The 57,671-nt window shown below is 45.2% G+C and carries 52 protein-coding genes and 2 pseudogenes (2 of these 54 running past the window's edge); 28 read left to right on the top strand and 26 right to left on the bottom strand.

The genetic code is table 11. The annotated features are described in order from the left end of the window. The 3 genes in view from CUN85_RS08135 to CUN85_RS08125 are tightly spaced (at most 6 nt apart) and all read right to left on the bottom strand, a layout consistent with a single transcriptional unit that may run on beyond the window. Positions 1 to 2,653: the 5' portion of a PAS domain S-box protein gene (locus CUN85_RS08135; protein ID WP_235856256.1), read on the bottom strand. It extends 224 nt beyond the left edge of the window; the window shows 2,653 of its 2,877 coding nt (coding positions 1-2,653); it begins with the start codon at positions 2,651 to 2,653; its stop codon lies off the left edge, out of view. Positions 2,654 to 2,659: 6 nt separating this feature from the next. Continuing rightward, positions 2,660 to 3,451: a helix-turn-helix transcriptional regulator gene (locus CUN85_RS08130; RefSeq protein WP_135389824.1), complete on the bottom strand. Its 792-nt coding sequence runs from the start codon at positions 3,449 to 3,451 to the stop codon at positions 2,660 to 2,662. Next, on the bottom strand, positions 3,452 to 4,276 hold the full coding sequence (locus CUN85_RS08125; RefSeq protein WP_135389823.1) for a helix-turn-helix transcriptional regulator: 825 nt from the start codon (positions 4,274 to 4,276) through the stop codon (positions 3,452 to 3,454). Positions 4,277 to 4,651: 375 nt separating this feature from the next. On the opposite strand from CUN85_RS08125, the gene CUN85_RS08120 reads away from it, so the two are divergent. Together CUN85_RS08120 and CUN85_RS08115 are read left to right on the top strand one after the other, a co-directional pair. Next, complete coding sequence (locus tag CUN85_RS08120; protein ID WP_135389822.1) at positions 4,652 to 5,302, top strand: methyltransferase cognate corrinoid protein; 651 nt, start codon at positions 4,652 to 4,654, stop codon at positions 5,300 to 5,302. Positions 5,303 to 5,314: 12 nt separating this feature from the next. After that, positions 5,315 to 6,691, top strand: a pseudogene (locus CUN85_RS08115) (monomethylamine:corrinoid methyltransferase). A 223-nt stretch (positions 6,692 to 6,914) separates the two neighbouring features. Here the strand turns inward: CUN85_RS08115 and CUN85_RS08110 are convergent. Next, the gene (locus CUN85_RS08110) at positions 6,915 to 8,288 is read right to left on the bottom strand and encodes a monomethylamine:corrinoid methyltransferase (protein WP_135389821.1); all 1,374 of its coding nucleotides are present in this window, start codon (positions 8,286 to 8,288) and stop codon (positions 6,915 to 6,917) included. Positions 8,289 to 8,906: 618 nt separating this feature from the next. Here CUN85_RS08110 and mtbA point away from each other — a divergent pair. The 8 genes from mtbA (at position 8,907) to CUN85_RS08070 (ending at position 18,027) form a co-directional block, all read left to right on the top strand. Continuing rightward, positions 8,907 to 9,926, top strand: coding sequence for a methylcobamide:CoM methyltransferase MtbA (gene mtbA / locus CUN85_RS08105; protein ID WP_135389820.1), 1,020 nt, complete (start codon positions 8,907 to 8,909; stop codon positions 9,924 to 9,926). Positions 9,927 to 10,054: 128 nt separating this feature from the next. Then, positions 10,055 to 11,347: a M18 family aminopeptidase gene (locus CUN85_RS08100; RefSeq protein WP_135389819.1), complete on the top strand. Its 1,293-nt coding sequence runs from the start codon at positions 10,055 to 10,057 to the stop codon at positions 11,345 to 11,347. An 86-nt stretch (positions 11,348 to 11,433) separates the two neighbouring features. Then, complete coding sequence (twy1, locus tag CUN85_RS08095) at positions 11,434 to 12,372, top strand: 4-demethylwyosine synthase TYW1 (RefSeq protein WP_135389818.1); 939 nt, start codon at positions 11,434 to 11,436, stop codon at positions 12,370 to 12,372. Positions 12,373 to 12,501: 129 nt separating this feature from the next. After that, positions 12,502 to 13,752 carry a peptide chain release factor aRF-1 gene (prf1, locus tag CUN85_RS08090; RefSeq protein ID WP_135389817.1) on the top strand — a complete coding sequence of 417 codons (1,251 nt, stop codon included), beginning with the start codon at positions 12,502 to 12,504 and terminating at the stop codon, positions 13,750 to 13,752. Between the two features lie 20 nt (positions 13,753 to 13,772). Further along, positions 13,773 to 15,476 carry an arginine--tRNA ligase gene (gene argS / locus CUN85_RS08085; protein WP_135389816.1) on the top strand — a complete coding sequence of 568 codons (1,704 nt, stop codon included), beginning with the start codon at positions 13,773 to 13,775 and terminating at the stop codon, positions 15,474 to 15,476. Between the two features lie 205 nt (positions 15,477 to 15,681). Continuing rightward, positions 15,682 to 16,284, top strand: a complete 603-nt coding sequence (locus tag CUN85_RS08080) for a TetR/AcrR family transcriptional regulator (RefSeq protein ID WP_135389815.1) — start codon at positions 15,682 to 15,684, stop codon at positions 16,282 to 16,284. A 5-nt stretch (positions 16,285 to 16,289) separates the two neighbouring features. After that, the gene (locus CUN85_RS08075) at positions 16,290 to 17,276 is read left to right on the top strand and encodes an ATP-binding cassette domain-containing protein (RefSeq protein WP_135389814.1); all 987 of its coding nucleotides are present in this window, start codon (positions 16,290 to 16,292) and stop codon (positions 17,274 to 17,276) included. A 1-nt stretch (position 17,277) separates the two neighbouring features. Then, entirely contained in the window at positions 17,278 to 18,027 is a 750-nt protein-coding gene (locus tag CUN85_RS08070) for an ABC transporter permease (protein ID WP_135389813.1), read from the top strand. Positions 18,028 to 18,127: 100 nt separating this feature from the next. On the opposite strand, the gene CUN85_RS08065 is transcribed toward CUN85_RS08070, so the two are convergent. From CUN85_RS08065 to CUN85_RS08040, 6 genes and pseudogenes are all read right to left on the bottom strand, one after another. Next, the gene (locus CUN85_RS08065) at positions 18,128 to 18,922 is read right to left on the bottom strand and encodes a class I SAM-dependent methyltransferase (protein WP_135389812.1); all 795 of its coding nucleotides are present in this window, start codon (positions 18,920 to 18,922) and stop codon (positions 18,128 to 18,130) included. Between the two features lie 53 nt (positions 18,923 to 18,975). After that, a pseudogene (locus CUN85_RS08060) lies at positions 18,976 to 19,150 on the bottom strand (IS1 family transposase); the annotation flags it as partial. A 92-nt stretch (positions 19,151 to 19,242) separates the two neighbouring features. Further along, positions 19,243 to 20,880 (bottom strand): acetolactate synthase large subunit, encoded by a 1,638-nt coding sequence (locus tag CUN85_RS08055; RefSeq protein WP_135389811.1) that lies wholly within the window; start codon positions 20,878 to 20,880, stop codon positions 19,243 to 19,245. A 3-nt stretch (positions 20,881 to 20,883) separates the two neighbouring features. Beyond that, positions 20,884 to 22,251: an NAD-dependent succinate-semialdehyde dehydrogenase gene (locus CUN85_RS08050; protein ID WP_135389810.1), complete on the bottom strand. Its 1,368-nt coding sequence runs from the start codon at positions 22,249 to 22,251 to the stop codon at positions 20,884 to 20,886. 191 nt (positions 22,252 to 22,442) lie between these two features. Beyond that, complete coding sequence (locus CUN85_RS08045; protein WP_135389809.1) at positions 22,443 to 23,810, bottom strand: NAD-dependent succinate-semialdehyde dehydrogenase; 1,368 nt, start codon at positions 23,808 to 23,810, stop codon at positions 22,443 to 22,445. A 91-nt stretch (positions 23,811 to 23,901) separates the two neighbouring features. Further along, on the bottom strand, positions 23,902 to 24,330 hold the full coding sequence (locus CUN85_RS08040) for a DUF61 family protein (RefSeq protein WP_135389808.1): 429 nt from the start codon (positions 24,328 to 24,330) through the stop codon (positions 23,902 to 23,904). A 276-nt stretch (positions 24,331 to 24,606) separates the two neighbouring features. Here CUN85_RS08040 and CUN85_RS08035 point away from each other — a divergent pair, with 276 nt between their 5' ends. After that, entirely contained in the window at positions 24,607 to 25,527 is a 921-nt protein-coding gene (locus CUN85_RS08035; protein ID WP_135389807.1) for a ribose 1,5-bisphosphate isomerase, read from the top strand. 58 nt (positions 25,528 to 25,585) lie between these two features. On the opposite strand, the gene CUN85_RS08030 is transcribed toward CUN85_RS08035, so the two are convergent. The 4 genes from CUN85_RS08030 to sppA all read right to left on the bottom strand — a co-directional run bounded on the left by CUN85_RS08030 (position 25,586) and on the right by sppA (position 28,918). Continuing rightward, positions 25,586 to 26,317 (bottom strand): SagB/ThcOx family dehydrogenase, encoded by a 732-nt coding sequence (locus tag CUN85_RS08030; RefSeq protein ID WP_135389806.1) that lies wholly within the window; start codon positions 26,315 to 26,317, stop codon positions 25,586 to 25,588. 34 nt (positions 26,318 to 26,351) lie between these two features. Next, complete coding sequence (locus CUN85_RS08025) at positions 26,352 to 26,993, bottom strand: class I SAM-dependent methyltransferase (RefSeq protein WP_135389805.1); 642 nt, start codon at positions 26,991 to 26,993, stop codon at positions 26,352 to 26,354. Positions 26,994 to 27,244: 251 nt separating this feature from the next. Then, positions 27,245 to 27,772, bottom strand: a complete 528-nt coding sequence (locus CUN85_RS08020) for a hypothetical protein (protein ID WP_135389804.1) — start codon at positions 27,770 to 27,772, stop codon at positions 27,245 to 27,247. 6 nt (positions 27,773 to 27,778) lie between these two features. Further along, positions 27,779 to 28,918 carry a signal peptide peptidase SppA gene (sppA, locus tag CUN85_RS08015; protein ID WP_135389803.1) on the bottom strand — a complete coding sequence of 380 codons (1,140 nt, stop codon included), beginning with the start codon at positions 28,916 to 28,918 and terminating at the stop codon, positions 27,779 to 27,781. Positions 28,919 to 29,052: 134 nt separating this feature from the next. Here sppA and metG point away from each other — a divergent pair, with 134 nt between their 5' ends. After that, positions 29,053 to 31,092, top strand: coding sequence for a methionine--tRNA ligase (metG, locus tag CUN85_RS08010; RefSeq protein ID WP_135389802.1), 2,040 nt, complete (start codon positions 29,053 to 29,055; stop codon positions 31,090 to 31,092). Between the two features lie 139 nt (positions 31,093 to 31,231). Next, entirely contained in the window at positions 31,232 to 31,786 is a 555-nt protein-coding gene (locus CUN85_RS08005; RefSeq protein ID WP_135389801.1) for a nitroreductase family protein, read from the top strand. A gap of 36 nt (positions 31,787 to 31,822) precedes the next feature. Here the strand turns inward: CUN85_RS08005 and cyaB are convergent, their stop codons facing one another. Genes cyaB through CUN85_RS07980 form a run of 5 tightly spaced genes read right to left on the bottom strand, consistent with a single transcriptional unit; the run spans position 31,823 to position 35,756 of the window. After that, positions 31,823 to 32,353, bottom strand: a complete 531-nt coding sequence (gene cyaB, locus CUN85_RS08000; RefSeq protein ID WP_135389800.1) for a class IV adenylate cyclase — start codon at positions 32,351 to 32,353, stop codon at positions 31,823 to 31,825. Continuing rightward, positions 32,354 to 32,743: a Zn-ribbon domain-containing OB-fold protein gene (locus CUN85_RS07995; protein ID WP_135389799.1), complete on the bottom strand. Its 390-nt coding sequence runs from the start codon at positions 32,741 to 32,743 to the stop codon at positions 32,354 to 32,356. It abuts the gene before it with no gap. Positions 32,744 to 32,748: 5 nt separating this feature from the next. After that, complete coding sequence (locus CUN85_RS07990) at positions 32,749 to 33,921, bottom strand: thiolase domain-containing protein (RefSeq protein ID WP_135389798.1); 1,173 nt, start codon at positions 33,919 to 33,921, stop codon at positions 32,749 to 32,751. A gap of 9 nt (positions 33,922 to 33,930) precedes the next feature. Continuing rightward, positions 33,931 to 34,980 (bottom strand): hydroxymethylglutaryl-CoA synthase, encoded by a 1,050-nt coding sequence (locus CUN85_RS07985; protein ID WP_135389861.1) that lies wholly within the window; start codon positions 34,978 to 34,980, stop codon positions 33,931 to 33,933. A gap of 35 nt (positions 34,981 to 35,015) precedes the next feature. After that, complete coding sequence (locus CUN85_RS07980) at positions 35,016 to 35,756, bottom strand: helix-turn-helix domain-containing protein (protein ID WP_135389797.1); 741 nt, start codon at positions 35,754 to 35,756, stop codon at positions 35,016 to 35,018. Between the two features lie 134 nt (positions 35,757 to 35,890). Between CUN85_RS07980 and CUN85_RS07975 the strand changes: the two genes are divergently transcribed. From CUN85_RS07975 to CUN85_RS07960, 4 genes are all read left to right on the top strand, one after another. Further along, positions 35,891 to 36,709, top strand: a complete 819-nt coding sequence (locus tag CUN85_RS07975; RefSeq protein WP_167848833.1) for a CRISPR-associated protein Cas4 — start codon at positions 35,891 to 35,893, stop codon at positions 36,707 to 36,709. 55 nt (positions 36,710 to 36,764) lie between these two features. Further along, complete coding sequence (locus CUN85_RS07970) at positions 36,765 to 38,669, top strand: phosphoadenosine phosphosulfate reductase domain-containing protein (protein ID WP_135389795.1); 1,905 nt, start codon at positions 36,765 to 36,767, stop codon at positions 38,667 to 38,669. Between the two features lie 108 nt (positions 38,670 to 38,777). After that, positions 38,778 to 40,394, top strand: coding sequence for a bifunctional phosphoribosylaminoimidazolecarboxamide formyltransferase/IMP cyclohydrolase (gene purH / locus CUN85_RS07965; RefSeq protein WP_135389794.1), 1,617 nt, complete (start codon positions 38,778 to 38,780; stop codon positions 40,392 to 40,394). Positions 40,395 to 40,568: 174 nt separating this feature from the next. Next, on the top strand, positions 40,569 to 41,396 hold the full coding sequence (locus CUN85_RS07960; RefSeq protein ID WP_235856254.1) for a helix-turn-helix transcriptional regulator: 828 nt from the start codon (positions 40,569 to 40,571) through the stop codon (positions 41,394 to 41,396). Positions 41,397 to 41,403: 7 nt separating this feature from the next. On the opposite strand, the gene CUN85_RS07955 is transcribed toward CUN85_RS07960, so the two are convergent. After that, positions 41,404 to 42,327: a UbiA family prenyltransferase gene (locus tag CUN85_RS07955; RefSeq protein ID WP_135389793.1), complete on the bottom strand. Its 924-nt coding sequence runs from the start codon at positions 42,325 to 42,327 to the stop codon at positions 41,404 to 41,406. 389 nt (positions 42,328 to 42,716) lie between these two features. Between CUN85_RS07955 and CUN85_RS07950 the strand changes: the two genes are divergently transcribed. Further along, positions 42,717 to 43,199, top strand: a complete 483-nt coding sequence (locus CUN85_RS07950) for a hypothetical protein (RefSeq protein ID WP_167848832.1) — start codon at positions 42,717 to 42,719, stop codon at positions 43,197 to 43,199. A gap of 13 nt (positions 43,200 to 43,212) precedes the next feature. On the opposite strand, the gene CUN85_RS07945 is transcribed toward CUN85_RS07950, so the two are convergent. Beyond that, positions 43,213 to 43,701, bottom strand: coding sequence for a hypothetical protein (locus tag CUN85_RS07945; protein ID WP_135389791.1), 489 nt, complete (start codon positions 43,699 to 43,701; stop codon positions 43,213 to 43,215). Positions 43,702 to 43,810: 109 nt separating this feature from the next. Here CUN85_RS07945 and CUN85_RS07940 point away from each other — a divergent pair, with 109 nt between their 5' ends. The 6 genes from CUN85_RS07940 to CUN85_RS07915 all read left to right on the top strand — a co-directional run bounded on the left by CUN85_RS07940 (position 43,811) and on the right by CUN85_RS07915 (position 48,273). After that, entirely contained in the window at positions 43,811 to 44,815 is a 1,005-nt protein-coding gene (locus CUN85_RS07940; protein WP_328591253.1) for a phosphate uptake regulator PhoU, read from the top strand. A 159-nt stretch (positions 44,816 to 44,974) separates the two neighbouring features. Then, entirely contained in the window at positions 44,975 to 45,610 is a 636-nt protein-coding gene (locus CUN85_RS07935) for an Era-like GTP-binding protein (protein WP_135389789.1), read from the top strand. 5 nt (positions 45,611 to 45,615) lie between these two features. Continuing rightward, positions 45,616 to 45,978: a DUF2073 domain-containing protein gene (locus tag CUN85_RS07930; protein ID WP_135389859.1), complete on the top strand. Its 363-nt coding sequence runs from the start codon at positions 45,616 to 45,618 to the stop codon at positions 45,976 to 45,978. Between the two features lie 14 nt (positions 45,979 to 45,992). Then, positions 45,993 to 46,502, top strand: a complete 510-nt coding sequence (locus CUN85_RS07925; protein WP_135389788.1) for a hypothetical protein — start codon at positions 45,993 to 45,995, stop codon at positions 46,500 to 46,502. Positions 46,503 to 46,539: 37 nt separating this feature from the next. Beyond that, a complete protein-coding gene (hxlB, locus tag CUN85_RS07920) occupies positions 46,540 to 47,148 on the top strand; it encodes a 6-phospho-3-hexuloisomerase (protein WP_135389787.1) in 609 nt (202 codons plus the stop codon). A gap of 12 nt (positions 47,149 to 47,160) precedes the next feature. Continuing rightward, entirely contained in the window at positions 47,161 to 48,273 is a 1,113-nt protein-coding gene (locus CUN85_RS07915) for a pyridoxal phosphate-dependent aminotransferase (RefSeq protein ID WP_135389786.1), read from the top strand. Between the two features lie 44 nt (positions 48,274 to 48,317). On the opposite strand, the gene CUN85_RS07910 is transcribed toward CUN85_RS07915, so the two are convergent. After that, positions 48,318 to 49,280, bottom strand: coding sequence for an NOG1 family protein (locus CUN85_RS07910; protein ID WP_135389785.1), 963 nt, complete (start codon positions 49,278 to 49,280; stop codon positions 48,318 to 48,320). Between the two features lie 157 nt (positions 49,281 to 49,437). Here CUN85_RS07910 and CUN85_RS07905 point away from each other — a divergent pair, with 157 nt between their 5' ends. Beyond that, a complete protein-coding gene (locus CUN85_RS07905; RefSeq protein ID WP_135389784.1) occupies positions 49,438 to 50,313 on the top strand; it encodes a CBS domain-containing protein in 876 nt (291 codons plus the stop codon). 189 nt (positions 50,314 to 50,502) lie between these two features. On the opposite strand, the gene hisE is transcribed toward CUN85_RS07905, so the two are convergent. The 4 genes from hisE to CUN85_RS07885 form a co-directional block, all read right to left on the bottom strand. Beyond that, positions 50,503 to 50,802 carry a phosphoribosyl-ATP diphosphatase gene (hisE, locus tag CUN85_RS07900; RefSeq protein WP_135389783.1) on the bottom strand — a complete coding sequence of 100 codons (300 nt, stop codon included), beginning with the start codon at positions 50,800 to 50,802 and terminating at the stop codon, positions 50,503 to 50,505. A gap of 222 nt (positions 50,803 to 51,024) precedes the next feature. After that, positions 51,025 to 52,308: a 3-isopropylmalate dehydratase large subunit gene (locus CUN85_RS07895; RefSeq protein WP_235856253.1), complete on the bottom strand. Its 1,284-nt coding sequence runs from the start codon at positions 52,306 to 52,308 to the stop codon at positions 51,025 to 51,027. Between the two features lie 33 nt (positions 52,309 to 52,341). Further along, positions 52,342 to 53,067 (bottom strand): YkgJ family cysteine cluster protein, encoded by a 726-nt coding sequence (locus CUN85_RS07890; RefSeq protein ID WP_167848831.1) that lies wholly within the window; start codon positions 53,065 to 53,067, stop codon positions 52,342 to 52,344. Between the two features lie 969 nt (positions 53,068 to 54,036). Continuing rightward, the gene (locus tag CUN85_RS07885; RefSeq protein WP_135389781.1) at positions 54,037 to 55,503 is read right to left on the bottom strand and encodes a DHH family phosphoesterase; all 1,467 of its coding nucleotides are present in this window, start codon (positions 55,501 to 55,503) and stop codon (positions 54,037 to 54,039) included. Between the two features lie 359 nt (positions 55,504 to 55,862). Here CUN85_RS07885 and CUN85_RS07880 point away from each other — a divergent pair, with 359 nt between their 5' ends. The 3 genes in view from CUN85_RS07880 to moaC are tightly spaced (at most 15 nt apart) and all read left to right on the top strand, a layout consistent with a single transcriptional unit that may run on beyond the window. Continuing rightward, positions 55,863 to 57,338 (top strand): NAD(P)H-hydrate dehydratase, encoded by a 1,476-nt coding sequence (locus CUN85_RS07880; RefSeq protein WP_135389780.1) that lies wholly within the window; start codon positions 55,863 to 55,865, stop codon positions 57,336 to 57,338. Between the two features lie 2 nt (positions 57,339 to 57,340). After that, complete coding sequence (locus tag CUN85_RS07875) at positions 57,341 to 57,523, top strand: hypothetical protein (protein WP_135389779.1); 183 nt, start codon at positions 57,341 to 57,343, stop codon at positions 57,521 to 57,523. 15 nt (positions 57,524 to 57,538) lie between these two features. Continuing rightward, positions 57,539 to 57,671 carry the beginning of a cyclic pyranopterin monophosphate synthase MoaC gene (moaC, locus tag CUN85_RS07870; protein ID WP_135389778.1) on the top strand. The gene runs 344 nt beyond the window's last position, so only the first 133 of its 477 coding nucleotides appear in the window; its start codon is at positions 57,539 to 57,541; the stop codon falls past the right edge of the window.

Raw genomic sequence — 57,671 nt, 5'->3', positions numbered from 1 at the left:
CGTTGTTAAAAGCATGTTTCAATGAATTCGATACGAGTTCGTTGATAATCATACCAAGGGGAACTGCAGTGTCAACTCCCAGATACACATCATCGATATCTGAATCCAGTTTGATGTTCTTATCATCGAACCCGTATGATCCAGACAGGTATTTGAGCAGGTTCTCTGTATAATCTGCAAAATCAATACTGGACATGTCCTTTGACTGGTACAGCTCTTCGTGTATCAGAGCCATTGACCTCACACGGTTGCGACTGTCCATAAAAGCTTCTATTACATCGTTGTCCTTGAAGTTCTCGGATGCAAGGTAAAGCAAGCTTGAGATCACCTGCAGATTGTTCTTGACGCGGTGGTGGATCTCCTTCTTACGTATCTTCTCGGTTTGCAATAATGCCTCTTCGGCTTCTTTGCGTTCTGTTATGTCAAGGATTATACCCTGTATGGTAATACTTCCGTCGTGATGTCGATAGATTAATGTCCTTTCATCGACCCACCTGATATCACCTGCCTTTGTGAAGATCCTGTATTCCCAGTTAAGCTCGGTGGATCGTGCATGATAGTATCTGGACAGATGCAAATGTGTTCTATGCGAATCATCCGGGTGGACTATATCGGCATAGTTTATGCGGTTGGATGTGAAATCCTCGACCGAATAGCCGATCTGCTCCACATTGCGGGATACGAATTCCACAGGCCATTCCTTTTCGGCCTTCCATTTAAAGACTATCACGGGACTGTGGTTGATTATGTTCTCCATCTCTTCCTTTAGCTCGTTGGAATGCTTGAGCTCTTCAGCATACTGGGTCAGTGCCTTTTCGGTCTGCTTCCTTTTGCTGATATCACGCACAATAGTGATAACTGCATTATTTCCTTCATATTTGACAATGCGGCTGCTGAGTTCCACAGGGAATGTCGATCCGTCCTTTCTCATATGGACCGTCTCAAGAAGATTGCTCTTTAATTTACAGAGCATACGGATCCTTCTCAGCAGATCCCTCCCGCTGTAGGAAACATCGAGATCCATCTGTGTCATTGTAAGGAACTCAGCGTGTGTATATCCCATTCGTTCGCATGCAACTTCGTTCACTTCTATGAACCTGCCCTGCAGATCATGAAGGTAGATCGCATCATTGGGACTCTCGAACAGTATCCTGAATTTCCTTTCGGAATCCCTGAGCGCCTTTTCTGCCCTTTTCTGTTCGGAAATAGCCACGCTTAAGGAGTGTCTCGTCTCCTCTATCCCATGGGTCAGTATTTTGAAATCCCCTTCCCCATGTACACTGACACTGCGGGAGAAATCATTTTTCTGTATGGCAGTAAGCACTTTGGTGGAGTCTGCAACTATATCGTTCAGAGAGTCCGCAAAATCATCCAGTGTATCACCCAGCTGCTTGAACTCACCCTTTAGCTCCAGTTTGGTGCGTGCTTCCAGCTCGCCTTTTGCAAGTGCATTTGTTACCCTTATGGTTTCACGCATAGGAGCGATCACAGCTTCCAGAATATCGTTAAGTCCGGCAGGAATTTCCCTGAAATCCCATTCCACATCGGTTTCGGCTCTGGTATCCAGTTTACCGTTGACAGCATCATTTGCTATATCCCTGAAATTGTTAACTATATTGTTTATGGGAGTGGTTATCGATACTGCAATAAGATAGGAGATCGCAGCCATAAAGGCTATTGAGATCGCAGATATCACCATCAGCCTGTTTCGCAGGTATGTTGCTCCTGCATACATCTCTTCTTTGGGGACCACCAGCACGAAGGAGTAGTTCCCTGTTTTGACAGGCTCATAGAACATGACCACTTCCTTACCTGTGGCCGGGTCAACGGTTTCCAGGCTGCCGCCTTTTCCCTCTCTGATATCGTCAGCAGCTTCGGATATTTCAGGGATGTCGAAGTCGTAAAGGGTCTGGGTGCCCATCCTGTCCTTATATTCGGGGTGTGATACGATAATTCCTGTGTTTCCGGTCACGAATGCATAGCCTGTATCAAAGGCTCTTATATCACTGACCTCTTCGTCGATGTACTCCAGCGATACGTCCACGCCTGCAATACCCACAAACTCTCCGTCCCTGAAGATGGGTGAATCGAAGCTGACCATAAAGATACCTTGGTAGAAATAGGGTTCTGTAACCACTGACATCTTGGTTTTTTCAGGCAACTGATAGTAGTCCTGCTCATCGTAGAATACGAGAGGCTCAACACTGATAGGTCCGTTGATAGTGTTCCAGTAGGGTACGAATCTGCCTGTCTGATCATGGCCCGGGGTACCTGCATACTCACTGTCCCGGTTATCAAAGGCATTCTCCTCATATCCCACATAGACCCCGGTGAGGGAAGGATACTCCTCCAGGACATTCTCAAGGATATTGTTAACCTCTTCCCTGTCAGCGGACTGGTACATCTCCATGGTGCGCGCAAGAGTATTTGCAATGGCCATGTTTGCCTTCATATCACCGTCGAACTGGTTTGCATAATGCCTTCCCATCTCCACTGATTGCTGATACGCCAGTTCCCTTTCCTGTGCAATAACGGTTGAGATGCTTACGGCCGTTGAAGCTGCAAGTACCAGAAAGACCCCGATTACGATATACAAGGTAAGTTTGGCCTTTATAGGCATCCGGCCGGGTTTGAACATATGGAGCGTTTTCATCTGCTACTACCCTTTAAGCTCATATGATCTTAGTTTGTAAGATTCGAAAAGTTCCTCGCCCCATTCCATGGAACTTTCTGTAAAGCTCACTACGTCCCTGTGGTCGTACTTTCCGCTCAGACTGAAAAAGCTTGCCATGAATATCCTGTCTGAGACCACTACTGAAGGCGGGATCATTCCTGCATTTCCCGTCCTATAAAGGAACAGGTTTGTATTTTGCAGTTGCTCCATTTTTTCCTTTTCTTTTTTGCAGTCTTCATTCATTCTTTCAAGTACGGGTTCTGTGACTATCAATGATACCCGGGTACCCTTCTCTGCAAGCTCGCAGTAAAGTGGCATGTACAGGGGATGGTATATAGAGAATATGGAGTACACAAAACCGGACTCTCTGAGACGGCTGAAAACCTGTTCAGGTGGATCGAACATATGGTTAAGGTCAGGTTCGATTACCTGATAGTTCCCGATTTCGCCTATCCGGTCCCGAAGTTGCTGCGGAATGGCAGTCAGGTTCCGGTTGGCCCAGTACTCGGTGTTACCTTCAAACATATTTAGAACTTCATCCATAGGCTTCACACTTTCAGTGATCAGCTTACCGATAACAGACAGTTGATAATTTCCATTCTCATTAAGGATCAGTTCTTCCTCTCTTAGTTCTTTGAGAGGTAATATCAGGGAACGCCAGTTTACCCCAAAGGCCTTTTTAATCTCCTCCGGGCTCTTCGGACCGTCCAGTAATAAGAGTAGCAGTTTCCTTCTTTTTTCTGAAAACCAGACCATTTCCAGAAGAGAGGACCCCATTCAGCTCATCTCCGAAACACTTAACCTTGGTTTCGCAAACTTTCCGGAATAGACTTTTCTCGAGTTTTGCCTGTAATGATCGAAAAGGTCCTGACACCAGTTCAGAGCACTTTCATCAAAGCTTATTACATCCCTGTGATCGTACCTTCCTTCGTTATTAAAAAGGCAGATGTAACTGAACCAATCGGTCACTGTTACCATGGGGAGCCTGGGATTTCCTTCATAGAGGAATATATCCGTATTACCTTTTTCTATCATCTTCCTGAAATCTTCCTCATTTTCCTGCTCCAGTTTCTCCAGCGTCTCTGCTGTCAGGAAAAGTGTTATTCCCACACCTGAAAGGGATACTTTTGAATAAAGGGAAGGAAAAGCAGGATGAATATATGAAACAAATGTTGTGATGTGTTTTGATTTGGGGATATTCTCTATAAATTCTCTTGGAAGTTCGAACAAATGGTTCATATCGGGCTCGATCAGAAAATAGTGCCCCAGTTCGCGGATATTGCTGAACAGGTGCGGAGGTATTGCATCTATATTGCGACTGGCCCAGAAATCCCGGTTTTCTTCCACAATCCGCGAGTTTTCCATAAAAGGAAGCATGTTCTTAACAATGATCTCCCCCACGGATGTCAGACTGAAGTAGTCTCCTTCCTGGATAATAAGATGTTCATACCTGAGTGTCTTTATCTGTGGCATTATAGACCTGGTTGTCACATTAAGGGATCTTTTAATCTGCTCGATATCCCTTTTACCCTCGCTCAAAAGCAGAAGCAGGTTTCTTCTTTTTTCAGAAAACCACACAACGTTGACAAGTGATGATCTCATACTCTTAGCATCCTGGTTATTAGACTTGTTTGAATTAGTATTATATTAATGTAATTTGGCTGTGGATCAACATAAGTGCTTACAAGTCACAAGGCAGATGACAATTAATATACCTTCTGCAAGTACCGTGTCTCTGTAATATTTGTTGCATGTAGGGAATTATTGCGTCTTTCTCAGATACACATGTTAAGAGTAATTTAGGGCAGTCAATGGAAAATCAACAAGAATTATACTATATGTTACGATGTCCTTCCATTCATTAGATGCGGTTGTCCGTTGAATATCCCCGTTACGGATTGATTTTTCGGGGAACTGAATATTGGATAGTTGCAACACTATAAAAATAATATTAAATAAAAAATACAAGGTGAATCAATGGGAAAGCAAGAAATCTTAGACAAACTCAGAGACTCGATTGTCAAGCAGGATATCAACAGTACTGCAACAGCTGCACAGGAAGCACTGGATGCGGGTATCGGTCCTGTTGAAGCTATTGAAGGAGGGCTCTCAGTAGGCATGAAGATCGTAGGAGATAAGTTCGAGGCAGCAGAGATCTATCTGCCACAGATCATGATGTCTGCAAAGGCCATGAACGCCGCAATGGAGATTCTCACACCCGAACTCGAGAAGGCGAAGGTAGGCGAGGGTGTGGGAACGGCAATCACTTTTGTACAGGAAGGAGACATCCACGACATCGGTCACCGCTTGGTATCAACGATGCTTGGAGCAAACGGTTTCAAGATAGTTGACCTGGGAGTGGACGTTCCAAACGATTCTATTATAGATGAGATCAAGAAGCTCAAAGGTCACAAAGTAATCCTTGCAGGTTCTGCGCTCATGACAACATCCATGCTAGGACAAAAGGATACGGTTGAAGCTATCCAGGAAGAAGGTCTCAGGGATGATGTGAAGATAATGTTCGGTGGCGCACCCGTGTCCCAGAAATGGATCGATGAGATCGGAGCGGACGCAACAGCAGAGAATGCAGCTGATGCAGCACGTGTGGCTCTAAACATCATGAAATAAGGAGGATCCAGAATGACATTTACAAGATCAGTTGATTGTTTTGAGTTCTATGACCGTGCAAAGAAAGGTCAGAAGACGAGCCAGGACGACTGGGACCTCATGACCATTCCGATGAAGGCAATTGAACTCAAGCAGAAGTACAACCTTGACTTCAAGAACGAGTTCGTTCCTACAGACAAGGGCATGATGGAAAACCTGTTCAAGGCAGGCTTTGAGATGCTGCTTGAGTGTGGTATATTCTGTACCGACACAAGCCGTGTGGTAAAGTATACCGAAGATGAGATATGGGACGCTATTAACAACGTTCAGAAGGAATTCGTTCTCGGAACCGGCAGGGATGCCGTAAACGTCAGGAAAAGAAACGTAGGCGATAAGAGAAAGCCGATCGTGCAGGGTGGTCCAACCGGTTCCCCCATTTCCGAAGATATGTTCATGCCTGTACACCTGAGCTATGCTCTTGAGAAGGAAGTCGACACCATCGTCAACGGTGTCATGATGACGGTCCGCGGCAAACCTCCGATCCCTGGAAGCCCGTATGAGATCCTGGCTGCCAAAACAGAAGGCAGGCTCATCAAGACTGCAGCTGCAATGGCCGGCAGGCCAGGCATAGCCATATAGGGACCTGAGACTTCCCTGTCAGCTCAGGGAAATATCGCTTCTGACTGTGCCGGTGGCCAGATCAGCAGCGACAGCCACGAGGTCTCCCAGCTCAATGAGCTTAAGATCGACCTTGACGCTATCAGTGTAATGGCCCATTATCAGGGTAACAGTGACATCATCATGGATGAGCAGATGCCTATCTTTGGTGGTTATGCCGGTGGCATAGAAGAAACTGCTATCGTTGATATCGCAACCCACATCAATGCTTTCGTGATGAGCAATGCAAGCTGGCATCTTGACGGCCCGGTGCATATCCGCTGGGGCTCCACCAACACCCGTGAGACCCTCATGATCGCAGGCTGGACGTGTGCAACTATCTCCGAGTTCACCAACATGATCTCAGGTAACCAGTACTATCCATGTGCAGGTCCGTGTACAGAGATGTGTCTGCTGGAAGCATCCGCACAATCCATGACCGACACTTCCTCCGGCCGTGAGATCCTATCCGGCGTTGCAGCAGCAAAAGGTGTTGTCCAGGACAAGACCACGGGTATGGAAGCCAGGATGATGGGAGAGGTCGCAAGGGCAACCGCAGGTATGGAGATCGAAGAGGTTAACAGGATACTTGACAGCCTGGTAAAACTCTACGAGAAAGACTATGCAAACGCACCAGAAGGTAAGACCTTCCAGGAATGTTACGATGTAGCTACCGTAACACCAACCGATGAATACGTAAAGGTCTACGAAGGTGCCCGCAGGAAGCTCGAAGAGCTCGGGCTCGTATTCTGAGACCCTAACTCACTGTGATAACATAGTTTATCACTTCCCTAGCAGCCAGCGTCTAATCACCGCTGGCTCACTCTCTATTTTTTGAGAATAATTACATTCCAAAACTAATTTTCGTGAGTCTATAGGCTCTTCCCGCAGTTCCTGCAATTTTTAAGTTATTCAATGAAATGTTTTTGAAGAAGCCCTGTTCCCGATAAAAAAAGATGTATCCGGGTGCTCAGTTTTAAACCGGCTCTCCCGGGAAATCTCCAAGAATGTCGTATGAGACCTTTCTGTAGAGTGAGTTGTATTCTTCGGTGGGTTCGAGATCGTATTCGGATTTTATCCTGTAACATTTGTCGAAGGGTTTTCCTTCGGGTGGATTGTTTAGTTTGTCCTCATACTTGGAGTATATCTTTCCTACCAGCCTGTTGGCCTCCTCTAAGGACAGGTGAGTTGCCATCTGCGATATTTCACCCATGAATCTTGATTCGACGCCTGATGAGTGGTCGGGAACTCCTCCACGTGCTCCTACCGGTCCAAGTAGAATATCCCTGCCGCATACGGTATCTCCGATCGCCTGGGCTGCGGTCTCGCAGAACATCATTTCCGTGCATATGCCTGCCGCATTCCAGTAGTATCTTGCTGTGTAATAGTTCATGTTGCGGGAGACGGCAAGGGATGAGAGATTGGAAGCCCACATTATCTCTCTGGCAGAAGATGAGCCACTTTCCACATGTACAGCTCCGGAGGCGTGGATGCTTGAATGTGCAAGTACCTTTGACTGCAGGGTCTCAGCCACATCTATTATTGCCAGCCCTTCGGGTGATCCGATGCAGGGTCCGCCGAAGACAGGCACCTGGCCGGAAATATAATGGTTTCCGTGTTCCTGATGGTAGATACACTTGGAGAGTGTTTCATAATCAGTCTTCAGGTCATCCATGTATACTTCCTGCGGGTCGTTGCACGAGTAAAGTTCATCTGATGATACAAGCAAATATGAAGTGGGAAGAGTTGGTGTGCTGGGCCCTAAAAGTGCGAGACCTTCACGTCCTCCTATCTTTGTGGCAATCCTTTCAAGCCTTGCTGCTTTCAGAACTGACAACATCTCAAGGGGACTCTTTGGCCGGATGTATTCCCCGCAGAATTGTTTCATCGCTCCGCTATAAATTCCCTGGACAACGTTTTCCATTGCTGCGCTTAAGTTAATGTAGACGAAGTTCTCTTCGGAAACACTACCTCCCATTGGTCCTCCGATAATCACTGGTGGGATGGAAGCCAGTGGATATCTGTGAGGCACGGTGATTTTTTCCTTCTGTCTGCCTATCTCAAGAGGGTTGATAACGTTAAGTGATTTCAGGATATCCTCTTCATCTATCTGGATGACTCTTTGTGTACTTTTGCAGTATATGCCTACGGTATGCAGGAGCTCGATGCCTGCTTCGAATGTGGCATCTGCCATTTCAAGGTCAATGGGTACGAAACTATTCCCGTCATATTCAATGTCATATTTTAAGGCAAGTTCTTCTGATCTCTTGAATACTTCCAGATCATGTCGTTTTTCGGTTTTGCCCTCGCCTTCAATTGCACTTTTGAGATATTTGTACATGTTTTGCATATTTTCACCTTAGACCGGAGCAGATTTATACGATCTATGTGGCACAATATTGTAATATTGCATATAATCTTCTGTTTATGTATAAAAATGCTTATTTACACATATATTTATAGTTTTTTCTAGGTTCTCTAAGTATATCTGCGTTGCCAGTTCATAGAAATTTAGTTCCTGAACTCTTTTTTTGCAAACGGGATTTGTCTGTTCGAATAGATCGCTCTAGTGAAAATTGTTCTTTAGGAACCATGTTTTGGTGCAACATACAGTTTCAATTCTGTTACTGGTGGGGCAAGTGATATATTATTTATATTTTATGCTTACTTCCCTCTTATTCAGAAACACGTATATTTTATGCTGCTATCAATATTTTTTACGTATAAAGTGATTTATATTTTGAAGACTGGTCTGTTTTTTTCTGGAAAATAAGCATCTTAAGAAGCTTTTTTCTTTATTTCTCACTATATGTTCAGCATATTCTAAAATTGAATTTTTCTTCTACTTATTCTTTACGGGTCAGTTTTGCGTATATCTCATATTTAAATTTACTTGACGCTTAATCGTAAAATATATATCCAGGCAATCTGCATTTCATCTTACTATACATATCAGGAGCTTAAAATTATGGTTGAATATACTCCAAAAGAAAGATTAGCACGTGCCTTGACCGGTCAGTCCGTTGACAGGATGCCAGCAGTATCAGTTACCCAGACAGGGACTGTGGAACAGATGGAAGCCAGCGGAGCCTTCTGGCCTGAGGCTAACGATGACGCAGAAAAGATGGCAGCACTTGCCGAAGCAGGTCACACTGTCGTAGGTTTTGAGGCTGTACGTGTTCCTTTCGATATTACAGCAGAAGCTGAGTTCTTCGGCTGTGAGATCAAACAGGGAACTCAGGAACAGCAGCCTTCAGTAGTTGGTCATGTTGTAAAGGACGCAGAGGAGATCAACAAACTAAAAGGCTATGACCTTGATCATGGAAGAATCGGAGTCGTATGCGATGCTATCAAGATCCTTGCAGACAAGTATGGTGATGAACTTCCAATTATGGGCAGTATGATTGGTCCTTTCTCTCTTGCCCAGCACCTCAATGGTGACGACTGGTTCATGGCTATCTTCACGAACGAGGCCTTTGGCCTTGAACTCATGGAGTTCACAACCGATTTCAATGTCGCCTACGCAAAGAAGATGGTCGAGAACGGTGCTGACACCATGGTCATCATCGACCCGACAGCCAGTGCACAGCTCATCGGTGCTGAGCTCTATGAGAAGTTCGTCGTGCCTTACCACAAAAAGATTGCTGACGCAATGCATGAGCTTAATGTTCCTGTAGTATTGCACATATGTGGTGATACCACTCAGGGCCTTGCACTTATGGAAGCCTCTGAAGTCGATGCTATCAGTGTTGACCAGAATGTGGACGTTGCAACTGCAGTAAGCAAGGTTGACAAGGCTGTGATCGTGGGTAACCTTGATCCCGTGAACGTGCTCTGGAACCAGACACCTGAGGTCGTAAAGGAAGAATCCCGGAAGGTCCTGGATGCAGGCGTAGGCCTTCTTGCACCTGGTTGTGGTATTGTCAGCAAGACACCTACCGAGAACCTTCAGGCAATGATCGAAATGGCGAAGAGCCACAAATATTGAAACCATTCTGACAGTTGTTTATTTCTCCGGGCTGAATTCTTCAGATGGATTGTACCTCCTTCCCCGGAGAATTTTTTCTTTTCAGTATAAACTTACAGCATTAAGTATCCTGAGAATCTATTATCCATATGGATTATATCAGCGATTTTTTTGGATTTATGAAAAAAGCGACAACAGCGGTTCAGACGGTGGATGCAATAAGAAGACGCCTGGATGCTGAAGGCTTTATAGAATTGAATATGACCGAGCCATGGATGTTGGATTCTATGGGGAAATACTATCTGGCACCCTATCCTTCCATGCTGGTGGGCTTTACTATAGGAAGCAATCAATATCTGACAAAAGGAGTAAAGATGATTGCTGCCCATACGGATAATCCCGGATTCAGGGTCAAACCCAATCCTGAGACGGACAGTGAAGGACTGGTGACACTGAATGTGGAGCGATACGGCGGCCCTATTCTGAATACCTGGTTTGACCGTCCTTTATCTATCGCCGGAAGGATCGCGGTGAAGTCAGATAAGGTGCTAAAGCCTAAAGTAATCCACCTGGATTTTGAAAGACCAATACTTATCATCCCGAATCTGGCCATCCACATGAACCGCGAGGCCAATAAAGGTGTGGAGCTCAAGGTGCAAAAAGAAATGCAACCCCTCCTGAGCCAGTTGATTGAAGATGAGATCAAGGATAATTATCTGCTGGATCTTGTTGCGAAGGAAGCCGGGGGGAGTCGTGAAGATATTCTGGACATGGATCTGAATGTCTATTGTTGTGAAGAAGGTATGTTAGTGGGAGCCAGAGAAGAATTCATCTCTTGTCCGAGGATCGATGATCTGTCTATGGTTTATGCTGCTATGGAAGCTCTTATAGGATCGAAGCATAAGGATGGGATCAACATGGTGGCATTCATGGATAATGAAGAGATAGGCTCCACAACCCGGCAAGGTGCGGACTCCATGATGCTGAGCACGATCCTGGAAAGGATTCTTATGGTAACGCCGGGAATAGAAAAAGAATTCACCAGTCAGATGATGGACTTCTTTGTGATATCAGCTGATGGCGCTCATGGATTCCATCCCAATTACAGTGAAAAGAACGATATCACCAACAAACCTGTAATGAACAAAGGAATAACTATTAAGATCAGTGGAAATCGTTCATATGCATCAGAAGTGGAGACCATTGCAGCTTTCCAGCAACTCTGTGACAGAGCAGGTGTGAAATATCAGAAATTCACGAACCATTCAGATCAACCGGGAGGAAAGACTCTGGGTCCGTTGCTCAGCAAATATCTGCCTGTTCATGTGGTGGATGTGGGAGTGCCGATGTTGGCAATGCATTCGACCAGGGAGCTGATGGGCAAACAGGACTTCCTGGATTCCATCAAGATATTCAAGATATTTTTCCAATTAGAGGAATGATACATACTTTGACGGATTTAACTTTATCAGAATATGTTTTGCCTATACTCATACTTTATATATACTGAAATTTTAATTACAGCCAAATGTCCAGAAGAAAGCAAAAGGTCCATGATATCACGGACTTTAAAAGTCTGCTGAAAAAACAGGGCTACAGTCTTGCCGGCAAGCATTCGGCTGTGAAGACTTGTCTCTGGCTTGGCAGGGCAATCAAAAATGAAGGTGAGTGTTATAAGTCCGCCTTTTACAGTATACAGTCCCATCGTTGCCTGCAAATGACCCCGACACTGATGTGCAATCAAAAATGCCTGCATTGCTGGAGACCAACGGAGATCGATGTGCCCATGCCCGGAGACTGGAACTCTCCAGTGGAAATAGTGGGGTCTTGTATCGAATCTCAGCGAAAGCTCATATCAGGCTTTGGAGACTCGGCTCCCAGAGACCTCTGGATGGAGGGCAATGAGCCCCGGCATGTGGCTATATCCCTATCAGGGGAGCCCACGCTTTTCCCGCATCTGCCAGAACTCATAGAGGAGTTCAAAGAACAGGGCTTTACTACCTTTGTAGTGAGCAATGGCACTGTACCTGCAATGATGGCAAAGATCGATCCATCGCAACTTTATATGAGTCTGGATGCACCGGACCTGCAAACTTACGAAAAGGTCTGCGCCCCAAAGTCTCCTGAGTTATGGGACAGGATAAATGAATCCCTTGCAATACTTAAGAACAAAGATACAAGAACCGTCATACGTATAACTTTGATCAAGGGTGTGAATATGTTCGATCCTGAGGGCTATGCTGAACTTATAAGGAAAGCAGAACCGGATTATATAGAGGTCAAGGCTTACATGCACCTGGGTTTTTCCAGGAAGCGGCTGCCACGCGAGGCAATGCCTTCTCACGAAGAGGTGCTTGACTTTTCCGGGAAGATCGCAGAGAACCTCGGATACAGGATAGCTGATGATGTAGCGGTAAGCAGGGTAGTCTTACTTTCAAAGGACGGCTCGGTCTCGCCCCTTGTCTGACTGGCAGGATGCGGGCCTGTCACAGTCCTTGTCACAATCTATATTTATAGTTAGATGTCATATGAAATAGCAATCTAATCGAAGATAGGAAATAATTATAGTTCACTTCAATCGCGGAGTATTTTCAATATGTCTGAACAATCTGCTCATTCTAAGTATGAATTCAAGAAACAGTTAGAGGAACTGCGAACCAAGAAGGGTCGTGGTACTGAACTGGTATCACTTTATATCCCCCCCACCAAGCAAATATCCGATGTCACCTCCCAGCTCAGGACAGAGCACGGCCAGGCGGCCAACATTAAATCCAAGGTTACAAGAGATAATGTTCAGGGTGCACTGGAATCCCTGCTTTCCAGGCTGAGGTATGTAGAGGTCCCTGAGAACGGTATTGTGTTCTTCACCGGCGCTGTGGACATCGGTGCCAACAAGACAAATATGGAGTCCATGATTGTCGAGCCTCCGCAGCCACTGGTAACTTACAGGTATCACTGTGACTCCTCGTTCTTCCTTGAACCACTCGATGAAATGTTAAGGGACGTAAAGACGTTCGGTCTGCTTGTGCTTGACAGGAGAGAAGCCACGGTGGGCCTGCTGGTAGGAAAACACATTGAATCATACAGGCACCTCACATCCTCGGTTCCCGGAAAACAGAGAAAGGGTGGTCAGAGTGCTCACAGGTTCCAGCAGCTGAGGCTTATCGCCATCCATGAATTCTATAAGCGTATTGGTGAAGCTGCAAGTGATGTTTTCCTTACAGTCGATCATAAGGATTTCGAAGGTGTGCTCATCGGAGGCCCTTCCCCTACAAAAGAAGAATTTGATTCCGGGGATTTCCTGCACCATGAATTGCAGAAGAAGATACTGGGACTGTTCGATACCGCCTATACGGATGAGTCCGGTCTTTCCGAACTTGTCAATGCTGCCAGTGAGAGGCTTGCTGATATTGATCTAATGGTTGAGAAAAAACTGATGCAGCGTTTCCTTGCAGAGCTTGTATCCGACTCAGGAAAAGCTGCCTATGGTGAGTCACAGGTCAGACAGAACCTGACTATGGGGGCTGTGGAGATATTAATGATATCCGAAGGTCTCAGGGCCGAGCGTCTGACCCTGCGATGTCCCACAGGTGATTATGAGAACAAGGTAAGCAGGAATTTCACACCGGGTGACCAGCCGGATGATGATGTATCGGGTCAGTGTCCCGAGTGCGGTAGCAACCTTGAGATCGTTGAAAGGGTCGATGTGGTTGATGAACTATCCGAACTTGCAGATCAGATGTCAACGGAAGTGGATTTTATATCAACGGACTTTGATGAGGGTTCTCAGTTGTTCAGCGCTTTCGGCGGAATAGTTGCGATACTGCGTTTCAATACGGGTATATGATAGTACTTTGAGGTGTTATCTTGTTCCTTGAGTTTAAAAAACAGGTTACTTCAATTCTTAGGGATGCCATTGCGTCACTGGGCCTCCAGACGGATGATCTTGGGCTGGAAGCATCCCAGCATGCAGATATTGCTTCAAAGGCCGCATTCCGCCTTGCATCACAGGCCAGACAGAATCCCAAAGAGCTTGCTGAAAGGATATCCGAAGCCATAATCTTGCCGGAAGATTCCCTTATAGGAAAGATCACTACGGTCGGTCCCTATATCAATATAGATGCTAACAGGAAATATATAGATGAGACCGTTTTCAGGATAAGGCAGGAGGAAGCCGGCTTCGGTGGTGGTTTCTGTCAGGGAAGGATATTGCTGGAGCACACATCAGCAAATCCTAACGGTCCTCTGCACGTAGGTCATATCCGCAATTCCATTATCGGTGATACACTCATGCGTGTGCTCAGGCGTGCTGGTTATGATGTCGAGACCCAGTACTATGTAAACGACATGGGCCGCCAGATAGCAATTGTCTCATGGGCACTTTCCCTGTTCGGTTTCGACAGCTCAAGAAAGCCAGACCATGCGATCGCAGATGTTTACATAAAGGCCAATGCGGAGCTTATTGCAAATCCTGAAAAGGTATCTGAGATTGATAGCCGTATGCAGCTTGTTGAAAAAGGGGATGAGGCGACCATCAAGAGTTTCGATGATGCTGTTGCCTTTGCGATAAAAGGTATCAGGGAAACGTTGCAACGTATGAATGTCACTCATGACAGTTTCCCGCATGAATCCGGTTTCATTCGCTCGGGTGCAGTTTCCAGGATCGTCGGGGAAATAAAGGCTATCGGCAGGACCGAAATTGACAACGGTGCCCTTGTTGTAGATCTTTCGGATTACGGTTTTGAAAAGACCCTGGTTATCCAGCGTTCCGATGGTACATCCCTTTATACCACACGTGATCTTGCATACCACGAATGGAAGGGAGAGAGGGCCGACAGGATGATAGATGTGCTGGGTGCGGACCATAAACTGATATCGGGACAGCTCAAGGCGACATTGAATGCAATAGGCAAGCGTGAGCCTGAGATTGTGATATTCGAGTTCGTTTCACTTCCAGAGGGCTCCATGAGCACCCGCAGAGGCAAGTTCATCCCGGCGGATGAGCTGCTTGACCAGATCGAGAAACAGGCATATGCAGAAGTGGATAAACGTCGGCCTGAGATGCCGGATGAGTTCAAGAAAGAGGTAGCAAGAAACGTGGGAATAGGTGCAGTCAGATATGATATCGTGAAAGTCTCCCCTGAAAAATCCACAGTCTTCAACTGGAAGGAAGCCCTGGACTTTGAGAAGCAGGGCGGTCCCTTCATCCAGTATTCGCATGCCCGTGCCTGTAATATTCTCAAAAAAGCTGAAGAGGAAGGATTGTGGGACCCTTCCAGGCCTATCGACCCGTCTTTGCTTGTAGAGGATACGGAAGTGGATCTGGTTAAGAAGATGGCATCATTTGACAGTGTTATAGATACTTCTGCGAGGGAGCTCAAACCCAATGCAATTGCCATTTATGCAAGAGAGCTTGCCGAGTCTTTCAACCAGTTCTACAGGTTCGTTCCTGTAATAAATGCCGAGGATGAAGAACTGAGGGCAATCAGGCTTGCATTGGTGGACTGTGCAAGGATAGTACTTGCAAGTGCACTTGATACTCTTGGAATAGCTGCGCCTGAGTCTATGTGACCAGGCTTGCAATTCTTTTTTTTGGATGTGTATTGCTTTTTCTGAGTTTTTGCTGTTTGAATACGGATTTCCTGGTATGCAGGAGGTTATTGTGGAACATGCTGACTCAGGGATGCACATAACACTTAAATATGACTGCAGTCATTAATGACCTCGGTCATCTATTCTGTGAATATTCTTGCAAAATAACTATTGAGAGGTCGATATGTCCCTTCGTGAGAAAAAGAAACTTGAAACTAAAAATAATATCTTCGAAGTATCCGGAAGGTTATTCAAAGAAAAAGGTTTTGAGAACACGACCATTGATGAGATAACCAGGGAAGTAGGGATAGCAAAAGGTACATTCTTTAATTATTTTCCAACAAAAGGGTCTCTTCTCTTGTATTTCAGAGAACAGAAGCATGAATTGATCCATGAACTGCTTGAAGCTGAAAAGTCAAAGAATGTTCCTACCAAGGAAAAGATAAAGGGCTTTCTGGTCCTTCTGGCAGAAAGCTACGAGAAGGACAAAGAACTTACAAAATTGTTCATACTGGAGTACAAAAGGTATGCTGTACATTCCGGGTTTAGCCCGGACAACGGAAATAGCATGCATTATCGCTTTAGCAGGATTCTACATGATTTTCTTGAAGAAGGTGCGGAAAACGGAGAGATAAAAAGCACAGTTGACTTGGAAACAGCAGCTGAAATGCTGAACGTTGTCTATTTTCACACTCTCATCGTATGGCTCAGATCAGAGAACGATTTCCCGTTTTCCAGGAATATATCTGCAAAAATAGATCTGTTATTCGAAGGTATCAGGAATTGAACTAAATGTATGCAATAGAAGTTGAAAAACTTACAAAGAAATTCCACGGTTTCGTTGCTGTTGACAGTATTTCTTTCAGCATAGAAAGAGGTGAGATATTTGGTTTGCTCGGCCCAAACGGTGCAGGAAAAACGACAACCATGTCTATGCTTTCAACAATGCTTAAACCGACATCCGGCAGAGCTTCTGTCAATGATTTTGATATACTGAAAAGTGAAGATGACGTAAGAAGGTCCATAGGTATAGTATTTCAGGACCAGAGCCTTGACGAGGAACTGACAGCTCATGAGAATATGGATTTCCACGGGAGGCTTTATCGTGTGCCAAAAGACCTGAGGCAAAAAAAGATCACAGAACTTCTGGAGCTTGTCGAGCTGGAAGACAAAAAAGACAATCTGGTAAAAACCTTTTCAGGTGGAATGCGAAGGCGTCTGGAGATCGCAAGAGGATTGCTACACGAACCCGAAGTACTTTTCCTGGATGAACCCACTCTTGGTCTTGATCCTCAGACAAGGAATCGTCTCTGGCAATATATCGAGGAACTTAACAAAGAAAAAGGAATCACATTGATCCTTACCACTCACTATATGGAAGAAGCTGACAGGCTCTGCGACAGGGTTGCAATAATAGATAAAGGAAAGATCATTGCGATGGAGACTCCGGAAAATCTCAAGAAATCCATTGGCGGGGATGTGATCACAATCAGTTCTCCGGAAAATGATGATCTGCATGCAATGATCAGGCTCCAGCCATGGGTCAACCATGCAGATCTACACAATAGTTCCGTTACGATAAATCTGAAAAATGCGGAACAGCACATCGCAGAAATTGTAACTCTTTCTTCTGCTAACAAAATTACGATAAATAACATCTCCATCCATAAACCCACTCTTGAAGATGTTTTCCTGCACTACACGGGCAGAACTATCCGGGAAGAGGAAGCTAAAACAAAAGATCGCATGCGGATGATGCGAAGAATGAGGACGAGATAATATGGATATCGTATATACTATCTGGCTGAGGAGTGTAAAACGATACCTCCGCTCCAAAAGCAGGATAATCGGAAGTTTGGGCATGCCTGTTTTCTTATTACTTGTGCTTGGTCTCGGGCTGAATTCAGTTGTAACACTTCCTGACATGGAACAGGGTTACACCGATTTTATCATACCGGGTATTATTTCCATGAGCGTGCTGTTCACCTCGGTATTCTCAGGCATTCAGATCATATGGGACAAGCAGTTCGGTTTCCTGAAAGAGACGTTAGTGGCCCCTGTATCAAGGCTGGAGATCATGCTGGGGCAAACAATGGGCGGAGCTACGACTGCTGTGATCCAGGGACTTCTGATCCTTATTCTCTCATTGTTTATCGGACTTAGTATCAACAGTATCCCGGGATTCCTGGTGGCAATAGTTTTTATGGTGCTCATAGGGCTTTCTTTCACAGCCTTTGGAATTGCAATTGCATCAAGGATGGAAGATATGCATGGTTTCCAGCTTATAATGAATTTTGTCATATTCCCTATATTCGGACTTTCAGGGGCATTATTCCCGATTGACAGCCTGCCGCCATGGGTGAGATCCCTTACACTTCTGGATCCGCTGACATACGGTGTTGAAGGTATCAGATACGGTTTACTGGGGACATCTCAAATAGATCCCGTTGTCAGCTTTGTAGTGCTCACAGGATTTACGATTTTTATGGTGGTCTTTGGCGCCTATCTGTTCAGGAAAATAAACATATAACCCTTCATGCGGTTGAAAAGATATATCTGAAAAGGGTCCTGGTAAATATCTTCCCTTTTGTCTTATTTTAACATCTGTTCTAGACATCTGTTCTAGAAATCTATTTCTTCAGGTCGAATGCCCACCTGCTGACCCCGGGTGCCACATTACCGCATCTGCGGTAGGATTCGACCTCAAATCCCATATTCTCATATCTTTTAACAAGCTTTGGTATCTGTTCTTTGACCTTGAAGGTATAGAAATGCAAGTGGCCACCTTTTCTCACAAGTGGGGAAACGGCTTCCAGGAAATGATCCATTCCATAAGGTGTGGGAATTATAGCCCTGTCAAACTTACATCTGATCATTTCCGGGATATGGGCTGCATCGGCATTAATGATGCGGACTCTGTCTTCCACTTTATTCAGCTCGCAACTCTGTCTCAGGGATGTGCACGCAAAGGGGTTCATTTCCACTGCAACGACCGTTGCACCTGCCGCTGCAGGGGGAATCGCAAAGGGACCGACGCCGGCGAAAGGTACCAGCACGCTCTCTCCGGATTTTACCTGCGATGCTATTCTTTTCCTTTCAAAGCCCAGTCTTGCGTTGAAAAAGACTTTTTTAAGATCTATACTGTAGACAAATCCGTATTCCCTGTGAATAGTCTCAGTGCTATCACCTGCCAGTATCTCAAGATCGGCAACTCTTCTGTCACCTTCAAGCTTTGAGACCTTGTTCAGCACCGTTCTTATGTTGTGCATACCCCCCATTATAGCACCGGAGATCTCCGGTTTGTATCTTTCCATTCCCGAAGGGATGGCCACAATGGCGATATCTCCGATAATATCAAAGCGGTCGGAGAGTTTTTCAAGTTCGCTCCCGGGTATCTTTCCCTGTAGTTCGGTTTTGAGGCTCATTTTCTCATTCTGGATCTGGCTATATGTCACAAATACTTAAAAATGCGGCATTGCTAATTAAGCATAGCTATTTCTTTATCCTATACTTAATCAAAAGAAGGACAGAGTATCTTAGCATTTCAAGACTCCTGGTATAACATTTTGTTTTTCTTCTCAGCCTTGCCAGAAAAGGTATGAATATGCTGTTATATCCTTATAGTGTATAGTTTCTGCTTTTGATCGTGTATGGGCATTGTATATACTCAACCGGATTCAAAAAAAATGGTTTACTGAATAAAGATTAACTATACTTTTTATAAATGTATCTGTTCAGGACAATTTCATATTTCGCAGATATTATTTTTCAGTGCTTCCGTCAATTTTATGTTTTCGGAGTAGTCAACCTTTACATCCAATATCCATACCCCGCCCGCATCAAGCGCTTCCCGGAGTTGGGGCCTGAATTCTTCTGCAGTTTCTATCCTGGCTCCTTTAGCCCCGAAGCTCTCCGCAAGTTTCACAAAGTCCGGGTTCGTGAATTCGGTGCCTATACTCTGGTCGAACTGTCTCCTTTCATGCCATTCGATAAGTCCGTATTTGGAGTCGTTGAAAATTACAACCACAAAACTACATCCGAGCCTGACAGCTGTTTCGAGTTCCTGCAGGTTCATGAGGAATCCGCCGTCGCCTGCTACAGCCACTAACTTGATTTCGGGTTTTAAAAAACTGGCAACTATAGCAGCAGGAAGTGCAAATCCCATGGCAGCAAGACTATTGGACATAAAGACAGTGTTTGCCTCATAAGCCGGGAAAAGCCGACCTGCCCATAGTTTATGAGCTCCTACATCGCTTACAAGTATATCGTTCCTTGACATGCATTCCCTGATATCGGAGATTATCTTCTGGGGTTTGAGGGGGAAGGATATATCATCCTTATAGTTCTCAAGCTCGGCTACCATCCGGGAGCGTACGCTTTTGAACCTTTCCGGCATTTCCTTCTTTAAACCGGACTGCTGATTAAGCTTGTATAGTGCCTGCCTGATATCTCCAAGCAGCATCAGATCCGGGATATAGCTTTCATCTGTCTCGGGATGGTCGGAATTTATGTGGATTATGCTTTTAGATCCGTCCGGGTTCCATGATCTGGGGCTGTACTCCACATAGTCGTATCCAACTGTTATCACCAGGTCCGCTATTTCCAGGCCGCACATTATGTGGTCCCTGTCCTTGATGCCCATCGATCCTAGATATTGCTCATCATCTGCCGGTAGCGCCCCTTTTCCCATGAATGTTGTGATAACCGGCAGTCCGGAGGATCTAACAAACCTTCGCAGCTCATTGGCAGCAGCACCTCTGAAAACACCGTTACCCGCAAGTATGACCGGCATTGCACTTTCTCTTATCATATCAGCGGCTTTCTTCAGGTCCTGTTCATCGTGCATGGTTATATGAGGGTGGATCTTCCTGAGAAGCGGTTGTTTTGAGCTGTTCTCCCTTGCAATATCCTCTGGAAGTTCTATATGCACTGCACCGGGCCGGTCAGTGGCGATATCAAAGGCCTTTCGTATTATCTCGGGGATGAAATCCGATCTCATGACCTTGGAGTTCCAGCTTGTGACCTGTTTGAACATAGTTACGATGTCAATATACTGATGTGATTCCTTGTGTGTCTTCTCAAGTCCCGACTGGCCGGTGATTGCCACCAGGGGTGCTTTGTCAAGATGTGCATCAGCTATTCCCGTTGTAAGATTTGTAGCACCGGGTCCCAGGGTTGCAAGGCACACTCCCGGTCTGTGTGTCATTCTACCGTAAACCTCTGCCATGAAGGCAGCACTCTGTTCATGCCTGGTGACAATGAACCTTATCCCGGACCTCGAAAGAGAATCTGTCAGGTCTACGGTTTCCTCACCAGGAACACCAAAAATATATTCTACTCCTTCGTTCTCCAGACATTTTACGAAAAGGTCACTTCCCTTCATTTTTTAATACACCTTCAATGATTTGATCTGCATGAATTCCTGCATGCCCACCCGATACAATTCTCTGCCAAGACCACTTTTCTTTAAACCACCAAATGGAAGGCGCGGATCGGATTCTACTTTATGGTTTATGGCAATGACACCTGCCTGGATATTCCTGATCAGCGTCATAGCCCGGTCTCTGTCCTGACTCCATATACTGGCACCAAGCCCGAATTTTGTACTATTGGCCAGTTCCACAGCTTCCCTTTCATCTTTGAACGTAACTATAGGTGCCACTGGTCCGAAAGTTTCCTCCTTAAGGACAGGAGCACTTCCTGTTATGTTACTGAGTACCACGGGTTCATAAAAGAAACCGTCACCTCCCATGAGTCCGCCTTCGAGAAGGATGTCAGCACCCATTTCTAGGGTTTCATCGATCTGCCTCTTTAACTTGTCTGTCTGTTTCGCATTTGCAAGCGGCCCCATCTGCGTACCCTGTTCCATGGGATCGCCTATCTTCAGTTTCTCTACCTTGCCCACAAATCTGTCAGTGAAGTCCTCCGCAATGCTTCCAGCCACGAGAAAACGTTTGGCAGCAATGCAGCTCTGTCCGGAATTACGGAACCTCGCCTTAACAGCATCCTCGGCAGCTTTTTCAACATCCGCATCTTCCAGAACTATAAACGGGTCACTACCTCCGAGTTCCAGCACGAACCTCTTCATGTAATTACCTGCTTCAGCTGCTACTTTTTGACCTGCACCATCACTCCCGGTGAAGGATACTCCACTTATCTCTTCCCTGGATATCAGTTCGGAGGCTGCCTTGCCACTGATAAGCATGGTCTGATATGCTCCGGGAGGCAGGCCGGCTGCACAGAATATCTTTTCGATCTCAAGGGCACACATGGGTACATTGCTGGAATGCTTGAGCAATACAACATTCCTGGCAGCAAGTGCGGGAATGGCTGCCCTCATAGCCTGCCAGAAAGGGAAGTTCCATGGCATTATATTAAGGATGGTACCCATTGGCTCATACAGAAATCCTGACGTTTCCGCGTCCGTATCTACAAATTCAGCCGCATGGAATGTTTCCACGTTCTGGGCAAAGAACTCACTCAACCAGGCACACTTTTCAATTTCTCCCAGGGATTCTCTGATGGGCTTGCCCATCTCCCGGGTGATCATTTCGGCCAGTTCCTGTTTCCTTTCTCTAAGTAACCCTGCGACATTTTCAAGATACGTGGCCCTCTCAATAGGCAATGTGCCCTTCCATTCCCTGAAATCTTTTCCGGCCCGTCTGATCTTGTCTTCCACTATGTATCTGGTATCCAGTTCAAAATCCCCGATTATCTCTCCTGTAGCAGGATTGACAGATTTTATACTTTCCATAATCAATATCCCCCGGTAAAACTCATTTTAAGGAAATAACTCGGGAATAGACCCGACTACTCCCCCAATTTTTACTTGGATTTGATTACATATAAAACTGGTTGCATACGGGAATACAATAAGAGCAAAGTAGGAAAATAAATTGAAAGTGATAAGATTACACTAAAAAAAGAAGTTTCTCATTCAGTTTCTCAGAGTATCTTTATGGATTTGATGTTCATAAACTCATAGAACCCGTGTTTCGATAGTTCCCTGCCCATCCCGCTTTTCTTGACTCCGCCAAATGGCAGACAGGCTTGAGGTGTACAGAATGAGTTGACCCCGACCATTCCGGTTTCAAGTTCAGAGGCTATTCTCATAGCTCTGTTACGGTCCTGGCTCCATACGCTGGCACCCAGTCCGAACTCGGAATCGTTTGCAAGTTCAATGGCTTCATCCTCAGTTTTCACAGTAATTATCGGTGCCACAGGTCCGAATGTCTCCTCTCTCATGACCTTCATATTCCTGCTAACATTACTGAGGACAGTTGGCGAGTACATGTAACCCTTGCTTGCCATTCGTCCACCGGGAATAAGGGGTTTTGCACCCTTTGATATTGCATCACCGACCTGTTCTTCCAGTATCAGCATCTGCTCATTTCTGACCATGGGTCCGATATCAGTCTCAGGGTCCATAGGATCACCTATATTCAGGTCGGTGGTCCCTTCTACGAACCTTTCAGTGAATTCTTCTGCCACATCTTCCATTACAATGAAACGTTTGGCCGCTATGCAGGTCTGTCCGGTGTTGATAAATCGGCTTGGTACACCAACTTTTGCAGCCATTTTCACATTCGCATCGTCAAGGATGATGAAGGGGTCGCTGCCACCGAGTTCCAGTACTAACTTCTTCATGTTGCGGGCAGCATTTCCGGCAACCTTCACCCCTGCATCATGGCCCCCGGTGAAGGATACGGCACGGACTTCATCCCTTGAGATAAGTGAGGATGCTGTATTCGCGTCTATGATCAATGTCTGGAAAACACCTTCCGGAAATCCTGCTTCTGTGAAGATGTTCTTTATTTCCAGTGCACACATGGGAACATAACTGGAATGCTTGAGCAGCATGACATTCCCTCCTGCAAGTATATGTGATGCCGCGCTGAGCACCTGCCAGAAGGGGAAGTTCCATGGTTTGATGGCGAGGATGGTGCCCATGGGTTCATAATGTATCATCGAATCACATGAATCTGCTTGTGCAGGCTCGGGTTCGAGTATGCTTTCTGCGTTGTCGGCAAAATAATCGAACATATCGGCACATTTGCTGACCTCCGGAACAGCCTGCTTGATGACCTTTCCCATTTCGGTACTTATCAATTCTCCATATTGCTGTTTGTTCTTACGTAACAGGTCCGCGAACCTGTGCAGCAGTTCATTACGCTCGGAAACATCAGTCCTTTTCCATTTCTTGAAGGCTTCAACTGATCCTTTGAGTATCCGGTTAACCTGCTCGTCAGTATGCATATCTACTTTGCCTATGACTTTGCCTGTTGCCGGATTGATGGATTGTATAGCTTTCATGGTTATAACCTGTAAGATGATGGGATGACTATTATATAATGTCACATATTTGCCATTATTGATTGATTGATTGTTCACCCGGACAGGGGACTCAGGCCATTACTATCTGCACAGCCGTGGGATACTTCTTCATGATGGAATATGCTATCGACCTGCCGACCCATATCTTACCTCTTTGCATGCGGCGCAATTTGCTCAGGTCTCCCAGTACCTGGAGGGCAAGCAGAGCGCTTTCATCATTGAGATAACAACTGTCAGGGACGTTCATACTATTGAAAAAAAGGACTGGCAGTTTGAGTTTATAATGAAGTTCTCCGGGGAGATTCTCCCGGAAAAACTGCAATGTATCTTTATCAAAAAGATGGTCTTCTCCTGCCTTTGTCTTTGATGCCGGTCTTTCTTCTATCAGGAGCTGAGCAAGACTTTTACGCTCGGTAACTATTCCCTCATTTATCTTGCTGACCTCAAGTCTCATCCAGCTCATAAGGACGTCGTCGGTTGCCGGTCTTGTCTCAGACATTCCATCTCTCCGCATTCAATTTCATAATTGCAAGTTTATACCGGTATTGGTCAAAAGCATCTTGCAGTTAAAAAAGGTTCACCATTCCAACTTTGTAAGTAAGTAATACTTATGGATGCCCTGGACTTTTGAGGGTGGGAACTATATAATAGAGAATTTTGGCTTCAAAATAAAAATTCTTAATAGCAATTTAAAGAAAACAACTCTCTGATATAATTGTATATTTACTTTCCCTCCACAGGCCAGATATAAATTCTTTAAATCCGACTTATAATTATGGACGATCTGGAGAGTATAGCGGAAAAGATACGGACCATGGAGATCCGTGGTGCAGGAAGGATAGCTGTTGCAGCTTCGGCGGCACTCAGGGATTATGCAAGAACCCTAGGCTCGCTGGATATCGAGGAGTTCAATGTAAAGTTGGAGGAGGCTGCAAGGACACTAGTGGAAACACGCCCGACGGCTGTATCTCTCCCCAATGCTGTGGAACTTACCAAAAGGCACAGTTCTTTAAGGGTTGACGAAGCCATAGATGAGATCGTGGATAATGCTGACAGGTTCATCACCAATGCAGGCGAAGCCTTGGGTAAGATCGGCAGGATCGGTGCTGAGAGGGTCCGTGACGGTGATGTGATCATGACCCACTGCAATTCCCATGCTGCTATTTCTATTATTAAAACCGCCTTTGATCATGGTAAGGATATATCGGTGATTGCCACTGAATCCAGACCACGCAGACAGGGTTTCATTACCATCAAGGAACTGAGCGACTACGGGATCCCGACAACTCTGATAGTAGATTCGGCTGTCAGGCTGACCATGAAGGAAGTAGACCTTGTGGTGGTGGGTGCGGATTCCATTTCTGTTAACGGCGCTCTCATAAACAAGATAGGGACATCTCAGCTCGCTCTGGCAGCACAGGAAGCCCGCAGGAATGTAATTGTGGCTGCAGAGACCTATAAGTTCAGTCCCAGAACCCTGCTCGGAGAAATGGTGGAGATAGAGGACCGCGATAGTGATGAGGTAATAGATCCTGAGATACTGAAAGAGCTTCCGAATCTGAAAGTGAAGAATCCCGCATTCGATGTCACACCTGCAGAGTACATCGATCTAATTATCACTGAAGCCGGAGCTTTCCCGCCTGCAATGGCTTTTACAATCATCAAAGATTATCTGGGGCTTGAGCTGACATTATGAGAAAGGATTCGAACCTTTCCAGTCTCACAATTTTATTCATAGATCAATGAAACATATTTCATTTTTTACCCACTGTTGCAATGTAAATAGTAAATTCTTTCTCACCGTCAATCCTGAGCAATGCGTTCATATTATCGTCAAGAAAAGCTGCGATGGCGCAGACCCCGCAACCTACCGACTGTGCACTCAGGTAGAGATTCTGGCAGACGTGACCCACATCCAGGTGAAGGTATCGGTATCCTCTTTCACCGTATCTCCATTTCATCCTGTTGGGTACGGCTGTCCAGATGAACGTGACAGCACTGTTAACTACAAAAGGCTGGTCAAGACATGCTGATCTGATATGCTCCGCAATATGCTCTCCAGCCTCTATACGGGCAAGTTCATGTTCAATGGGGAGGAAATGATACAGCCCTTTATCCAGTCCTTCTACATTGTTCACAAGTAAGTATGTTTCAAGTGCATGCCTGGCCCCTGCAGAAGGTACCGTCCTGAAGGTTACCGAATCTTTGGATTGCTTGACACCCTGGGTGCACCAGAGAAGATAAGACAACTCTTCAAGGGAGATTGGCTCCATTCTGTAATTGCGAGTACTGGTCCTGCTTTCGATGGCTTCTCTGAGATCCGTTCTGTCCACCTGTATATCCTTTGGATCCGGAAGGTCTAATACCGGTCCCTCATCCTCAGATACCGATTGAAGAGGCGGCTGAGGATATCCGAGTGACTGGTCTGATCTTTCAGCATACTGGAACTTGGTTCTTTCCATAAATTCTTTCCCGATTCCGTTCATCCCATGACCCCACATAGATTATAGAAGAGATTGGCTACCAGTCTTTTATATTTATTGCTTTTATGACGATAAAGGAACCTTCTCCGAATCCTTCAAGAGGCTTTTCAGGTACTTTTATCTCATGCGGAGGTCTGAATAATGTCTGCCTGAAAACAGGTTCTTGGAAACAATTATCTTTAAGGCTTTTTATGAGTTCACTTGCTGAATAGAAACCGGCGTTCCTGTAAAAATCCTTATGTGATCTTTTCTTCCGGTATTCTTTCCCAAGAAGACTGTTGCGTTCGATGAAAGCAATAATGAGTTCTCCTCCGGGTTCAAGTACACGATGTATTTCCCTGAATGTGCTTTCCTTATCCGTGAAGCAAAGTGAGGTGACCATCAATATGAGTTTTATAGATGAGTTTTTCAGAGGCAACTCTTCTGCAACTCCTATTATCTGCTCTATGCCACGCTTTCCTGCGATCCCGATCATCTTTTGTGAGGGGTCAAGCCCGTAGCCGATACCCAGTTCGGATGCGAATCTTCCTGTACCGACACCGATTTCCAGGCTTTTTCCGGGGATTATATCGGGCATTAACTCTCTGATCGCTTCAAGTTCAGATTCATAGATCATCTTATGCTTTTCGTACCAGTCGTCGTATATTTTCGCATAGGTGTCAAAAGGACTCTCTTCCATAAGCAACGCCTTGTTATTTTACTTCACCTGGGTAAGATTTGAAATAAGAGAATATAAAACATTTGTTATTTGTTTTGTCTTTTTAAAATATGATGATATGTTGCCAATGGTCAAGTGTGAACGAACTCGAAAAAAGAGACTTTAACTTTGTGGGCCCTACAATGACTATGCCCTCATGCAGCTGTGGGAATGGTCAACGATTACGTGTTTAATCGTTTAAGGTATATGGAATGCACAGACATACAGTAGTATCAGGAAATTTCCGGTTCCTGCAGATCTCTGGATGGTGGAATATATCCCTCTCTTTTAAAGTACCTGTGTAAGTAGATCACGGTTGCCAGAAGAAAGGAGAGCAGACATATCATATACAGTGTTCCGGACTCTGTTATCCCCAGAAAGGGATTTGTTTGCAGGGGCCACAGTGGTAGGATATCGATATAGAGGAAGGAGTCAAGTAGCACATGGTTCCAGGTCCCGAGTAGTGCACCCGTTATTATTGACATGAAAGAATAGTTCTGTTCTATCCTCAGCATACGGGTAACTGCTTGCAGGCGCTGCCTTTGAGAGTATAGTAAGAACGATAGCATAAAAGCGATTGCTGTTGCGATCATAAAAGTGTGGAGCGGACCATGCAGGGGGCGACAGCCCGTGAACAGGCAGTATATTGCTCTTACATCGATTATGATGCTCCCCAGAAGAATAGAAATAATGGAAACCTTCTTCTCAAAAAGTTCTCCGAGAAAGAAGGCCGGTCCGAGATGAAAGGGTGTGAAGGGCATTTCATCTCATATTATACGGCCGTACGGGCTTTCCTCATAGTAGCTCAGGAACTGGTCAACAGCTGCTGCAGTGTCAGCTTCAGAACCGAAGAGCAGGCTTGATAGTGTAGGTCTGTTCATATACACAACAGTTGGCTGGTCCTCTATGCCTCCCAGTGCCGCTGCCCTGTCAAGGGCATAATAGAAGTTGCCCAGTTCATCAACAAGTCCAAGCTCCATTGCCCTCTGGCCGGTATAGATCCTGCCGTCTGCAAGCTCCCTGACATCTCCTTCGCTCATGCTCCTGCCTTCTGCGATATCTTCCACAAAGTTAGCATACACTTCGGCAACGACCAGGTTCGCATACTCCTTCTCATCCTCCGTGAGACCTCGCCATGAACCGCCCATATCCTTGAAATCGCCGGATTTTGCTATGTAATACTCAACTCCCTCTTCCTCGTAGTAACCTGAAAGGTTCTCGAACATCCATATTGTGCCGATGCTTCCCGTCATTGTGGACGGATTGGCAACTATAAGATCGGCAGGTGCGGATATGTGGTAGGCTGCACTGGCTGCAACGTCGCCCATTGATACAATTACAGGTACACCGCTTTCACTTGCCCTTCTAACCTCAGTATATATCTCTTCTCCTGCGGTGGAAGATCCTCCCGGGCTGTTGATACGTAGTATTATGGCCTTTACATTCGCATCGGCGGTTGCCTCCCGGATGCTTCCGGTTACGCCCTCAGATGTTGCATATCCAAGGCCTCCGGGCACGCTGCTGGTAAGCAGGGTTCCCTGGACATAGATCACTGCTACCTTATCGGTAGATGGATACAATCCGCCACCGAAGGCATGGAAGATTATCACGAAACTTGATCCTACGATAAGTAAAAGAACGGCTATGATTGTTATGTATTGCCACTTGCGGCTTTTTTTACCGGAAGCTGGTGCTTTGCCGTTGTAAGGATCACCAGAGGAACCTGATTTCTCCTCTTTTCTTTGGTCTCTGTTAATATCATTATCAGTTACTGGTGCCTGCTTATTAGATACTGTATCTGTTTCTGCTTTATCATCCTGTTCTGTCTCTCCATAAGAATACGGGTATGTATGATACCCGGCATAATATGAAGTATCTTCTCTGCTGTCAGGATCTTTTCCGCTCATCAGTAAATTACCATCCTCACATAAAATGTGCGTGAATGTTAAAAAACCTTATGTGCTTCGCAAGCGAAATATATTTTATAATTGCAGTCAATCAACACCAGATATACTGATCATAGTCATTACGGAGAAAATACATGCCAAATACCCCTTCTGATAAAGCCGTACTTGTGACATGCGGCCTTCCATACGCCAACGGGAAAGCTCATGTAGGGCATCTTAGAACCTATATCCCTGCAGATGTCTATGTGAGATCCCTGAAAAAGAACTCACAGGAAACAACATTTGTCTGCGGTTCTGATACCCATGGTACTCCTATCGTTGTGAATGCCGAAGAACTTGGAGTCACGCCGAAAGAACTCGTCAGGAAATATCACGTCCACTTCGATGAAATGTTCAAAAAAATGGAGGTGGTGTTCGATGCATTCGGTACTACCGATGATGACACAAACCATAATCGTACACTGGATATCGTTAGTAAGCTCATCGAGAAGGATTATGTCTATCCGAAAGTAATAGAGATAGCCTATTGTCCTCAATGTGACCGCTTCCTGCCTGACAGGTATGTTGCAGGCACATGCCCTCACTGCGGAGAGAAGGCGCGCGGTGACGAATGTGACCAGGGCTGTGGAAAGCACCTGGAGCCCGGTGAACTCAATGAACCCGTATGTACCATATGCAGAGGCCCTGCAGAGTACAAGGAACAGGAACACTTCTTCTTTAAACTGTCCGAGTTCAGTGACTTCCTTCAGGAACACCTGGAAAAGCTTGGAGGTACCCTGAATGCACGTAACTATGCACTTGGATGGGTAAAGCAGGAACTATCAGACTGGTGCATTACAAGGAACCTTGAATGGGGTGTGAGATTCCCCGGGCATGATGACCTTGTTGTATATGTGTGGGTGGACGCACCTATAGGTTATATCGCATTCACAGAAGAATGGGCAAAAGCTACCGGGGGTGACTGGGAGAAGTTCTGGAAGGGTGACTGCCCGATAATTCACTTCATTGGCGGGGATATCATCTACCACCACTGTATTTTCTGGCCGGCGATGCTCAAGGGGGCAGATTACAGCCAGCCTTCTGCAGTTGTTGCGTCGGGCATGGTGAAGATTGAGGACAGGACTTTCTCAAAGAGCCGCGGTTATGTGGTCTGGGTCGAAGAGGATTATCTGAACCATGGTTTCCATCCTGATCTTCTCAGGTACTACCTCGTAAGTTACACCTCACATACAAAAGAGGTTAATTTCTCATGGAAGATATTCCAGGACAAGATAAATACCGAGCTTGTGGGTGTGCTGGGTAATTTCCTGTACAGGAACCTGCTCTTTACTTTCAAGAACTTCGGTGAGATCCCCGAGGGTGACATCGATCCGGAGGTTATAGAAAAGATAATTTCCACTACTGAAGAAGTTATAAGGGCAAACGGAGATTATGAGTTCAAGAAGGCCGCTGATACTGCAATGGCTCTTGCATCATATGGTAATTCATACTTCCAGTCAAACGAACCCTGGAAGCTCATAAAGGAAGATAAGGAAGCCTGTGGCAAGGTTGTCAAGAACTGCATACAACTGGCCAAGGCACTTATACTGCTATTCGAACCCATGACACCGGGCAGTATGGAAATAGCCTGGAAACAGATAGGAATGAACTCTGATGTCCACACAGCTACCTATGAGGAAGCAACCGTTGCTGTGATAAGCGGCACCAAGCTTGCAAAGCCTCAGATCCTGTTCACCAAGCTGGAGGATGACAAGATCGAAGAAATGGAAAAGATTTCCTCAAAGCGAGTAAAAACGGCAATGGCAAAGGAAGCAGGCATCAAGGAGGTAGAAAAAATGGAATTCAAAGAAGAAATAGAATATGACGATTTTGCAAAGCTTGACATCAGGGTCGGTAAGATCGTTACTGCCGAGAAGATCAAGAAATCCAAGAAACTCCTGCGCCTTGAGGTCGACATCGGTGACGATTCACCAAGACAGGTTGTTGCGGGCCTCGCAGAATACTACGAGCCCGAAGAGATGATCGGCAAGATCGTGAACGTACTAGTCAACCTCAAGCCTGTGAAGCTCTGCGGTGTCGAGTCCCGGGGAATGCTTTTGGCAGCTGATGCTGGCGAGCGGGTTTCCTTGCTGACGACTGATAAGGAAATGGATCCGGGCTCCTGTATCAGGTAGCTCGGATTTTATTTTTTTTTTTTTTGGGTTGAGTTGTGAGGGTCTATCCGGCTTTTAGATCTTTGGGGACTTCTGTGAGTTTGAAACACATGCAGTATACGTAAATTTTTATATTATGTAAAAAAGAGACGTCTGTAATATGGATTTTTTAGAATTAGCAAAACAGCGTTGTACTACACGAGGATTCACAGGAGGGATAATAGGCAAAAGCCATCTTGACAGAATTTTGTCTGCCGGACGTGTAGCACCAAGCGCTTGTAATATGCAACCGCAACGGATCATCGTTGTTCAGCAATCAGATAATATCCTCAAAATCCAAAAAGCATACCGAACTTTTGGTTCTCAATGTGTTCTCATTGTATGCCAGGATAAAAGGAATGCTTTGGTAAGACCATTTGACGGAAAGTGTTCAGGAGATTTAGATATTGGTATTATTTGTGACCACATGATGCTGGCAGCAAGGGAATTGAATATTGGAAGTGTAATGGTTGGGCTGTTTGACCCTGAGATTATCAGAAAAGATTTCAACATTCCTGAATACATCGAACCTACCGCATTACTTCTATTAGGCTATCCCGATAAAGGATTTTTGAGTGCTGACCGGCATATCACTGAACGCAAAACGCTTAGTGATACTGTAATGTATGAAAGCTATAACGAACAGAGCCAAGTTGCATTTAAGGATTTTCAATGAGATTATTCAGTCAAAATAGAAGGAAAGCTTAAAAATCTACTTCTCCTCATTCTGCTCAAGCACCATCTCAAGATAGGAAGTCCTTATAGAATCCTCCTCTCGGATTCCGAACTTTTCCAGGAAAGCGAATATGCGTTCGTTGTGGAACTCAATATCTGACTCGGTGGTTATCTCAACCTCGATGAACTCTCCGATATCTCTAACATTGTCAATGCAGATGGTCAGGCCTTTGAACCTGAATATCTCTCTTGTCTTCCTGACCACGCCGGACTCATAGAATCCAAGCGCAAGCAGGATGCTGCGTGTGTTTGAACCGTCCACCTCTGTCTCGAATTCCTCGCGGGTCTTTGCAACTGTTTCCAGCTTCTTTCCTTTGTAAGTGAGTACAGACCTGCCGTCAACTGAACGTATTCTCAGTGCTTCGTCGGTGTTTGCAAAATCTCTGTGAGGAGCATTAAAATAGGTGTCGTAGTGTTTCTCGACACCTATGAAATTAGCACCCATGCCTGACAGCAGTTGTTTTGCCTGCTGGTGATCGACACGGGCTTTTACTTCTATTTCTATCATTTATGCAGGGACGAACTTTGTGCCGTAATATATCATTCCACGGTCGCCGCTCTGGCCGAGCTTCCTGAACACAGGGCTGACCTTCATACCTATGCTCATATCCTTTGCATCGCCTACTATCTGGGTAGTTAGCCTGGGTCCTTCCTCAAGCTGCACGATGGCAAGGACATAAGGTGTCTGTCCCTCGAAGCCTTCTGCTGCGGCATGAATAACAGTATATGTCACGACCTCCCCTTGCCCGCTGAACTTGAAGTCCTCTATCTCTCCTTCGCGCCTGCAGGAAGGGCACATGTTGCGTGGCGGATAGAAGTATTCTCCGCATTGTTTGCAGTGCGTACCAACCAGATTATATCTGGCTATCTGTTTTCTCCAAAATCTTGGTACTGACATCGTGATCACCTGTTCCTCGAGAATATGTGTACCACAGCAGTTGCACCTGAACCGCCTACATTGTGGGTCATTCCAATCTCTGCACCGTCAACCTGGCGTTTGCCTGCTTCTCCGCGCAGCTGCTCAACAATTTCAATAGCCTGCTTGACGCCGGTCGCACCCACAGGATGTCCGCATGCCTTGAGCCCTCCCGAGGTGTTCACAGGTATTCTGCCTCCAATGGCCGTTTCCCCGTCGAAGGTGACCTTTCCACCCTCGCCTTTCTTTGCAAATCCAAGGTCCTCGATGGCACATATCTCGGCAATGGTGAAACAGTCATGGACCTCTACAAGGTCAATATCCTCCGGCCCCATCCTTGCCATCTCATATGCCCTCTTGCCTGCCACGACCGATGCATCCAGGGTAGTGATATCCCTTCTGTCATGCAGTGCAAGGGTGTCGCTTGCCTGACCCGTACCTTTGACGTATATAGGAGTGTCAGTATACTCATGGGCTATGTCTGCAGGTGCCAGTATGACGGCTGATGCACCGTCGGTTATCGGTGAACAGTCAAATATATGCAGGGGATCGGCGACCATTATGGAGTTGAGCACGGACTCTATCGTGATCTTGTTCTTGTACTGTGCTATCGGATTGAACTGGCCGTTCTGGTGGTTCTTGACAGCGGCAGATGCAAGCTGTTCACTGGTGGTGCCATACTTGTGCATATGCATCCTTGCTATCATAGCGTACAGTCCCGGGAATGTCGCTCCCATGATACCCTCCCATTCCCTGTCGGCTGCTGCAGCCAGGGCGGAGGAGGCCTTTGCTGATGGTACGTCTGTCATCTTTTCCACGCCGGCTGCTATGACGATATCGTCCATGCCGGAAGCAACTGAATAGATGCCCTGTCTTAATGCCAGCCCGCCGGAAGCACATGCTGCTTCAACGCGGGTGGAGGGTATGTGCAGGTTCTTTGCAAGGCCTGAATAATCTGCTATGAGCGCACCGATGTGCTCCTGCTCAACGAATTGTCCGCCGCTCATGTTACCGACGAACATTGAATCTATCTTCTCGCCGGTAATCCCGGCATCTTTAACGGCACCGACTCCTGCCTCTACGACAAGATCCCTGAAGGAACGGTCCCATTGCTCTCCGAAAATGGTGTTCTTCACACCGATGATTGCAACTTCTCTCATTTTCTCACCTCACGCCAGCCTGATTTTTCCCTTGTGTCTTGCATATTTTGCATAGTCAACATATACAGGGTCAGCAAGCAGTTCCTCTACCTTGGGTGCGCTGTTGCGTATCTCCTCTATTTTGTCGGTGACCGTGATACTGAATGCATCGGAACCTGCACCCGACCCGAAAGCGGTTGCAAATATCCTGTCACCTGGCTTTGCCTGGTCCAAAGTTGCTGCGATTCCCATCATGCAGGAGCCAGAATAGGTATTTCCAAGTCTTGGTACGACAAGGCCCGGTTTGATCTGCTCTTTACTGAAACCCAGCATCGATGCGACACGTGAAGGGAACTTGCCATTTGGCTGGTGGAACACTGCATAATCATAATCATCAGGTTTTGTGTTAATCTTCTGCATAAGTCCCTTCGCGGCATTTGTTACATGCTTGAAGTATCCGGGTTCACCTGTAAAGCGCCCCCCGTGTTCCGGATATGGCATACCTTCGCGCCTCCAGAAGTCAGGAGTATCTGTTGTAAATGAGTATGTATCCTCGATAATAGCTGTGAGTTCTGATTCCCTGTTGCCTATAATAAATGCCACACCGCCTGCGGCAGCAGTATATTCAAGTGCGTCCCCGGGTGCTCCCTGGGCCACATCGGAACCGATGGCAAGTCCCAGATCTATCATCCCTGAGGCTACCAGTCCCATACATGTCTGGACTGCGGCTGTACCTGCCTTACATGCGAACTCGAAGTCCGCAGCGGTCAATACAGGTGTAGCACCTACTGCCTCGGCAACTATTGTACTTGTGGGCTTTACTGCATATGGATGACTCTCCGAACCAGTGTACACAGCACCCACTCTCTGTGCATCGATCCCGGCTCTGTTCACTGCTGACCTTGCAGCTTCAACTGCAATGGTTGCTGCATCTTCATCAACATCCGGGACTGATTTTTCGTTAACCATTAATCCCGCTTTTAGAATATCAGCATCATCCCCCCATACGCGGGCGATATCTTCTATTTTTATCCTATATCTGGGGATATAGGCACCGTATGAGACTATCCCTACACTCATATTAACACCGTTCTGATTTGTTTCCATTTTAAAAATTATTCCATAATATGGTAATCACTGTATTTTCTCAGTGCTTCAACCATTTTGTCGATGTCCATCGTTGTTGCAAGAAGGGGGATCCTATCTATTTCCGCCATTTTTTTTGCCATAAGGTGCACTTCGTTCCCACGCAGGCCGTGCATAACAACGGCTCCTGGTTTCAGGTTTGTGACCCGAATGGCAACCATCGGTGACTTTCCGGTGGTTACTTTTGTAAATATCAATGCCCTTTCAGTGCTCCATCCATAAAGTTTCTGGAACTCATGTGATGAAAGCTCAAGAATTGCTTTTTTACTGTCGACGACCGTGAATCCGTACAGTGGTTTTTCAATGCCTTTATGAACGACATCACCTTCAATAAGGCTTGCAAGCTTTGCCATCTGCATAGGAAATGTATATTCGTAAGTGGCGTAAATGGCCTTTGATGTTTTCTCTGTGAAAAGCATCCCCTCATAAGCATGAATTTTCTGTCCTCCTCGCTGTGCGTCTACTTCGAGAAGAGCCTCAACGATCCTGCTTACAATAAGCGTGCCTGGTGATTTCCTTCTGCCGCTTTCGTAATCACTGATCACTGAAGGCGAAACACCCAGGTAGCCTGATAGGTCTGTCTGGGCAATCTCGAAGTTCAATCGCCATTTCTTTAATGCCTCGCCAGGTTTCTCAGAGAGAGTTATCTCGCCTGCCATCTTTTCTGCAAGATGCCGGCGAACCATTCCATGCGATTCGTCTTCCTTCATGCTTTGTTTCCCTAAGGGTAGATTCACATATATATTTAACGAATGCAAGTTCGTTAATTGACGATTTTTCGGTGGTCGGACTAGTTACAAATCATTCGGTTATATATAGTATGTTCTATATCCACTATAAAAATATGTTTCTCAAAACGCAGAAAATAGGGGTAAATGTTTCGGAAATCGTATTATATCTTATGTGTCCCAGAAAAGTCTATTATTCCTGCCGCGGACATGAAACGTTCCCTGCAGCCACATTTTCCTACATAGGACATCTGATTCTTAAAGAGATGGGCCTGAAATATCCTGATCTGCTGAAAACATATTCGTCAAAAGACGATGATATCTTAGCGGACCTGGAAACAATGTTGTTAAGAGTAAGTGAAGAGCTTGCATTCATCTATCCTGAAGAATTTGCATGTGTAAGTTCGGACATGATAGAAGAAGCCATCACACATGTGCGATCATGCATCAATGATATGGGTCCGAATCTGCTTTCGTTCATTACTGATGACAGTTCCGGACAATTACGGGAACAATTAATGTCTGCAGAATCAGGGCATCTCTATCACTCGGAAAAACTCGATCTCAGCGGGATACCTAACTCTATTATAGACATTGATGGTACTTTGTCTCCCTTACTTGTCAAAACCGGCCAGTGTCCGGAACAGGGTGTATGGAACAATGATCGCCTGCATGTTGCATCCCTTGCAATGCTCATGGAAAAGAGCAATAATTCTCATGTGCGTTCAGGTATTGTGGTTTATGCAAGGCAGGGTAGTATAAGGAATGTCAATGTCCGCTCTGATGACCGGAGGAAGGTCTTGCAGGTACTGGGCAGGGTGCGAAAGGTTAAGGGTGGCTCTCTTCCTGACCGCAAGGAAAGTTCTCTGTGTGAAGATTGTGCTTATCTGGAAATGTGCAAGGTGCAGTCATCCCTGGTATCTAAATTCTTTTGATCTACTATAATAAGCACCCAAAAGCTATTTAATTATTGACTCTTGAGGTCGTACAATGTCAAAACCTCAGTATCTTGGTGAATTGCTCCTTTACTGGTGTCCTTCCTGTAATGTGCCTGTACTTGGAAAAGAATGTTCCTGCGGAAAGACTACAAAGCATGTGACCGTAACCCCGCCCGGGGATATCCGTCCTGCATTCAAGTACGAGATCGATCTGATCAACTCCGTTGCATTAGAACAGTTCAACGCCCCTCTCATAACAGATGATCGTCTGGTAGTCTTGAACAAGTCTCCCTATGATGACCGTATGGATGAGATCATTGTCGACGGTGAGGTACTTGGTAATATTCGGTTTGAGATCGAGCACCTGCGCTGGGCTCTGCTGCTCAGAATAAACGGTGCCAGGAGAATATTTGATTTAAGTGACAGAAATTCACTGAAAAACTGGGTGCTAATAGATAAAGGTGCAGAAAAATTCATTCTGGGTGGTGCAAGCGTGCTGGCACCGGGGGTAAGTGATGCCGACCCGCATATTCTGGAAATGGACGAGGTCGTCGTCTTGTCCAGTGAGGGGAAGGTGCTGGCAGCAGGCCGTGCACGCATGAATGGTTCCCTTATGCTTGAAAGGGGTAAAGGGGTTGCGGTAAAGGTGAGGTTAAAGGAAGCTCCGGCGGACATAACTGTTCCCGAAGGTGGCAGGACCTGGAAAGATGCCGTAGCTGCCAATGAGGGATATTTGCATGATTTTGTCGACCGCTCTCATAAGTTCATACGGAATGTTGCTTCTTCCGTTGATCGTCCTGCAACAGTATCATACTCCGGCGGTAAGGACAGCCTTGCTGTGCTGCATCTTGTGGATGAGTGCCTTGATGGCTATGAACTTCTTTTTGCCGATACAGGTATCGAGTTCCCGGAAACTGTGCAAAATGCATCTGATGTTGCCAGGCATTACGGCAAACCTTTGAGGACCATCAGTTCGGGGGAAGCTTTCTGGGAATCTGTTGACAATTTTGGTCCGCCAAGCGTGGAGGTACGCTGGTGTTGCAAAGTTTGCAAACTGGGTCCGATCGCACAGCTCATCAATGATAATTACGAGGGTGGATGTCTTACATTCATAGGCCAGCGAAAGTACGAGTCCGGTGCACGTGCCAAAAGTGAGAGTGTATGGAAAAATCCCTGGGTGGGTAACCAGGTGGCAGCAGCGCCGATACAGAACTGGACCGCGATGCATGTCTGGTTGTACATCTTCAAGCATGACCTTCCCTACAATCCCATGTATGAGAATGGTTTTGACCGTATCGGCTGCTGGCTCTGCCCGTCATGTTCGCTTGCTGACCTGATAAGGCTCAAGGAAACTCATCCTGATATGGAAAAAAGGCTTAATGACTGCCTGCTTTCCTACGCAGAGCGTATGGGGCTGTCTGAAGAATGGGTTAAACATGGTTTCTGGCGCTGGAAAAAGCTTCCACCTCAATTGCAGGAGATTGCAAAGAAGAAAGGAATAAACCTTGTTCCCACAAGCAGCGGCCCTGGTAAACTCAATTTCTGTGTCACTTCCGGTTATCGTCCATGTAAACAGGGAGGTATCTCTGCAGAAGGTGCCTTTGACGCAGCCATTGACCTGGAGAAGCTGGAAGATGTGGGAATGCTGAATGCTGTGGGCAAGGCAGCTTATATGGAAGGCGTGGTTTCCCTGCTCCGGGGCGAGGATCGCGTCCAGGTTTTTGCTTCCGGGACAGTTACTGCCCGTAGTGATACCGACAGGAAGGCAAGATCCTTGATGTCTAAGGTCGAATTCTCTATTCGCAGGGCCCTGCTTTGCAGTGGCTGCGGGGTTTGTGTCGGCAAGTGCCCGAATAAGGTGACACGATTGCGAAAAGGAATTGCTGTTGTAGGCAATGGCTGCACGCACTGTGGCGTGTGTATCGAGGCCTGTCCAGTTGTTAAGTTCAATTCCTGAGGCCACAAAAGTACTATTTTCGGGATTTCGATGTCCTATTTTTTATTTTTAGGGTTGTGTGACCAGAAACCTTATACCTGATCGCCGCCAATATTTCTCGGTGATTTTTTGGTAAAAAGAGCACTGCTCAGCGTTTCTGATAAGACCGGCATTGTGGATTTTGCCCGTGGACTCGAAAAACTTGACATACAGATAATCTCAACCGGTGGCACGGCACGTATGCTTCGTGATGCAGGTATAGGGGTGACAGATGTATCTGAAGTTACCGGTTTCCCGGAAATGATGGGCGGGAGGGTGAAAACTCTTCACCCTATGATCCATGGCGGCATTCTCTGTGTTCGTGATGATCACGACCATATGGGGGAAGCTGAAAAAGTAAATGTAGAACTTATCGACCTTGTAGCAGTAAACCTGTACCCGTTTGAAATAACAGTCTCAAAAGAAGGCGTCCTTCTTGAGGATGCCATAGAGAACATCGATATCGGTGGCCCGGCTATGTTGCGTTCGGCTGCAAAGAACTATAACTCGGTAACAGTGGTCTGTGATCCTGACGATTACGGATCCATCCTGAAGGAATTGCGTTCAAGCGGTATAATCTCCCAGAAGACCAGGGAAAAACTTGCTGTAAGGGCTTTCAGGCATACTGCTGATTATGATGCTACTATAGATACATATCTCAGCAGAGTACTGCTGGATGAGGAAGTCCTGCGTATGAATTTCAATGGTGGTGTCACTCTCAGATACGGAGAGAACTGGCATCAGGATGCTAAATTCTACAAAGAGGTGGGTGTTTCAGGTCCGGTCCTTGCAAATGCGAAGCAACTTCATGGGAAGGAACTTTCATATAACAACTATATAGACGCTGACAATGCTCTGCGGACGGTAAAGGAGCTGGGTCCTGGCAAAACAGCAGTCACCATTGTAAAACACAATAATCCATGCGGTCTTTCAACGGGTAATACGCTTCTCCAGGCACTCGGAGCTGCCTGGGATGGTGACCCGATATCTGCTTATGGCAGTATAATCTGCACGAACACTGTCTTTGACCTTGAGTCTGCACAGTTCCTGAACGGTAAGTTCATCGAGATAATCCTTGCACCAGGCTTTGAGCCTGATGCTCTTGAATATCTCCGGAACAAAAGTGCTAACCTCCGGCTTCTTGAACTGCCTGATCTGAATGAGGAGTTCGAGGTCCGGGACACTTATAAATACGTCCTGGGCGGGATGCTGAAACAGGCCCGTAACATGGGAATATATGAGAAATGGGAGACTGTAACTCAAAAGCCTTTCCCGGAAGAGCTGCGAGCCCTGTCAGAGTTCTCCCTTCATGCCTGCAAATCCGTTAAATCGAATGCTGTCACCCTTGCCTATGAGTATTCCGATGGTTGTTATATGATGCTTTCCATGGGGGCAGGACAGCCTAACAGGGTAGATTCCATCAGAAAGCTTGCAGCCACTAAGGCCAGGGAGAATCTTGCTGTGATCTATGAACGTGAGAAACCGGATATATCCTTTGATGAATATTGTGAGCATATTTTGTCAAAGTGCGTGATGGCTTCGGATGCTTTCTTCCCCTTCGATGACAGCATCGTGCATGCAGCTGAAAATGGGATCATGTATGTTCTTTCCCCTGGTGGTTCTATCAGGGACAATGAAGTCATATCCACAGCTGACAGGCTTGGTGTCTCTATGGTTTTCACCGGGATGAGGCATTTCTTACATTGAGTGCTGTGCTCCTTATGGGGCATCGCCTTCGTTTATTTTTTACTTTGCCTGATCGGTTATTGCTACTATCGATGTTCTGGGGCAATGTAAAACATTTCAAAGATTGTATCAGTTTCTTTAACTGATAAAATATATAAAGTATCACAACTTCTCCTCTTAAAGTAAGCATGTTTTATGTCATCGTACATTATAGCCAGACCAACTGATGTGATTGCAATGAGATCAAAAGGGTTGCTAAGCATATTGACTTATTCGGAAAAACGCAAAGATATCCTTTTTTTGCTTGCTGACGGACCAAGAACTCTTTCCGATATAAAGGAATATTTTAAGGTGTCCTCCCCCGAGATATTCCCGCGGCTCAAGGAAATGGAGAGTTCAAATATGATCTCCAAAGATGACAAGATTTACTCTATCACTCCAATAGGAAAAGCTATACTGAAGCATTACACGCCATTTCTGGATATACTTAGCACTATAGAGAAGAATGAGACTTTCTGGAAGGAGCACATGCTGGATGATATTCCTGAAACTTTACTTGAGAATCTTTCAGACCTTCTTGACTGTGAGGTAGTTGCAGATAGTATTGAGAATATATATGAATCACATAAGCTATTCAAAGAGAATATCGGTAAGTCCAGTGTTCTAAAAGGTGTTTCATCTATCTTTATCCCCAGCTATCCTGACTTCTTTGTTGAGCTTGTCAACAACAATGTCAGAACTTCCCTTATATTGACTGAGAATGTTTTTTTTAAAGTAGTGACCGAACACAGGGAGAAGATAGAGATATATCTTAACTCTCCGGATTCGGAACTTTACATCATTGAAGATGTCAGGCTTGCCTTTGTGGTTACTGACCAATTCTTTTCTATGTCACTTTTCTTTTCCAACGGTTCTTATGATCCCCGTCATGATATGGTAGGTCATGATGCATCGGCGATCAAATGGGGAAACGACCTTTTTGAGCATTACAGGAAATTGTCCCGTCGTGTCACCTCCATTTAACCATTTTTTAAATTATAAGGCCGGTAACTGTCTTCAGGCCTATTGCCGAGCTTGACTCACCATCCACAAGGAAAAGTCGTCTTGTTTGCCTGCTTTTGTTTTCTATGTCCACCGGGCGGGTGAAGTTTCTGATTGTCACAATGCCTGCAAGCAGGCTATAGAATAGTATCACAGGTTCATGGCCAACAGTTCCGTTAAGCAGGAAGAACATGAGTGTGGAATGTGAAACAAGATGCATAAACAGGAGAAGCTTTCTGGTATTTTTTTCACCAAGGCTGACAGGTAATGTTCTTATTCCTGCCATGAAGTCACCTTTGACGTCTTTGAAATCATAGACGGCTGAATTGACAAAGAGCTTTGTTCCGAAGAAAAGGAATACCAGTAAAGTGGGCAGCATATTTTCAGCAGAGGAGCCTGCAATTCCGGCAATGAATGCTCCCCACGTAAGTCCGACAACCGTGTTCTTGACTCCCATGCTGCCTTTGAGCCTTAATCTGAATTTTCCAAAAATCAGTCCTTTGGTATAGAGGTAGCCCGTAACAAGGGGGAGAAAAGCAATGGTAAGCAAATTGTCTGTAGCAAGTACGAAGGCTCCTATGATAAAACATATCAATGCTACAAAGAGTGCAAATTTAGCAGATGCTCCTTTTAGTTCGGTCCGGTTGACGGTGTCCTCTTCAGTATCCATTGCCCTGTCAAGCGTATAAACGGCGTATATGATAAGTGCTCCTGCAATGCAGTGCAAAGCGACACATTCTGCCTGGATGAGCAAAAAGGCAATGTATATTCGAAAAGCACCCGAGATCGAAACCAGCAGGGAACTCTTCAGAAGATAAAGTGTGGCTGTTGTTCTGGCGTTAATGAAAAAGTTATTCAGTACGTATTCGTTCACTGAGGGGTCAGATAGGTTTACTAATCCATTTGAACTCATAGTATCAAATGGTGTAAAACGCCGTAATATTACTTGCTCAGTATAATCTTAAATCATTAAGCTAATGTTATAGTATAAGTATAACTAACCACGACAATACAAATAGCAGATACTTATTGCCGGGTGAGTTCAGGCTATGTTCTTTTTTTAGGTTGCGGTACTTTGCCTGACTTGTCTTATAACTTTTATAAAATCTTATATGTATAAATAATTTTGGGGCTTGCATATTATATTCAATGATTTTATTATATTATCAGGCTAATCTTAGTTCAAGGTTAATATATATATTCTAAAGACAGATGGTAAATAAACGGTCTTCAGCAGACATTATAGGGAATAAATATCTTTAAAATAGTTTTATTCTTCATATGTAGGTGCGTGCGTAAAAAATGGCTTTTGCATATACTATTACAAATGAAATAGCTTGTTTCCATCCCAAAACGGATTTCCTGCACAGAAAGAAATCAAAGTCTACAATCGCTTTCGATCCTGATCGAAATTATTTGAATCATGATCTCATTTACCTGAAAGGAAATGAAGGTACTTGTTATTGGATGGACTCAAAAGGCCTGCGGATACACTTTTGTCATGTTGGTACTATAAATGATATATCACTGGAAGATATCAATTCAATATTGACTACTGTGCTTGCATCAGTATATTTTTTTGATGAAGAATATATCTTCAGGTTTGCAAAGAGACTTTTCTCAAAGATGGGAGATGCTTTTGATATGGGTTCCGATCCGGATGGTACTATTGATGTCCTGTTGGGGTGGAAGTCCATTGCCCTGCTTATTCTCTCGTCGGACCATTACGTGAAAGCAAGCATCGGGGTCAGGATCGGTCAGGATGATTATGGCATTCTCTCTTAGTATTATTTAGTCTCTATTCTGTTTCTTGGCTGCTGCTTGCGTAAAGAAGCAGGCATCCGCTGAATGCAAAGAAGATCGGGGCAATAGGTATTGTGCTGAAAGAACTGTTCCATACTGCTGTCGAACTGATAAGTGTCATCACTGCACATGCAATAAGCAGTATTGCGATGGTTCGGATACTCAGTTCCATCTCTATGTTTTGCCGGAAAAGTTCATAGAATACAACTGCTATGCACAGTAAAGCTGCCATTGACCAGGTAATCGTTCTTAATGAGGGCAGGAATCCTCCATAAGAGAGTAGCGTAAGTTGTTTCAACAGGTCCACAAAGATCGTTCCGTACTGCACATCGAAATTTGCATAAAGGACAGAGAACTTTATACCCCAGCCGCTTGAATAGTCACTGGTATAAAAATAGAATTCCCATGGGGTGATAAGACATATCAGGGGCAATATCTTCCGCAGTAGAAAAATATCTTCTGGGCTGATTTTTATATTTTGCATGGAATATAATAATTGCTTTTATTATATATTCTTCTTCCTATCAAAAGAACACCTATATATAGGACTAAGAGTTCTATATATTCGTCAAAATAACGATTATTAAAGAGGGATTACAATAGAAACAAGAAAGGTTCAGCAGACTGGTGGCTCTACATATATAATTTCTCTTCCGAAACCCTGGGCGGATAAGGTTGGAATTAAAACAGGAGCCAGGGTCAGTTTATACCCGCAACCTGATGGTAAACTTGTTATCGATCCTATCCACGATTCCCCTCCTGCAAAGAGATGTCACATCGATGTTACCGGCAGGATGGGTGATGTCCTAAAAAGGGATCTCATTGCAGCTTATCTTGTAGGTTCCGATATAATTGAGATTAGGGCTGAAAGAATACTTTCCGATCAGAAGAAAACGATCAGGGAAATGTGTTATAAGCTGATAGGGCCGGAGATCATAGAGGAAACTGCTAAAAAAGTCGTTATACAGGACCTGCTGAACCCGGATGAGATCTCCATAAAGAAAAGCGTTCGTCGTATGTTCCTGATATCTAACTCCATGCATATGGATGCAATAAAGGCTGTTAAGACCCTTGATAACGATCTAGCACTTGATATTGATCACAGGGATGACGATGTTGACCGCTTGTTCCTGTTGATCGCAAAACAGTACAGGGCCGTTCTGAGGGGTGCCAAATTACCGGATGCAACGGATACCTCTATAGATGAGTATCATGATCTGAGGATGGCAGCAGGTCCGATTGAACGTATCGCGGATCACGCCCGTAAGATAGCCAAGGTCACTTTCACTCTTAAACGACCAATACCTGAAGACATCATGTCCATGATCGAGAAGACAAGTGACCTTTCCCGCAAGATCGTTGAAGATGCCATAGATTCTCTGTATAACTCCGATGTTAATCTTGCTAACCAGGTGATTGACAGAGTCGAAAAAATGTCTCCCCTGATCACAAAACTCAATGAAGCCAGTTTGAGACTGAACTCAAGTGAAACCATAGTTGCTATGGGAACTGTCATTGACAGTATTGACAGGACTGGTGACTATGGTGCAAATATAGCTGAAATTGCAATAAACTCTGCTATGGCGAGTCAAAAATGAAAAAGATACAGTTAAGTCCGGATTGTCAGTTATAACTTGACAGCTTATCTTGAAATAGTGCTATTGATACAGGCATATATAATAACAAATATATGTCAATGATTGTTTATAGTAAAAAATGATTCAGAAATCCTAACATCCGATGGACGGAGGGAACGAATGGGTGTAATAAAAAGGTTTAAAAAGAATTTTGCAGAAGTTTTTAAAAAACTGTTCAAAAAACAGAACGCACGTATTGGTATCTATGGTCCGCCGAATGCCGGTAAGACCACTCTTGCTAACAGGATTCTCAGGGACTGGACAGGTGATGCCATGGGCTCTGTCTCTCATGTTGCGCACGAGACCAGGCGGGCAAGGAGGAGAGAAGGCGTGACCATAAAGGCCAATGGAAATTCTCTGACACTTGATATCATTGATACTCCGGGACTGGCCACAAAGATCGATTTCCATGAGTTTATGGAACAGGGTATGGATGAAGCCGAGTCCAAAAGACGTGCAAAAGAAGCTACCGAGGGTGTTATAGAAGCTGTGAAGTGGCTCGAGAACCTTGATGGTGTAATTCTTGTGATGGATGCTACTGAGGACCCTTTCACTCAGGTCAATGTAACTGTTATCGGAAATATGGAAGCCCGCAATCTCCCTCTGCTGATAGTGGCCAACAAGGTAGACCTGCCGGAATCCTCTGCCACGACAATAAGGGATGCATTCCCACAACATCCTATGGTTGCGATATCCGCCCTCGAAGGAAAGAACATAGACACCATGTATGAAGAAATCGCAAAGAGGTTCGGGTGATCATGATGCAGGGTTTTCAGATGGATCTGATATCGGAACACAGGCTTGCTGAAATGACTCCTGTTGAAAAAGTCAGATTCATCATTGATGAGGTCATGGAAGGTAAGATACTGGTCCTTGAAAAGGGTCTTAGCCCTTCGGAAGAGGCAAGTCTTATCGAGATGACAATGACACTGATCGAGCCTGACGGTTTTTCAGGCATTGAGATGGAAAGTTATCCTTCAGAGGTCGATACTTCTTTCCTTGGTAAGATATTAAAAAAGAATGTCACAAAATCGAGACTTACGGTTATCGGGCCTGCGGACCAGCTGAAGACCCTGAAGAGGGACCGCAACATGATAAGTGCTCTAGTCTCCAACCACAAGTGATTGCGTGAACTTGAATGAGGACAAAAGAAAACAAAGAAAGTCTGATATCTCCTCACCTCTCTCTCTCATCATTTGAGATGGGAAGGGATGATGTGAATGTGGTATGTACATACGGTAAAATCTCCATCTGGTTCGGACGTCAGGTTCCCGATGTGGTCATTGGTCAGATATTTCTGGGTATCTCCAGGATAGACCAGGCAGCTGTTCATGAACTGGAGATGGTCTGTGATTTTGACGAGATCACGGATTTTGAGAGCAACGGTTATGTGCTGGTATCCTATGCAAGATCAAAGGATGGCTACAAGACCACATTCAATGTTCCTTTCTACAGCAAGAAGGCGCTCTTCAATCTCGCAGGTTCTGTAACCAGAGAACTTAAGAATGAGAACGCAGTTGTGGATTGCTATTGGACCGGCGATGATTCTGATATCATGCGTCTGTATGAAGAACTCAGTAATATCAAAGGCTGGAAGATAAAAAATATCAATTACAAAGAAGATGCAAAAGATAAGCATTATGAATAATGTTATTACATTTTTACTTATGTGAGGTTATCAGATCATGAATGAAATAGATATGACCGAATGCGAGCATCTAAAGTCCTCTATCCTGCTGATGGCAGTACACCTTGAAAAACTAGCTGAAGAAATTGATAACGACTCAATAAAAGAGATGCTGACAGAGATTCTGGACGCCAGGCATATTTTTGTATTGGGGGCAGGAAGGTCCGGTCTTGTAGGCAGGGCTTTTGCCATGAGACTTATGCACCTTGGTCTCTCTTCCCATGTCGTGGGCGAGACAACCACTCCCGCTGTAAGCAAGGGGGATGTGGTGATCGCAATATCCGGTTCAGGGCAAACCCGCTCAGTTTCGGATCTTGGGAAAGTTGCAAAGGATATCGGTGCTACTTTGATAGCAATTACTTCCAATAAAGACTCCAAGCTCGGGAATCTTTCAGATGTGGTTGTAGAACTCCCCGGAAGGACCAAAGAAGATATCGGTGGATATCTGGAACGTCATATGCGTGGCGAATACAGTTATCTGACCCCGCTGGGAACTTCTTTTGAGACTTCAGCAAGTGTTTTTCTTGATGCTGTTATTGCAGAACTGATCTACATTACAGGTGCATCCGAAGATGATCTGAAGTCAAGACATACCAATATCGAGTAACGGTGATAAACGATGGCTAACCCGAAGTTTGCACAAAGGGTTCTGGATATAGATATTTCCGGTATACGGAAAATGTTCGAAGCCGCTGGCTCAGATGCTATAAATCTTGGTCTGGGGCAGCCGGACTTTGATACGCCCGGGCATATAAAACAGGCTGCGATCGAAGCTATAAACGATGGCTTTACAAATTATACTTATGGTGCAGGTATCCGGGAACTTCGTCAGGCCATCAGCTACAAGTTCGAGAGAGAGAACAACTTCAGCGCTACGCCCGAGGAGGTCATTGTCACATCCGGAGCTTCGGAGGCACTGGAAATAGCAATTGCCTCACTTGTGGGCCCCGGGGATGAGGTAATGATCGCAGATCCGGGTTTTGTTTCATACAATGCTCTTGTGGGGATGATGGGTGGAAAGGTCTCTTCACTTCCCCTGGGGGATGACCTTACCATCAGGCCGGAGGACGTTGTAGAACGGATAACTCCGAAGACCAAAGCATTTATCGTCAATTCTCCTGCAAATCCTACCGGTGCGGTTCAAAGTAAGAGTGACATGAAGGCATTCGCGGAGATAGCCGATGACCATGGTATCACATTGATCTCGGATGAGGTATACGAGCATTTCATCTACGAAGGAGAACATGTGAGTCCGGCCAGTTTCTCGGATAATGTGATCACGGTCAATGCCGTATCCAAGACATATTCCATGACCGGTTGGAGACTTGGTTATGTTGCTGCCAGACGTGAATATACAGAGCAGATGATAAAGGTGCATCAGTATGTCCAGGCATGTGCCAATTCCATTGCACAGAAGGCAGCAGTTGCGGCTCTGGAAGGCCCTATGGAACCAGTCATCCGGATGCGTGAGGAATTCAGGAGGCGCAGGGATATCCTTGTTAAAGGTCTTAACTCCCTTGGCATGAAATGTGATCTTCCAAAAGGTGCCTTTTATGCATTTCCGCAAGTGGAGGACTCGGCAACGGTTGCAGGAAAGTTGATCTCCAATGGTGTGGTAGTAGTACCGGGAACCGCTTTCGGGGCTCTGGGGGACGGCTATATACGTCTGTCCTATGCAGCTTCCCGGGAAGATATAGAAAAAGCTCTGCAAATAATGGAAAACGTGCTTTGAACGCTAACAAATGTACTAATAAATCATAAAGAGGTCAAAGACCTCTATTCCTTACTTTTTTCGACCATTGCGATCAGCTTTCCCAGAACTTCCTGTACTCCTTCTCCTGTAGCAGTGGACATCTGCATATCTACAATATCCAGTTCTCTGAACTGGGGAAGGTCGGACTTGTTCGCAACGACAAGCAAGGGCAATGGGAACTGTTCTCTTACTTCCTCTAACATGTTGGTCTGCTCATGGATCTCATAGCCACAGGTCTCGCTGGCATCAATCATGAAAAGTACTACGGCATTCAGATGCTTTAACGCTGTGATGGCCTGCAGTTCAATTTCGTTCCTCTCAGACATCGGCCTGTCGAGAAGTCCTGGTGTGTCCATTACCTGATACCTATCATTCCCGACCATAAAGTGTCCTATGGATACGCCTTTTGTGGTGAAGGGGTAGGATGCTATCTCAGGTCTTGCTCCTGTTGCCATGGAAACAAAACTAGATTTGCCTATATTGGGATAACCTGCAACTACAATGGTAGGTTCATTGTGGACGTCGGGTAATTTCCTGAGCTTGTTACGTGCCTCATTGAGGAACTTGAGTTCCTTATCTATTGAACCCATGATAGATCCAAGGCGTCCAAAACACTGTTTCCTTAATGATACAGGGTCTCTTGAACGCCGCATCTTGCCGACATACTCCCTGGCAATCTCATGTATCTTGGAACTGGCCCAGTCTATTCTGGCGAGGGATTTCCTCAGTTCGTCAACACCTACCAGTATGTCTGCCATCTCATAATAAAAAGGTGGAAGGTCCTCAAATGTGGGGAAACGGCGAACAATATTTGCCAGGTTGTCTGTAAGTATGTTGGCAGAGGTCAGCACCATTGACTCATTTGCTTTGAGTAGTGTTTCTCTTCCAGTGACCTTCTTCCCGGACATTGCCCTGGTTGCTCTTCTGAACGCCTTATCCACCAATTCATCTGATGTTTGGACGGTGTGGATCTTTTCAAATATCATATTCTCTTTACCTGTCGGGCTCAATCACCTGAAGATATAAATTTGTATTCCTTGCTTTATGGGCTATGTTCTTTTTAAAGTATCGTGTAGTTGAAATACTACAAACATATATATCCCTTTTGAGTATTGTATTATTGTTTTAGGGAACGGTGATTTGATGGAGCTAGCTCCTATCCAAAAAGATATTCTGATTGCTTTGATAAATCTTCAGAGAGAAAAAGACCGTGCTGTAAAAGGCGAGGAAATTGCTGAACTTATAAATCGCAATCCTGGTACTGTTCGAAACCAGATGCAATCCCTTAAGGTCCTCGGGCTCGTAGAAGGGGTTCCCGGTCCGAAAGGCGGATATAAGGCCACAGGTGTGGCTTATGAGGCACTCAGTATAACAGCAATGGAACACGAGGCGCAGGTGCCCATTTTCCGCAATGATATAGTCGTGGATGGTGCAACTGTGGCGGAGATAAGTTTTACTACGGTCCGTCATCCTGATCTATGTCACGGTATCATTAAAGTACTTGGTAACATCAAAAGTTTTGAACAGGGAGACAAAGTCCAGATGGGTCCGACGCCTGTCAATAAACTGGTTGTCCGCGGTGAAGTTGTGGGTCGTGATGACACACATAACACTCTGGTATTCACAATAAATGAGATGATCTCTCTTCCCAAGAAACCTGTGAAAAACTATGCGCGTATGAATATCATCTCGATCAACGCAAACGCATCCATACAGGAAACTGCAAGGTTGCTTGTCGAGAATGGTATACATGGTGCACCAGTGAGGGATGGCGAGGAAATAATTGGAATAGTGACTTTCACCGACATTGGAGATGCAGTGGCAAGCGGCAAAATGACTGCAAGGGTTAAGGAAATAATGACAAAGGAGCTGATCACCGTGGATGCGGAAACTTCCCTGTATGATGCAGTAAAGGTTTTCGATAGGCATAACATCGGCTTTCTGCTTGTTGCCTTTGAGGGTGTGCCAAAGGGGATTCTCTCTAAGAAGGATATTTTCCATGAACTGACTGTTTATTAAAAAATACTAAACAGTCGTTTTGCTTTTTTGCCTCTGAAAAAGTTGTGGCTAACTGCAGGCTCCGGTCCGGCCAATTCAAGCATTCTTAGCTTATTGCCTGAGGCAAAAGAAGTAAGGAGAAGGGCACTTATAGGTGTTCGTGTATCTTTGCAGCCTTACGCTGACCGCTTACAGGAATCCGGAAGGGTCTTATTCTCTGCGTTTTTTGAGCTCTTCGGCTATTTCCTCAAGAGTTATCCCTTTTGCAGCAAACATTACCAGTAGATGGAAAAGCAGGTCAGACGACTCATAGATGATCTCTTCTCTTCTATCTCCCTTTGCCGCCAGTATTGTTTCAATTGACTCTTCTCCTACTTTTTCGAGTATTTTGTCAATACCCTTTCTGTGGCTCAGCAGAGAGCATACATAGGAACTCTCAACCGGTTTATTCTTACGTTCAAGTATGACGTCATATATCTCATTGAGGATAGAAAGGTCAGTTTCGGACATGTTTTATCTCCTGTAACAAAAGAAGGGCATATCTGATTTATGTTCATCTGTGATCCTGTGCGGATCAGGGTAGCATTTTTTAAAAAATAGTATGGTGACGTTGGCTGTAATCGACACAATATGACGGGAATGTGTTGGTAATCCAACGTCTTAAACTATCATATTAATTTTATCATATATCTGTTTTGGTCGCAGGTCAAAGAAAGATGAGGCAGAAGAGGCTCATACCTTTCTTGGGTCTGTGATCTCTCCGGTGAGAGCTGAAGCAGCTGCTGTTGCAGGTGAGCTAAGGTACACAAATGATTGCGGACTCCCTTCTCTTCCTTTGAAATTACGGTTGGATGTTGCAAGTCCGACCTCGCCGTTGCCCAGAAGTCCGAACGATCCGCCCATGCACGGTCCGCAACATGGTGATTCGACTATTGCTCCGGCTTCCATGAACTGCTCGATGTAACCTGCCTTCAGGACCTTCATATATTCCGTCCTCGATGCAGGAATTATAAGGAGTCTCACATCTTTTGCCACGGGTTCGTCCCCCATCATCTTGGCAACTACTTCTATATCCTCGAACCTTCCGTTGGTACAGGAGCCTACAAAGATCTGGTCCAGCTTTGTGCCTTCGACTTCGGTAACAGGCTTCACATTGTCCACATTGTGGGGGCAGGCAACCTGTGGTTCGAGTTTACTGACATCGTAATTCTTCACTTCCGAGTAAACGGCATCCTCGTCCGACTTCCAGTAGGGGTCAAGTTCAAAATCCGGAATGCGTTCCTGGAGATACTTTTCAGTTATACTGTCCGCTTCGATTATTCCTGCCTTGCCCCCCATCTCGATTGCCATGTTGGACACTGTCATACGCTCTGAGATTGGCATCTCTCTGACAGTGGAACCTGCATATTCGGCAGCCTTGTATCTTGCTCCTTCTACACCGACATCTCCGATGAGATGAAGTATCATGTCCTTGGAATACACGTGCTTCTGGAATTTCCCGTTCACTTCGAACTTTATTGTCTCGGGGACCTTGAACCAGAGTTTGCCTGATGCGAAAACGGCAGCCATGTCTGTTGATCCTATGCCAGTTGAAAATGCTCCAAGTGCTCCATAGGCGCATGTATGTGAGTCAGAACCAACTATAAGATCGCCCGGCATGACGTGGCCCTTCTCGGGCATTACCTGGTGGCAGACTCCCTCATACACGTCGTAGTTTATTATGCCCTGTTCCCTGGCAAACTTTCTGAGCATGATATGATTGGCAGCTGCGTTGAGTGAATCGGCGGGAACCTGGTGGTCAAAAACGATAACTATCTTGCTAGGATCCCATACCTTCTTTTCTTCTTTGTCCCTCATAATCTCATAAAAGCCTTCGACTGCAAGGGGTCCTGTAATGTCATGGGTCATTGCCCTGTCTATATCGGCCATTACGAACTCTCCGGCTTTAACCGCCTTTCCGGAAGCCTTCGAAAATATCTTCTCAGAGATTGTCATTGCTTGGTCAGTGGTGGACATGGTAATCATTTTACAAATTTAATCTGTTATAAATCAATCGATGATCTGTTTTATTCTCAGGGCAGTCCTGTGAATTCCTCTGCTATCATGTACTATATACTTAATAATACCTTCCAGTATATTCTCAAAGGCCTTATTAACATTTTCAGGTCCCTGCTCGAATCCTTCGTACTTTTCGTAGAGCAGGATCGTTTCCTGTATCTCTGCAATATATCTGGAGCGCACTTTGCCCGCAAGTTCCAGGCTTTGCTCAATTGATATGTGCTTCCCGAGTCCCTCACATTCGGATACATTCAATTCTCCATCTTGCATGTAAAAGGGGTAGGTGCTGCACAACATTGGACGTACTTCATATATACTGCAACTGTTTCCTGATCCTTTCTCCCGGATGAAGGTGCAATCTCCGTTTCTTTGCTGACACATTTTCCACCCGAATGTATGGATGTTGCCTTCTCTGTCAATAAGGTCCCTGTTATCTTCGAGATAATTTATATCAGGCAGGGCATCAGTTCCCTCTGTGAGGGGTATGGACACCTGTGTATGTCTGAACCCCGTGTGACCGCATATTCTCTCTATTTCTTCAGGGCTCACTATTACCGTATTGTCTCCATGTTCTTTCCTGCAGCATTTACCGCACATGTTGCAGTAAAAACCGATACTATGTATTTTTGATGCGAGTTCCTCAGGGTCTGTTCTTTTTGCAGTCTCAAGCTCTTCCCGGAGACTTTGTATAAGATACTCCTTGAATTTGACGCTCATCTTCATTGTTCTAAGTGAAATTGATATAAGGATTTATTGTCGGATTATTGGTATGTGTATGTCAACTACGGCAGATAATGTAAATCGATAGTTTTCGAAAAAGGGATTCTGGCTCATTCCAAGTCAGTTATGTATAATTCATAGTATACTATTTTTAATATACTTAGAAAAAGAGCTTCTGTTCAATATACTATTCTATGTACAATATTAGATAAATCCTGTTTTTCAATATTCTCTTTCTCTATGCATGATCTGTCTTAAAACAGCTTAATATATATGATTTCCTTGTTAAAGGAACCATAAGCATCATTTGCATTTTTTTAATCCCCACACGGTTGCAATCAAGAAAGACTTTGCATGATCTTGGTAAGGCTTGTTATCTGAATTAATTTTGCAGCTTGCCCGTCTGTGTGATATGTATGATTAAATAATACTTGCCAGGGATTATGTTTTTTCCATCTCTGCCTCGTCTTCATCGCATATGACTGTGATTTTGTCATAAATGTGTTCTCTTGTGGCGCAGGCAGCATAAACTGCATAACTTGCATACTTTCTATGTCGGATCCGCCTGTGCTGATGAACTTTCAGGTTCCTGCTTTATGCGTATGTATGAAATAGTATGAATGACTGCTTTGCCACTCCATATTAACTTATTACTGATTCATAATAGGACAATCCTTTTCTTATGAATTTGCCATGCAGCCATATGTCATAATTCCCGCATGTTATTGGTTTTTAAGATATGGGTATGCTCATCAGGTCGGCTGAATTATTCAGGCGCAAACAACGGCTTGTTAACGGGTCGACTTCTCATGCCGCATGAACTCAAAGTCATATTCAGGAAAGTATATATTTCAAATAGTAAGTAATATAATATGTTCAATATAGTATGTGTGGTCTTGCACGTAGTTGTCCTGCAGCAAAGCCGCATGTGTGTTGTGATTTAAAAAAAGATTGCATGAAGAGTCATTATTCGCCGTTCTCTTCAACACCAACGGCACCCAGGAATCGCTTGACTACGGCTTCATTGACCAGCCGCAGGAGGGTCTGCCTGTCTTTTGCCGAACTGAAAAGTCCGAGTCCTATCTGTGCTGCGGCTGCATTGGCATGTCCGCCCGCATCTTCTCCGAAGGCACGTTTCATGACATCTCCCAGATTGACACGTATGTCGTTGCTTCTTCCGGAAATAAAGATCTTGTCCTCGCTCACTCCGAAAACCAATGTCGTGGAAATACCTTCAAGATTCAGTAAATAGTCGGCAGCTTGTGGTAATGTATCCCTGTCGCGGATACTGCCAACATTTGAAAGCAGGTAACTCCCTGTTACCTGTCTGTTATTGATAGCTTCTCCCAGCACATCCAGTGTCTCGATTGACATTGAAGGACGTTCGAGCTGGTCCAGGACGTCATGGTCCGAGAGCGGGTAAAGATATGATGCAGCTGAGAGATCGGCTGAGTCAGTATTCCGCTTGAAGTCCATTGTGTCGGTTCTTATTCCATACAACAGAGCTGTCGCAAGCATGCTATCAATATCCACATTAAGTTCCTGCAGGTATTTGGTAACAATTGTCGAAGATGCGCCCACGTTCGGACGTATGTCTATGAATTCCGCATCGATCTCAGCATCCGTGATAGGGTGGTGATCGATAATTACTCCTATGCTGGTATTCGGGGGCAACGGATTGTTAGCCCCCGGGACCGAGCAGTCGATAAGTGCTATCTTATCGTAACTTGCCAGATCAACATCCTCTATCCTGTAAAGGTCAATATCCAGCAGATTTACAAAAGCCTTGTTTTCCTGATGTCCTATCTCTCCATGGTAAACTATGTCCGTTACGACATCATAGGAATGGGCAATTGCCATTAAGCCAAGTGCACCGGCAATGGCATCAGGATCTGGATTGTTATGGACCACAATGGCAAATTGTTTACCTCTTATGCCTTCGAACCATTGTGTCAGCTTGTTGCCGCGCCGGAGCCCTTCTGCACGTTCAAGTGATCTTGAAAGGGATTTGGCAACCATTCTTGGCGGCATGATGACAAGGTCTGCACCCATTGTCTCCATTTCCTGCATGTTGATAACGTCAGGAGCTCTTGCAACACAGTAAACATCCCGGGGCACCTTCTCTCTCACATTCGCAAGAGCCGCCTTGTTTGCTTCCGGATCTGAACTCAGGATGAGTATGCCTGCAAGATTTTTAGTGTTGATCCTTTCCAGAAGCGCAGGGTCACTCACGTCACCTACAATGGCTTCATAAGCTTCATCGCGCAAGGTTTCCACTTTCTGTGCATCCTTGTCAACGATTATCAGGTCCTTATCAAGTTCCCTGAGCTCTTTTGCCAATGCAAAACCGAAACTCCCACTGCCAAGTATGAGGTATGTGGGTTTTATTTTTATCCTGTCTGTTGCACTGACATCTTTTGCAATGGCGTTAATCAGAATCCCTCCATTTTGTGTAGAATCTGCCTAATATATCTAAAGAATTGCGGTAAAAGAAAACCAGATTTAACTGAACTGGTAATTAAAATGTTTATCAAGGGATAAATACTTAACTTTATTTCTTTCCTGGTCCCATACTGGTATTTGGTATGCTTCATATCCTTTCCTGCGCTTTTTCACAAGGTACCGGGTTTTTAAGGCCCTGGCTAAAAGTTTATGTGGTTTCACTATTATAACCTAACATGAGCTAGATAAAGTTGTGACACGGTAATATCGGGATCGGTCACTTTGAGTGTCGGTCAGGAAACGGATTCGTGAGGTTTCAGCAGATTCCGGCATATAGGAAACAGATAACCATGGATGCTATTACATTTTCCCGTATGAAAGCCATAGATGCCAACTGCGCATATCTGGGAATGGATCCTCTGCAATTGATGGAGAATGCAGGTGCAGGTATTGCACGCGAGATCAGTTCCAGGTTGCATTCAGGAACTGTGCTTTTCATAGCCGGAAGGGGTAATAACGGTGGAGATGCCTTTGTGGCTGCAAGGCACCTTGCAATTGAGGAAGGCTACAGGATAAAAGTTCTTCTTCTGGGACACAGATCCCGTATCAGGACCGAAGAATCCCTGACCAATTTCGGATTGCTCAGTAACAGCGGCATCAGTGAGATAAAGGAAATTTCTGATTCCTCTGAATTGAGAGCGTACCATGGCTGGAGTGAAGCTGATATTGTAGTTGATGCCGTGCTTGGTTCCGGGATAAAAGGTGCCCCGAGGGAGCTGGAATCAACTGCAATAGACCTTATTAACAGTGGCGGCAAGTTCGTTATCTCTGTGGATATTCCTTCCGGCCTGGATCCGGGTGCCAGTATACCTGGAAAATGTGTGAATGCAGACCTTACCCTTACGTTCCACAAGATGAAAAAAGAGCTGCTTTTGCCTGATGTCGGACAGTTCACAGGTGAGGTAAAGGTCATAGGGATAGGTGTCTGCAGGGATGCAGAGAGTTTTGCTGGCAAAGGTGACATCATGAACCTGCGCAGGAGAAGCCAGACATCCCATAAAGGTGATTCCGGAAGAGTACTGGTCATCGGCGGAGGGCCTTATTACGGAGCACCGGTGTTCACATCAATGGCAGCCCTGAGAGCCGGTGCGGACATAGTAACACTGGCAGTCCCTGAAAGCATTGCAGATACTGTGGCCTCCTTTTCACCTGACTTTATAATATCCCGGTTACCCGGGACTTTTCTTAAGCCGGACCATGTCCCCCGGATTCGTGAACTCCTGGAGTCTCATGACGTGGTGGTCATAGGGCCTGGTCTGGGGAGGGAGAGAATGACACGGGAGGCAATTGCCCGTATACTTGCTATTTGCAAAAGAGCTGTGATAGATGCTGATGGCCTTTATAATCTTTCCTTGCCTGCGGAGAGGAACGGTGAGTTCATAATCACTCCGCATCCAGCGGAGTATGCCCGGCTTGCAGGCGACAGACTTCCTGGGGATTTTGAGAAAAGGAAAGATATTGTATGTGCTTTTTCGAAGGAAAAACATATTGTGACACTTCTAAAAGGTAGTATTGATATCGTATCAGACGGAAAGGAAGTAAGGCTCAACAGGACCGGAAATGCCGGTATGACCGTGGGTGGCACAGGTGATGTACTTGCCGGGATCGTCGGAGCACTGTTCGCTGTCAACGATGCAATTGATGCTGCAACCTGCGGATGCTTTATCAATGGGATGGCAGGGGACTTTGCTTTTGAGCAAAGAGGAAGGGGCTTGCTTGCAAGTGATATTCTTGAAAAGATCACTGATGTGATGAAGGGGTTATGAATATGGGAAAGGAAGAACGTAAAATAGTTGTTGACATAGAAAGAAAACGTGTGCGTATAACGATCAGCCATGGTGAGGATGAAGAGATATTGAAACTCAGCCTTGATGAAGCAAAGAATCTGCAAGAAAAACTAAATAGCACCATTGAGGATTACTTCCAGAGGCAGGATATAAGGATTGACTGAGAAAACGGTGATCTGTTGAAAAAAGAATTCACACACATTCAGGACGACCGGGCGGTAATGGTTGATATAGGTAATAAGGACATAGTTACTCGAAGAGCTGTTGCATCCGGAGATATTGTCCTTAGCAGGGATACTCTGGAAATGATAA

The organism is Methanolobus halotolerans (assembly GCF_004745425.1).
In the GTDB taxonomy this organism is placed as follows: Archaea; Halobacteriota; Methanosarcinia; order Methanosarcinales; family Methanosarcinaceae; genus Methanolobus; species Methanolobus halotolerans.
This window is presented reverse-complemented; position numbering and strand designations above follow the sequence as displayed.

What these genes read in the sequence shown, in the direction of transcription:
- CUN85_RS08130 (WP_135389824.1), bottom strand. Translation starts at nt 3,451, where the DNA reads ATGGGGTCCTCTCTTCTGGAAATGGTCTGGTTTTCAGAAAAAAGAAGG.
- CUN85_RS08125 (WP_135389823.1), bottom strand. Translation starts at nt 4,276, where the DNA reads ATGAGATCATCACTTGTCAACGTTGTGTGGTTTTCTGAAAAAAGAAGA.
- CUN85_RS08120 (WP_135389822.1), top strand. Translation starts at nt 4,652, where the DNA reads ATGGGAAAGCAAGAAATCTTAGACAAACTCAGAGACTCGATTGTCAAG.
- CUN85_RS08110 (WP_135389821.1), bottom strand. Translation starts at nt 8,288, where the DNA reads ATGCAAAACATGTACAAATATCTCAAAAGTGCAATTGAAGGCGAGGGC.
- mtbA (WP_135389820.1), top strand. Translation starts at nt 8,907, where the DNA reads ATGGTTGAATATACTCCAAAAGAAAGATTAGCACGTGCCTTGACCGGT.
- CUN85_RS08100 (WP_135389819.1), top strand. Translation starts at nt 10,055, where the DNA reads ATGGATTATATCAGCGATTTTTTTGGATTTATGAAAAAAGCGACAACA.
- twy1 (WP_135389818.1), top strand. Translation starts at nt 11,434, where the DNA reads ATGTCCAGAAGAAAGCAAAAGGTCCATGATATCACGGACTTTAAAAGT.
- prf1 (WP_135389817.1), top strand. Translation starts at nt 12,502, where the DNA reads ATGTCTGAACAATCTGCTCATTCTAAGTATGAATTCAAGAAACAGTTA.
- CUN85_RS08080 (WP_135389815.1), top strand. Translation starts at nt 15,682, where the DNA reads ATGTCCCTTCGTGAGAAAAAGAAACTTGAAACTAAAAATAATATCTTC.
- CUN85_RS08075 (WP_135389814.1), top strand. Translation starts at nt 16,290, where the DNA reads ATGTATGCAATAGAAGTTGAAAAACTTACAAAGAAATTCCACGGTTTC.
- CUN85_RS08070 (WP_135389813.1), top strand. Translation starts at nt 17,278, where the DNA reads ATGGATATCGTATATACTATCTGGCTGAGGAGTGTAAAACGATACCTC.
- CUN85_RS08065 (WP_135389812.1), bottom strand. Translation starts at nt 18,922, where the DNA reads ATGAGCCTCAAAACCGAACTACAGGGAAAGATACCCGGGAGCGAACTT.
- CUN85_RS08055 (WP_135389811.1), bottom strand. Translation starts at nt 20,880, where the DNA reads ATGAAGGGAAGTGACCTTTTCGTAAAATGTCTGGAGAACGAAGGAGTA.
- CUN85_RS08050 (WP_135389810.1), bottom strand. Translation starts at nt 22,251, where the DNA reads ATGGAAAGTATAAAATCTGTCAATCCTGCTACAGGAGAGATAATCGGG.
- CUN85_RS08045 (WP_135389809.1), bottom strand. Translation starts at nt 23,810, where the DNA reads ATGAAAGCTATACAATCCATCAATCCGGCAACAGGCAAAGTCATAGGC.
- CUN85_RS08040 (WP_135389808.1), bottom strand. Translation starts at nt 24,330, where the DNA reads ATGTCTGAGACAAGACCGGCAACCGACGACGTCCTTATGAGCTGGATG.
- CUN85_RS08035 (WP_135389807.1), top strand. Translation starts at nt 24,607, where the DNA reads ATGGACGATCTGGAGAGTATAGCGGAAAAGATACGGACCATGGAGATC.
- CUN85_RS08030 (WP_135389806.1), bottom strand. Translation starts at nt 26,317, where the DNA reads ATGAACGGAATCGGGAAAGAATTTATGGAAAGAACCAAGTTCCAGTAT.
- CUN85_RS08025 (WP_135389805.1), bottom strand. Translation starts at nt 26,993, where the DNA reads ATGGAAGAGAGTCCTTTTGACACCTATGCGAAAATATACGACGACTGG.
- CUN85_RS08020 (WP_135389804.1), bottom strand. Translation starts at nt 27,772, where the DNA reads ATGCCCTTCACACCCTTTCATCTCGGACCGGCCTTCTTTCTCGGAGAA.
- sppA (WP_135389803.1), bottom strand. Translation starts at nt 28,918, where the DNA reads ATGAGCGGAAAAGATCCTGACAGCAGAGAAGATACTTCATATTATGCC.
- metG (WP_135389802.1), top strand. Translation starts at nt 29,053, where the DNA reads ATGCCAAATACCCCTTCTGATAAAGCCGTACTTGTGACATGCGGCCTT.
- CUN85_RS08005 (WP_135389801.1), top strand. Translation starts at nt 31,232, where the DNA reads ATGGATTTTTTAGAATTAGCAAAACAGCGTTGTACTACACGAGGATTC.
- cyaB (WP_135389800.1), bottom strand. Translation starts at nt 32,353, where the DNA reads ATGATAGAAATAGAAGTAAAAGCCCGTGTCGATCACCAGCAGGCAAAA.
- CUN85_RS07995 (WP_135389799.1), bottom strand. Translation starts at nt 32,743, where the DNA reads ATGTCAGTACCAAGATTTTGGAGAAAACAGATAGCCAGATATAATCTG.
- CUN85_RS07990 (WP_135389798.1), bottom strand. Translation starts at nt 33,921, where the DNA reads ATGAGAGAAGTTGCAATCATCGGTGTGAAGAACACCATTTTCGGAGAG.
- CUN85_RS07985 (WP_135389861.1), bottom strand. Translation starts at nt 34,980, where the DNA reads ATGAGTGTAGGGATAGTCTCATACGGTGCCTATATCCCCAGATATAGG.
- CUN85_RS07980 (WP_135389797.1), bottom strand. Translation starts at nt 35,756, where the DNA reads ATGAAGGAAGACGAATCGCATGGAATGGTTCGCCGGCATCTTGCAGAA.
- CUN85_RS07975 (WP_167848833.1), top strand. Translation starts at nt 35,891, where the DNA reads ATGTTTCTCAAAACGCAGAAAATAGGGGTAAATGTTTCGGAAATCGTA.
- CUN85_RS07970 (WP_135389795.1), top strand. Translation starts at nt 36,765, where the DNA reads ATGTCAAAACCTCAGTATCTTGGTGAATTGCTCCTTTACTGGTGTCCT.
- CUN85_RS07960 (WP_235856254.1), top strand. Translation starts at nt 40,569, where the DNA reads ATGTCATCGTACATTATAGCCAGACCAACTGATGTGATTGCAATGAGA.
- CUN85_RS07955 (WP_135389793.1), bottom strand. Translation starts at nt 42,327, where the DNA reads ATGAGTTCAAATGGATTAGTAAACCTATCTGACCCCTCAGTGAACGAA.
- CUN85_RS07950 (WP_167848832.1), top strand. Translation starts at nt 42,717, where the DNA reads ATGGCTTTTGCATATACTATTACAAATGAAATAGCTTGTTTCCATCCC.
- CUN85_RS07945 (WP_135389791.1), bottom strand. Translation starts at nt 43,701, where the DNA reads ATGCAAAATATAAAAATCAGCCCAGAAGATATTTTTCTACTGCGGAAG.
- CUN85_RS07935 (WP_135389789.1), top strand. Translation starts at nt 44,975, where the DNA reads ATGGGTGTAATAAAAAGGTTTAAAAAGAATTTTGCAGAAGTTTTTAAA.
- CUN85_RS07930 (WP_135389859.1), top strand. Translation starts at nt 45,616, where the DNA reads ATGCAGGGTTTTCAGATGGATCTGATATCGGAACACAGGCTTGCTGAA.
- CUN85_RS07925 (WP_135389788.1), top strand. Translation starts at nt 45,993, where the DNA reads ATGAGGACAAAAGAAAACAAAGAAAGTCTGATATCTCCTCACCTCTCT.
- hxlB (WP_135389787.1), top strand. Translation starts at nt 46,540, where the DNA reads ATGAATGAAATAGATATGACCGAATGCGAGCATCTAAAGTCCTCTATC.
- CUN85_RS07915 (WP_135389786.1), top strand. Translation starts at nt 47,161, where the DNA reads ATGGCTAACCCGAAGTTTGCACAAAGGGTTCTGGATATAGATATTTCC.
- CUN85_RS07910 (WP_135389785.1), bottom strand. Translation starts at nt 49,280, where the DNA reads ATGATATTTGAAAAGATCCACACCGTCCAAACATCAGATGAATTGGTG.
- CUN85_RS07905 (WP_135389784.1), top strand. Translation starts at nt 49,438, where the DNA reads ATGGAGCTAGCTCCTATCCAAAAAGATATTCTGATTGCTTTGATAAAT.
- hisE (WP_135389783.1), bottom strand. Translation starts at nt 50,802, where the DNA reads ATGTCCGAAACTGACCTTTCTATCCTCAATGAGATATATGACGTCATA.
- CUN85_RS07895 (WP_235856253.1), bottom strand. Translation starts at nt 52,308, where the DNA reads ATGTCCACCACTGACCAAGCAATGACAATCTCTGAGAAGATATTTTCG.
- CUN85_RS07890 (WP_167848831.1), bottom strand. Translation starts at nt 53,067, where the DNA reads ATGAGCGTCAAATTCAAGGAGTATCTTATACAAAGTCTCCGGGAAGAG.
- CUN85_RS07880 (WP_135389780.1), top strand. Translation starts at nt 55,863, where the DNA reads ATGGATGCTATTACATTTTCCCGTATGAAAGCCATAGATGCCAACTGC.
- CUN85_RS07875 (WP_135389779.1), top strand. Translation starts at nt 57,341, where the DNA reads ATGGGAAAGGAAGAACGTAAAATAGTTGTTGACATAGAAAGAAAACGT.